The following is a 55,239-nucleotide window of genomic DNA, read 5'->3' on the forward strand; positions in this document are numbered from 1 at the left end:
CTCGACAAGTTGTTCGCGATCGACCTGTCGGAGGCCAACAACGCCCGCCTGGCCGAGGCCGTCGACCTCATCGAGACGGCCATCGAGAAGGGCCGTGAAGTGAAGCAGGCCGGGCGCGGCCGCAAGCCGGCCGAGCCCAGCAAGCTCCAGGGGTTCACCAACACCGACGTCCGCGACTGGGCCAAGGCCCAGGGCATGGACGTCCCCGCACGCGGGAAGCTGCCCGAAGACGTGATCGACGCCTTCGTGGCGGCACAGCAAGAGCCCGTGGAATCCTGATCGGGTGCGGATCGACCTCCACAGCCACAGCACCGCCTCCGACGGGACCGGACGCCCCGCCGAGGTGGTGTGGCGTGCCCGGGAGGCCGGTCTCGACGTCCTGGCCCTCACCGACCACGACGGCGTCGGGGGCCACGCCGAGGCGCTGGCCAACCTGCCCGACGGGCTGACCCTGGTGCCCGGCATGGAGTTGTCGTGCCGCCGCGACGGGATGAGCATCCACATGCTCGCCTACCTGTTCGACCCCGACCACCCGGGCCTGGCCCGGGAGACGGCGCTGATCCGCGAGGCCAGAGACGGCCGGGCCGCCGAGATGGTGGCCCGGCTGATCGGGCTCGGCGTGCCGATCACGCTGGAGATGGTCGAGGAGATCGCCGGTGGCGGCGTCATCGGGCGCCCTCACGTGGCGCGGGCGATGATGGCCGTCGGCGCCGTGGCCGACTTCGAAGAGGCCTTCTCCAACCGCTGGATCGGGTCGGGAGGCCGGGCCCACGTGGCCAGATACGCCCTCGATCCGGTACGCGCCGTGCGGCTGACCCGCGAGGCCGGGGGTGTGGCGGTGCTGGCCCACCCGCGTTCGGCCAAACGGGGCCGGGTCGTGCCCGACGAGTGGATCGCCGACATGGCCGCGGCCGGACTGTCCGGGATCGAGGTCGACCACCGCGACCACACCACGGCCGCACGCGAAGAGCTGCGCGCCCTGGCCAAGGACCTCGGGCTGATCGTGACCGGGTCGAGCGACGACCACGGCGAGCTGACCGGCCACCGCCTGGGCTGCGAGACGACTGCTCCCGAGGCCTACGAGGCGCTACTCGACGCCCACCGCGCCGTCGTCGAAGGGCAGCAGCGGTTCGGCCCACGGGAAGACCACGAACCACAACCCGGCCGCGACGGCGCCCAGGATCACCACGCACAGCAGCAGCCGTAGGGGCGGGCCGCCGGGGAGACGGCGCCAGATCCATCCGTACATCTAGACCAGCTCCGCGTGCACGATCAGCCTCTGGTGGTTGGCCATCTTGGGATGGCAGGTGGTCAACGTGAGCATCGCCCTCTGCGGCGGGCTGCCCGGTTCGTCGGGGTTGGGATCGACGACCTCGACCCGGTCCGGCGTGACGATCCGCTGCCGGACGACCCGGTAGACGAACCGGCTCGACCGCGTCTCCGCGACGATCTCGTCCCCGTCCCGCAGCAGGTCGAGGTCCCAGAAGAACGAGGGTGTACGGTGCGCCGCCACCGCGAAGTTCCCGACCTCACCGGGGTCGGCGCTCTCGGGATAGTGCCCGGGCCCTTTCTTCAGCGCCTTCTGGGACACCCCTTCGACCACCACCCACGACTTCTTCAGCCGGGGAATCCGCAGCACACTCACCGGCTCGCTCTCTTCCGCGGGCGGCGGGGTGGTGGCCACGGCGTTCGCAGCCCGGAAGACGATGTCGAGCCGCTCCTGCTCGGCCTCGGTCTCGGCCGCCGTGCCGTAGAGCCCGTAGACGGCGAACAGAAGAAGGACGACTCCGGAGGTCAGCACCACTTCACCGACCACCTGGAAGAGCCGGGCGAGCAAGTCCCTCATCCGAGCGGATCTCTCATCGCCGGGCCACCACCATCGGCACGCCAGTGCGTGGGTGGGGCAGCACTTCGACGTCATGCCGGTAGACCTCGCTGAGGAGCCCGCTCGTGAACACCTCGGCGGGTGGGCCGCACGCCGCGATCACGCCCTCCGACAGGACCGCGACCCGGTCGGCGTAGGCGGCGGCCTGGCCGAGGTCGTGGAGGACGACCACGATCGCGCCGCCGCCCCTGGCCCGGTCGCGGGCGAGGGTGAGCACCGTCTCCTGGTGGTGGATGTCGAGGGCGGCGGTCGGCTCGTCGAGCAGGACCAGCTTGGTGCGCTGGGCGAGGACCCTGGCCAGCCCGACCCTGGCCCGTTCGCCGCCGGACAGCGCGGGGAACGGGCGGGCGCTCAGGCCGGTGGTCGCGGTGCGGGCCAGTTCCTCGGCCACGATCTCGCGGTCGAACGCGTCGTCGGGGGTGCCCGCCCAGGGGGCGCGTCCCATGCGCACGACCTCTTCGACGGTGAACGGGAAGGCCAGCGTGAGCTGCTGGGGGAGCATGGCGCGGCGCCGCGCCTGTTCCCTGGCCGACCACGCTGCCAGCGGGCGGCCGTCGAGGCGCACCTCGCCGGTGCTCGCCCGGGCGTCTCCGGCCAGCAGGCCGAGGAGGGTGGATTTACCTGATCCGTTCGGGCCGACGAGGGCGAGCAGTTCGCCGGTACGGATCTCCAGGTCGATCCGGCGCAGGACGGTCGTGTGGCCGTACGAGAAGCCGACTCCGCGCGCCTCGGCGTACACGATCATGCCCAGCCTCCCTGGGTACGGCGGGTGCGCAGCAGCAGCCAGAAGAAGAACGGACTGCCGACCAGCGCGGTGAGCACCCCGAGCGGGACCTCGGCCGGAGCGGCGATGGTCCGCGCGATGAGGTCGCCGCCGGTCAGCATGAGCGCGCCGCCCAGCGCGCTCGCGGGCAGGAGGATGCCGTGGTGGGGTCCGCACGCCATCCTGACCAGGTGCGGGATGAGCAGCCCGACGAACGTGATGATGCCCGCCACCGCCACGGCGGCCGAACTGAGCAGCGCCACCAGCACGATGCACACCAGCCGCAACCGCTGCACGTCGACGCCGAGATGCCGGGCCGCGCTCTCCCCGAGCGAGAGCAGGTCGAGCGACCGGGCCAGCCGAGGAGCGAGCACCAGCCCCGCGACCGCGAAAGGAGCGACCGCCCCCACGGACGACCACGTGGCCGACCCGAGGCTGCCGAGCTGCCAGAAGGTGATCGAGCGGAGCTGCTCGTTGTCGGAGAAGTACGTCATCAGGCCGATCACCGCCCCCGTGAACGCGTTGAGCGCGATCCCCGACAGCAGCAGCGTGATGACCTGGGTGGTGCCTCCGGCGCGCGAGACTCCGTACACGGCCATGACCGCGACCAGCCCACCCGCGAACGCCGCGACGCTCACCGACCACGTGCCCAGCGCGGTGAACCCCACGAAGATCGACAGAGCGGCACCGAGCGCCGCGCCGGACGAGATCCCGATGACCCCCGGCTCGGCCAGCGGCGTGTGGAACACGCCCTGCATCAGCGCGCCCGCCACCCCCAGACCGGCCCCGACGAGCAGCCCGAGCAGCACCCGGGGAAACCGGACGTCCCAGAGCACGGTCTCGGTCAGCGCATCGGGCGGCGCCCCCAGATCGAGCCCGACCCGATGCCCCAGCGAGGCGACGATCTCGGCCGGACCGGCGGGATACGCACCCATCCCCGCCGCGGCCAGCGCGACCACGATCAGCGCGACGGCGAGCCCGCCGATGACGAGCCCTCTCATGGGCGGTACAACCCTCCAGCGCCGCCGAAGACTTGGCATGACGGGCCTTCTCATGGGTGGTAGAGCCTCTCCACGAGCAGGTCGAGCGCCTGCGCGGTCCGCGGCCCGAAGGCGAGCAGCGACCCGTCCTCGATGTCCACGACCCTTCTGTTCCGCCCCGCCGGAGTCTGCGCGATCCCGCTGATCCGCACGAGCCCGTCGATCCCGCCGACCGACGCCAGCCCCTTGGTCATCACGAGGATCACGTCGGGCTTGGCGGCGATGAGCGCCTCGGTGGTGATCGGGCTGAACGCCTTGTCCAGCCCCATCGCGGTCCCCGCGTCGACCGCCCCCGCGGCCTCGATCAGGGAGTCGGCCCCCGATCCCGCGCCGCCGATGAGATAGACCCCCGCCGTGCCGCGCATGTAGAGGAAGGCCACCCGCAGCCGCGCCTCCTGCCGTGGAACCCGGGCGCGAGCGGCCGCGATCTGGTCTTCGGTCCGGGCCACGAGCTCTTCACCCGCTTCCTGTACGCCCAGAGCCCGCGCGATCGTCCTGATGCGCGGCGCCACCTCGGGCAGGCTCTCCGCGACGTCGACGACGACGACCGGGATCCCGGAATCGCGCAGCTGCCGCATGGCCTCAGGGGGCCCGGTGTCCGGATCGGCCAGGATGACCGTGGGCCGCAGCGCCAGCACCCCTTCGACGGCCACGTCATGGGCCCGCGTCACGAGCGGCAGATGCGCGGCCTGCGGAAACGTGGCGGCGATGTCCCGCCCGACGACGTTGCCACCGAGCCCGAGCGTGAACACGACCTCGGAGATCGCCCCGGTCAACGGCAGGATCCGAGAGACATCGGTCACCCTGACCCGAGCCCCGTCGTCGGAGTCGACCGTGACCGGCAGTCGCGGCGTGGGCGCCGAGGCCAGGGGGATCACGGGTAGTGGCGACGCGGTGGGCGTTGGCTGCGGGGTGGCTTGCGGAGTGCCGCAACCGGTAAGCGCGACCAGGCAGACGAGCAGGGCGTAGCGGACCCGCGGCTTTCGCGGCGAAGCGTCGAATATGCGGTTGCGGCGGTTGCTGGGATCTCTTGCCGGTAGAGCCCTGGGTTCGTCATCGCGCTTCTTCGGCGATGCGGCAGGTTCGTGATCACGGGCGGTGCGGCGGCCGGTTGGGACGGTCATTGGGGCCGTCCCCTGCGGCGGAGGAGCAGGAAGACGCCCGCCGCGCCGAGGACGGCGGCGGTGCCCGCGGCCCCGGCGATCACGGTGATGGGGGAGGTGGCTCCCGCGAAGGTGATCGGGATCAGGACGTCCTGGGTGCGGTCGGCGCCGCGGGTGTGGTCGGCGCGGGTGACGACGGCACATGCGGTCTGGCGGCAGTCGACGTCGCCGATGTCCGGGGTGATCGTCAGCGTGGTCTCGAAGGTGCCGCCGGGGCCGTACGGGGTGGCCAGGCCCTCGCCGTATTCCGGTGGGTTGGAGGAGATCCACTTCGAGGCGCTGGTGGTGCCGGTCAGGTCGGCGCCGCCGCCGCACGGCGTCGGGGGCTGTCCGGGCTCGGGTCTGACGCAGAAGGCCACGTAGACGCCCTTGGACGCGTCGTAGCCCGAGCCCTTCACGGTGATCGTGTCGCCCGATTCCGGTAGGTCGGCGGAGGAGATGGTCAGCTTCTGGCCGCTCTGGCCGGTGCCGATCACGTCGGCGTACGCGGGGGCGGCGAGGGCGAGGACGCCGATCGCGCAGCCGAGAGTTATACGACGAAGTGTCATAAAAATGTTGACATCTCCCCAATGGTCCTGATCGAATGCAGCCCGAACGAAGGTAAGCCTTACCTAAGTCGAGGCGCCATCCTTACAGAAAGGCCCAGGAGCGATCAAGTGGGGACAAAAAAGACAGCTTGGACCGTGTTAACGGCCATGATCATGGCCGTGGCGCCGGTCGCGCTGGTCTCCGCCGCCTGGGCCGACGTGAGCGCGACCGGCCCCGAGGGCCAGCGGCTGACCGCGGCCAAGGCGGCCATCGACCCCGCCGGTGAGCGGATCCGCGTCACCGGCACGGGCTACGACCTCACCAAGGGCGTCTACGTCGCCCTCTGCGTCGACAAGGGCGGTGGCCAGGCCGCGGGCCCGTGCGTGGGCGGCGTGGACATGGAAGGCGCCGGCGGCGGCTCCAAGTGGATCTCCTCCAACCCGCCGTCGTACGGACAGGGGCTCGCCACGCCCTACACCGACCAGGGCGGCGGCAAGGGCGGCTTCGACATCACGCTGTCCCTCGTCGCGAAGGACGACATCGGCACCGACTGCACCGCGACCGGCGTGACCTGCGTCATCTACACCCGCGCCGACCACACCCGCAGCGCCGACCGCACCCAGGACGTCAAGATCCCCGTCACCTGGGGCACGGGAGGAAACCCGCCCCCGACCCCCGGCGGCAGTCCGACCCCCACACCCGGCGGCAGCGCGCCCCCCACCCCGAGCACCGGTCCCAGCGAGAACCCGACTCCCGCCTCAGGTCTCACGCCCACGACGGTCACCACGCCGCTCGACGAGGTCGAGACCAAGATCGCGGCTGAGGTCGTCTCGTCGCCGCGCGCCTCGAACGCCGGGGCCAAGCGGGAGGAACTGCCCAAGACCGGGGTGGACGTGTTCGTGGTCGGCATCGTCGGCATCGCCGTCCTGGCCGGAGGGGGAGTGATCGTGATGATCGGCAGGGAGATCCGCTTCCGCCCGAGGGCGTGAATCTTCACCGGCGATCGAACCGGTGACGCACCAACAGGAAAGTGAGAAACATGAACGTCAGACCCACCGGGCGGGTGCACCGCGCGGTCGTCGTGGCGAGCGGGCTGCTGGTCGGCCTGGTCTCGGCCACGGCATGGGCGGGACCGGCGGCGGCGGACGTGTCCGCGACCGGGCCCGAAGGCCAGACCCTGACCACGGCCACGGCCACGCTCGACCCCTCGGGGACGAGCATCCTGGTCAAGGGCTCGGGCTACGACATCACCAAGGGCGTCTACCTGGGCGTCTGCGTCGACAACGGCCCGGGTGTTGTCGGCTCGCCGTGCGTCGGCGGCGTCGACATGACGGGCCAGAGCCACAGCCTCTACTGGATCTCCTCCAACCCTCCCCCCTACGCGGTGGACGTCGTCAAGCCGTACACCGACCAGGGGAACGGCAAGGGCGGCTTCGAGCTGAACCTCGACGTCAAGGCGGCCGACACCCAGGGCACCGACTGCACCGCGCCGGGCGTGAAGTGCGTGATCTACACCCGCGCCGACCACACCCGCAGCTCCGACCGCACCCAGGACGTCAAGATCCCCATCACCTGGGGAACGGACCCGGGCCCGGAGAACCCGGGCACCCCGGCGGGCTCGGCCGACCAGACCGTCTCCGTCACGGTGACCGGCGGCGCCCTGTCGCTGGACGTCGCGGGCGACGCGGTCAGCCTCTCTCCCGCACCCGTCGGCGGCACCGCCACCGGACAGATGAACACGGCCACCGTCCTCGACCAGCGCGGCAGCGGCTCGGGCTGGAGCCTGGTCGGCCAGGTCACCGACTTCTCCGGGGACGCCGGCACGATCCCGTCCACCCGGCTCGGCTGGACGCCCGCGGCGAACGGCTCGGGCGTCACCCCCGGCGGCGCGGTGCAGCCGGGCTCCGGCCTGGGCCAGGCGCAGCCGCTGTGCACGGCGGCGGCGGGCACCGGCACCGGCTCCACCCAGTGTGACGCCGCGCTCAACCTCGGCATCCCGTCGGACGCCAGGCCCGGCGGCTACAGCGCGACGCTGACGCTCACGCTGTCCTAATGAAGACAGGGGTGGTGGGCGCCGAAATCGCCCACCACCCCACCCGAAAGGTACTACCGGATGAGAACCCCCCTGCTCGCCGTCCTCGCCGTCGTGGCCGCACTGGTCCTGCCGGGAGCGCCCGCGCACGCCGACGACTACCGCTGGGCCGTCCAGCCCTCCTCGGCCACCGGCCCCACGGGCAGGGACTACTTCGTCTACGACGCCGCCCCCGGCCAGACCATCACCGACTACGTCGGCATCACCAACCTCGGCACCGGCCCCCTGACCGTCAACGTGTACGGCACCGACGCCTTCATCACCGGCGACGGCTCCTTCGCCCTCCTCACCGCCGACCGCCCGCCGAGCGACGCCGGAACCTGGATCGCCCTGCGCGCCACCGCCCACACCATCGGCCCCGGCGAGCGCGCGGACGTCCCGTTCGTCATCACCGTCCCTCGGGACGCGACCCCGGGAGACCACGTGGGCGGCGTGGTGGGCTCGGTCGCGGGCGACGCCATCAGCGGCGACGGCCAGCGGATCAAGGTCGACCGGCGCGTGGCCGCCCGCGTCTACCTACGGGTTCAGGGTCCGGTGCGGCCGATGCTGAGCCTGGAGTCACTGAAGCTCGAGTACGACAACCCGGTGAACCCCTTCGGGGGAGGGGCGGCGCGGGTGACGTACACGATCAGGAACACCGGCAACGTGCGGCTGACCGCCGACGCGGACATCAGCCTGAGCGGACCTCTCGGCTGGCGGCTCGGCGGCACCGGCCTGACCCTGCCCGAACTCCTGCCGGGCAGCACCCTCACCCGCACGGAAAGCATCGCGGGCGTGTTCCCGGCCGCCCGGCTGACCGCCGAGGTCGCCCTCTCCGGCGAGGCGGCGGTGACGCGCGCCGCCTCCGTGTGGTCGATCCCGTGGCTCCTCGTCGGGGCTCTCGTCGTGCTCGCGGGCCTGGTGACCTGGCGTCTCCGGCGGAAGACGTGATCCGGCTGGTCGTCGTCGCGGCGCTGGCGTTCGGCTTCCCGGCGGGGATCTCGCTGGACCGGGCGGCCGCTTCCGTCGGTGAGACGATCACGGTCACGCTGGCCGGTTGGCCGCGGGGCAACGTGACCGTGGAGGTGTGCGGCAACGAACGCCGGGTCGGTTCGGCCGACTGCGCGGTGTCCTCCGCGGTCACCACGGTGGTGCTCGACGGGGACGCCGAGGTCCGGCTGCCGCTCGCGGCTCCGCCGGTGGCCTGCCCGTGCGTGGTGTCCGCCTCCGACCTGACCATGACCACGACGGCGGTGGTCCCGCTCGCGCTGTCCGGGGTGGCCGTCGCTCCCGAGCGGCCGGTCGCCGTCGCCGCGCCCCGGCTCGACGTGACCCGTTCCCAGTTCGCGGACGGCGGGTCGTGGTGGTGGCTGTTCGGGCTCACGGGGGAGGGGACCCTCGACCTCGTGGTGCGCAACGAGGGCACCGCGCCCGCGGAGAACCCGCGCCTGACGCTGTCGGTGGGGCGTACCGGGGCGACCGCCTCCGCCGTTCCCGCGGCCGACCTGGGTTCCATTCCGGCGGGTGGGGAGCGTGCCTACCGGATCCCGGTGACGATCGAGGGGCCGGTCTTCGGCGGCTACACGGTCAGGGGACGCGTCGCCGTCGCCGGCGAGAGCGCCGTCTTCGTCGCGGGTGGGGCGGTGTACCCGGTGGCGGCGCTCGGGGTGGTGGCGGTGCTGGTGTACGCCTACACCGGCTGGATCCTCTTCCGGCCCCGGATCACGACGGGAAGTCCTTCGGGTTGACGCCGGTCGTGCGGGCGTTGCCACCCTTGACGGGGTTGAGGGTGATCGTCCAGATGGTCGACTGGGTCGAGGTCGTGTTGAACTTCAGCCGGTCGGTGAAGCGCTCGTAGGCGGCGCTCTTGGTGAATTTGCGCTTCGACGTGCTGAACCGGTAGCCGGTGGTGAAGTAGACGGTGTAGGTGCCGTCGTCGACCCGCTTGAAGCTCGCGGTCGACTTCGCGCGGACGTAGAGGCTGAACGCCTTCGACTTGCCCCGGACGAGCGTGACGACGCCGTCCTTGGCGGTGCCGTTCTTGATCTTCAGAACACCCTCTCCGCCGCTGATGCGGTCGAAGAGGACCTTGCCGTTGCCGGGCCGAGCCGCGGCAGTGGTCTGGGAGACGGCGGCGGACTCCTGGGCGGAGGCGGCGGCCGGGGTGGCGGCGACCCCGGTCAGCAGAACGGAGGTGAGGATCGCTCCCGCTAGGGGACGTAATGTGAGCATTGCGCCAATATGTCGAATTTGTAGCGACCGGTCAACGCGTTTCCCGCCCGCACAAATGTCGGGTGATTTACCCGCCACGCGTCTGACCAGGTCATATACCCGTTGCCGTGAGGGCCCCCGGTCGCCTCTCGACAATTCTTCGGCACGTGCGGGCAAGGGTTTCGATGCCCGGCGGCGGCCGGCTGGTCCCGGCGGTGTGGCACGTTCCGGGCCGATGGATTTTCGGTACGCAAGGTGCCCGGCGGACACAGATCGCGTACTTGTGCTGCTGCCAGTTCACGCGATAGAAACGTACCAATTCCTTCAGTCCTTGATACAAGTCTTGCGCACTCCACAAGAGAGCGCTCTCAGTGTCCCCCGCAGAAGGATCTCACCCCCCAAATGACCGCTGCGCAAGCAGCGGAAAGGACGAACCGCATGACGACCAAGCCTCCCGGCGACGGGAGTGTGACGACGCGGCGCCCGCGCCGTCGGACGATCGGTCACGCGCTGGCGGTCGGTCTGTTACTCGCGACCACCGTGATGACGGCCGGAACACCCGCCACCGCCGCGGAGCCGACCCCCGGTGTCCCCGATCTCGGGCCCAACGTCACCGTCTTCGATCCGAGCATGTCCGTCAGTTCGATCCAGGCCACGCTCGACGCGAAGCACGCCGCCCAGGTCAACAACGAGATGGGCACCACGCGCCACGCCTACCTCTTCAAGCCGGGCACGTACGGCACCGCGCAGCAGCCGCTCCAGATCAAGGTCGGCTACTACACCGAGATCTCCGGCCTGGGCGCCTCGCCCACCGACGTCGTCATCAACGGCAAGGTCGAGGTCTACAACCGCTGCCTGACCGCGTCCAACTGCATCGCCCTGGTCAACTTCTGGCGCACCCTGTCCAACCTGTCGATCAACATCAACGCGGCGGGCCAGGACGGCTGCCGGTCGTCGGCGAACTTCTGGGCCGTCTCCCAGGCGGTGTCCCTGCGCCGCCTCAACATCGGCGGCGGCAACCTGTCGCTCATGGACTACTGCACCGCCGGCCCGCAGTACGCCAGCGGCGGCTTCATCGCCGACTCCAAGCTGCCGTCCACCACGAACGGATCGCAGCAGCAGTGGCTGACCCGCAACAGCGAGGTCGCCAGCTGGTCGAACGCCGTGTGGAACCAGGTCTTCTCGGGCACCGTCGGCGCCCCTGACGACTCCGGCTTCCCGAGCCCGCCGTACACCACCCTCGACACCACTCCCGTGAGCCGGGAGAAGCCCTACCTCTTCGTGGACGCCGAGGGCAACTACAACGTCCGGGTCCCGGCCGTCCAGAAGAACTCGCGCGGCATCACGTGGGCCAACGGCATGACCCCGGGTTACACGCTGCCGATCAGCGACTTCTTCGTCGCCAAGCCGGGCGACTCGGTGAAGACCATCAACGACGCGCTCAAGAGCGGCAAGCACCTGCTGCTCACCCCCGGCGTGTACGACATCGAGAAGTCCATCGACATCGAGCGCCCGAACACGATCGTCCTCGGCATCGGGCACGCCACCCTCACCGCCGTGAACGCCTCGACCCCGCTCGACGTCGACTCCGAGGCCGGCATCGTCGTCGCCGGTGTGACGATCGACGCGGGCCTCAAGAAGTCGCAGGTCCTGCTGCGGGTCGGCAAGAAGGACAAGCGCAGCCACAGCACCTCGGAGAACCCGATCACCCTGTCCGACGTGTACTTCCGCGTCGGCGGCCCGCACATCGGCCGGACCAACACCGCTCTCGAGGTCAACAGCGACCACGTGCTCATCGACCACACCTGGGTGTGGCGCGCCGACCACGGCGTCGAGGGCTTCACCGACACCCAGCGGTGGAACACCAACGACGGCCGCAACGGCGCCATCATCAACGGTGACCACGTGACCGCGACCGGCCTGTTCGTCGAGCACTTCCAGCGCCACAACACCATCTGGAACGGCGAGGACGGCGTCACGATCCTCTACCAGAACGAGCTGCCGTACGACCCGCCGACCCAGGCCGACTGGATGGACGGCGACGTCGAGGGCTACGCCGGCTACAAGGTCGGCAGGAGCGTGAAGCGGCACCAGCTCTACGGCGGTGGCGTGTACGTCTTCAACCAGAACAACCCGACGATCCACACCGAGAACGGCTTCGAGGTCCCGAACACCCCGGGCGTCAAGCTGCACCACATCATGACCGTCAACCTGAGCGCCGGCATCATCGACCACGTCGTCAACGGCGTGGGCGAGGCCGCCGACCTGACGAAGGTCGGCGCGCCGGTGTTCATCACGGACTACCCGGCCCCGTAGGACCGGCCCCGGTGGGCCGGACTCTCCGGCCCACCGGGATCACAGGTCGTCGATGAACGTCTTGAACCTGCACCACAGCCCGTGATCCGCGGGATAGGTCGCATAGCGGTTGCAGTCCGAGCAGTACCGGCCGCCGGCGTTCGGTCTCCGCGCCGCCACGGCCTGCTGGAAACCGGTGGACCAGATCTTCTTCGGGCAGTTCTCGATCGCGGTGAACGCCGACCCGGACACCGTCTGCCCGCACCACGGGCACCGCAGCCCGGCCAGCGCGTTCGGCCGCCGCGGCGCGGAGAAGGGCGTCCGCCCGGTCAGCGGCAGATACACCTGCGGCCCGGCCACCGTGCCCGTCCCGGTGCCGATCACCGGATCCTTGCTCGTGAACAGCGCCGAGGCCCGGGTGCCGAGGGCGGCCACCGAGTAGTCGTCGCCCGGCACGGTGATCCGCGTCGTGACCCCGATCCGCCCCGGCACGATCAGCCCGCTCCGGGTCGAGCTCACCGTACGACTCGACAGCGCCACCGACACCGGGTCACCGTCGAGCAGGCCCATCGCCCGGGTGGACGGTGTCAGGCTCGGCGTGATGGAGAGCACCCGCGTCCCCCGCCCCCGCCCGCCGAGCAGCGGCACCGCGTCGAGGTCCCCGAACCCGCCCCGCAGGGCGATCGCCTCACCCTGCGGGTTCATCGCCTGCAGGGGAGTCCCGCCGGTCCCGAACAGCAGGTGCCGCCGGTCGTAGAAGTACTCTCCGGCGAGGTAGAGGATGAAGCCGCCGGGCCCCAGGAGCAGACCGGTGGCGTTGCGTAGGGCGTCCCGGGTCCACGTGCTCCGCTCGGCGGCGGTCGGCCGCCACGACTGCGGTCGGTTGTCCTGAGTCATCACGGCGCTCCTGGCTGCGAGAGGATCACCGAAACCATAGGCAGCCGCGCCGGACCCCTCCCAGGGTGCTGGCACCTCATCGGGGCGCGGGGAATCCCTGTGCATTGTCGAGAGCCCGGGTCACGGCCTCCCGCCGGAGCGGCGGCCACGGAACACCACGTCACTGACCCAGGCCTGGTTCCCCTTCCGGCCGGGACAGTTCTTGTTGTAGCACCGCCACTGCCACCGCCCGTCCGCCCGTCTCCGCAGGTCGACGTCGAGGCGGCGGCAGCCGCCACACCGGGGCGGCCGGCTGAAGTCCTCGGCGTGCTCGTGTTCCAGGATCTTGCGGGCGAAATGTCCACCGCGCACCGTGAGCATGATCTCCCGTGTCCGGCTCTGGGATAGCGCGTTGAGGCTGCCCATCATCACGGTGTGCTCGTCGATCACCGCGATCTTCTGATGCATGTCGTTGACGCGTATCACTGCCGGGACGATCGCCTGCAACTCCGTCAGGCAGTCGACGAAGCTCTCCTTCTGCTGCAGTTTGTCGCTGGGATCCCGCACGAAGACGGTCACGCGCACACCTCGTGCCACCGCCTCCCGTAGCGCGGGGAGCAGCGCGCGCACCCGCCGGGCCACCCAGGGAGACCACAGCCAGATCGACGAGGTCGCCTCCGACAGGCGCGCGGTGAAGGCCTCGTAGAACGAACGCTCGTCGTGGACGTCGGTGATCTCGACGTGCCGGGCGAGCGTTTCGGCCAGACGGGTGCCGAACGGGCCCAGCCGCACGTCCGGGTCGGTGGGCGGTGCGATCAGGGCGGTCGCCTCGACCGTCCGGACCTTCTGTTCGCGGACGAGATGGGCGAGGTGCCCGAACATGGTCGTGGGCCGGGAGTTGAGGATGCGTTCGCGGCTGCCGATGACGTACAGCCGCGTCTGCACGCGGGTGATCGCGACGTTGAACAGGCGGCCTCCCGTCTGCTGCCAGGGGCTCGCCCCCGGAGCCAGGGAGGCCTGCGCCATCCACATGCCCGAGTTGTCGCGTCCTTCGACGGTGTCGAAGACGACGATGGGGAACTCGCGGCCCTGGAAACGGTGGGCGGTGCCGACCTCGGCGAGCCGGCCGTCCGTCTGCTCGATGTCGCGAAGCGCCTCCAGCGTCGCCTCCGCCTGGGCGCTGTAGGGGGTGACCACTCCGACGGTCTCGCCGTCGTCGTGGTGCACGTCGCGTAGGGCGCGGGAGAGCAGTGTCCCGGCGGGCCACCATCCACTGCTCCTACCGGTGCGTTCCACCCGGGCCAGTTCGTGCAGCCCATCGGTGTTGATGAGGACGATTTCCGGATCGTCCTGGGCCCGTGGCCGGACCGCGCCGCCCGCTTTGAGTACCCCGCCGTAGGCGACCCTGTTCGCCAGTTCCATGATCCGAGGGCCGAAACGATGCTGGGTGTCCATCACCAGGCAGCCGGGATGGTTCCGGGCGTCGTCCGAGGTGATGATGCCGCAGTGCCGGTAGACGTCGGGAATCAACCAGCGCTTGATGTCCGGCCGGTTGTTGTCTCCGATGGCTTTGGGCAGAACGGCCCCGAGCTGCAGGAAATCACCCAGCAGAACGGCGCATTTCGCGGCCTTGGACGTGGCCAGCAGCACTTCCGGCAGGTTCGCCGCGCCGGCCTCGTCGATGAGCACGACGTCATAGGGCCCCTCGGCCACCGCCTTGGAGATGCGGAACCGGGCCAGCGTGGTGGCCACCAGACGCGCGCCCCTGATGATCTCCCCTTGGGCGTCCTGGGCCAGCTTCTCGTACTCCTTCTGCAGGTCCGCGTGGCTTTTCTCCAGGACGTTCCGGTGCGGAGCGTTCTGGGCGACCCTGCGGGCGACACTTTCCGCCTCGGCGTGATGGGCGGGCCAGCGGTGCCGGTCGTTCTCGGTGATGCGTTCCTCGGCGGCCCGGGACGCGGCCAGCTCCTGCCGTAACGTCTCCAGCCGCTGCACGTTCCTCGCCCGAGCCGCACGGAGACGGCCGAGATCGCCCTTCGCCTCGGTGGCCTCCTCGGCACGTCTCCGGATCTCGTCGAGGTCGAAGCGCGCCCGCGCGACAGAGGCCCTGATCGACGCCTCGGCGTCCCGCTGGAAGTCCTCCGCGATGGCGTGGGCCCGGGCGGCGTGTGACCGGAGTTCGGCCAGATCGGCCCTGGCCAGGGCGAGACGGCGCTCGACCCCTTCCAGCGCGCGCCGGTTCCGCCACGCTTTGAGGCCGGAGGCCTGTCGCAGTGGTGCCGCCTCGTCGTCGATCCGCGCGCAGGCCGCCTCCGACACCAGAACGCGGGCCGCGGCCTCGGTCGCGGCCTCCTTCACCTTCGCCCCTTCGCGTAGTTTCGCCTCGACCAGCCGCCATTCCCGCTGCGCTTCCGCCGTCTCCGCCATCCGCTCGTCGGCGACCTCTGACCGGCGCTGTGACCGGGCGAGCGCGAGGGTTCCCGCCTCCACCGCCGCCTCGCACTCCGCGATCGCGGAAACAAGCGATGCGCAGGCGAGTTCCGGCCGTCGAAGCCGGGAGCGTGCCGTCGCATCCGCGGCGGCGTCGAATCCGGCCAGGAGCGCGCGCAGATGGCGCAGCCGCTTCTCGTCACCCTGGAGTCTCGTGATCTGCATGGCCGTGTCCCGGCGTTTCTCCTCCACCGCGGCCAGCCGCGCGCGCACCATCATCGGCAGGCTGACCTCGGCGTCGTCGGCGATCTGCCGGAGTTGCGGTGGCCCCACCCGGACGACCTGTCCGCTCGGCGGCCGCTGTTGCCTGAGGACGCCGAGAAGCGCGTTGTCGACCGCGATGTTCGTGGCCGACACCAGGAGGACCCTCTTCCCCTGCGCGATCAGGTCGCAGATGGCGGCCTGCAGCAGCCGGGTCTTCCCGGTTCCGGGTGGACCCCACACCAGCCACACCCCCGTCCCGAGACAGGCTCGGTAGGCCTGCGCCTGGGCCGGGAGCAACCCGGCCGGTGCCGGGCCCTCCGAAAGAGTGCCGCCGATGCGGCCCTGAGCCAGCAGGTTGGCCAGCCCTCCGGCGTGGCCCATGCCGGCGATGCCGTCGCGCAGCGCTTCGATCAGGAAACCCGGTGGCTGCCGGAGCAGCCAGAGGTAGGGATCGGAGGAAGCCGCGAATTCGGCCACCCGGACTCGCAGGAGTTGTCCTTCGGCGACCGCCTCCATGACCGGGAAACCGGAATCGACACTCGATTCCTCGGCACCGGCCAGACGCAGGCCGTCGAATTGGTCGGCGTTCACGTCCATTCCGCGGACATCGACGATGTAGACGCCGGGATCGAGGGTCGCGCGCGCCGCACCGATGCGCTGCCACCGGCGCGATCGCCGGGAGCCACCTTCGACGGCGATCCACTCGTTCAATGCGGTGGCCATCTCGTCGCGCCAGCCCAATAGTCCTCCAACATTGGCACCTAGGCGTTCGATAGATGACCTTAATGGGCAATGCGGTCTCCTTCGGGCAGCTCAGGAAAAAGCGTGCCCTAACTCCTGTTACATGCTTTTCTCGATTCGAACATCAGTTAGGCATATTTCGGACAGGCTGGGTCTGGGCGCCTTTCTCTCGGCCAGGAGATAAATCCATTTACGGTCATGCTGACACGGAGATGCCTGCTCGAGGCAGGGATGGAATCGCCTGCCATGCCGGTCATGATTGGATATGTTCCCTGTGTCGAAAGGGAACCGAGTTGGCCAGAGAAATATCCAAGCAGTTTTTCGCCCGTCCAGCTTATTGGCTGGTATATGCACTTCCGTGGCCGGAAGATGCCCTACATGTCGATATGGCGGAAGCCGCATATCTGGTAGCGCCTTCGACCGTGCCGGGAAAGGCGAGAGACCGCCTGCCTCAGGCCGTGGCCACACTGCTCGACTGCGCGGACGTGTACGCGAGTGAGCATCCCGGCCAGCGTGTCGTCTGGTTCTCCGACATCACGCGATGGCTGGAATGGGAGAAGGGCAGCAGCTGGCGGGCGCTCGACGTCGACTGGGAATACGCGCTTGAGGAACTGCCCGAGCGTCCCCTTCTGGGCCTGTACCTGACGGTCAGTAAGCGGGCCTACTGGTATCTGATCAACACCGCCAAGCGCCACGAGGTGTTCTATACCAACGGGTACAGCGAGATCCTCACCGATGAGGAACGCGTCGCCGTCCACGACGACTTCGCCCGCCGCCTGAATGTGGACTGGCCGAAGTACATCGACGAAATGGTGGCCCACGGGTCCCTCACCTGGGGCTGATCAATCGTCAGGCGGTCGTGCCGAACCAGCGGGTGAGGGCCGCGCGGAGCGTGTCGCGCTCTTGGACGGTGGGGTGTGAGGCGGCCGAGGCCCAGGCGACGTAGCCGTCCGGGCGGAGCAGCAGGGCGGTGGCCGGGGGATGGGGGTCAAGGCAGTGTGTGGTGAGGGTGTCGACCCGGTCGTGCCAGGCCGCCGTCTCTTTGGCCGGTGAGCCGTCTTCGGTCAGGTCGAGGAGCAGGGGCCGTGCGGTCGTGGTGAGGCGGGCGAGCGGGACGGGGCCGTCCGGGCCGTCCAGGAGCAGGTCGGGGGCCCATCGGCCGACCAGGGGGTGGGGGTCGCCGGTGCCCATGTCGTAGTGGAGGTCGGCGCCCGCCATCATGTCGGCGATGTGCCGGACGTTGTTCCGGTCGGTGAGCAGTTCCGTGAACAGTTCGCGGAGCGCGGTGACCTCTGCGCCGGGCTTGATGAGCGCGGTCTGCGCCTGGGTGTGCATGACCACGCGTTGCGCGGCCGGGCGGCGTTCGGTCTCGTAGCTGTCGAGCAGGCCGGGCGGGGCCCAGCCGTGGATCTCGGCGGCGAGCTTCCAGCCGAGGTTGATCGTGTCCTGCAGGCCGAGGTTGAGACCGGGGCCGCCGATCGCGGAGTGGACGTGGGCCGCGTCGCCCGCCAGCAGGACGCGGCGGTCGCGGAACCGGTCGGCCAGCCGGGTGTTGCGGCCGGTCACCCGGCGCAGCAGGTGGGGGCCCTCGCCGTGGGGCGGGCCGAGCGGGAGGTCGGCTCCGAGCACGCGCCGGACGCTTTCCCGTAGTTCACCGATGGTCAGTGGCCGGTCGCCGTCGTCGGCGGGGTCCCATTCGGTGGTGCTGATCAGGGGTGGGCCGGAGGGGAAGGGGGCGAACACGAACAGCCCGTGTTCGGTGCGGTGGTGCAGGAACGGCGGGACGATTCCGTGGCCGGGGACGTCCAGGCCGCCGGTGGCCGGGTCGATCGCCTCGGGTGGGAGGCCGACGTGGGCGGTGCGGGAGACGGTGCCGTCGACGGTGACGCCGGGGAAGCCGATGCCCGACAGCTTGCGCGTGAGGCTGCGCCCGCCGTCGGCGCCGACCAGGTAGCGGGTGCGCAGCCGATAGGGGCCGTCGGGGGCGGTGACCTCGACGGTGACGCCCTGGTCGTCCTGTGACAGCCCGGTGAGTTCGTGTCCTCGCCGGATCTGGACACCGAGTTCGACGGCGCGTTCCTCCAGGACCTGCTCGATGCGGCGCTGCGGCACCGGCAGGCCGTACAGGGGATTGTCGTCCAGCGCGCGGAGATCCAGGGGCATCGCACCGAACACGAACGCGGGCCCCGGCCGGGGTGGGCCGGCGTCGCCGCTGAGGCGTTCGTACAGGCCCCGGCGGTCGAGCATGCGCACGACCTGGCCGACCAGGCCGTTGGCCCGGTTCTCCTCGGTACGGCCATGCAGGCGCTCGACTATCAGCGGCCGCACTCCGGCCAGGCTGAGCTCGCAGGCCAGCATCAGCCCGTTGGGCCCCGCTCCGGCGATGACGACGTCTTCGGAAACGGACATGGCGCTCCTCACGTGGAGTTCAGGGGGCGGGCAGCCCGGTGGCGAGCCGGTGCAGCGCGTCGGTCAGCAGGGTCATGATCGAGACCGGCGGGTCGGCGCGCAGCCAGTGCTCCGTGACCACGCCGAAGGCCGCCATCACCGCGCCCGCCACCAGCTTCGGGTACATGTCGCGGGCCACGTCGGTGCCGGTGCGTTCGGCGACCGCCGCGGCGAACTCGGCCTCGCCGATGGCCGCGGCCCTGGCCATCTCGCCCTGCAGCGCCGGTTCGGCGATCATCAGGCGCAGCCCGGCGACCCACCGCTGGTCGCGTGTGTGCCGGGCGTCGCCTTCCTGCCCGAGCGCGAACCGGGCCAGCACCGCGTCGTTGATCGCCTCCCACAGCGGCCTGTCCGCCGGCTGGGCGCGCAGCTCGGCCGCGATGGACCGGGCGCGTTCGAGGTGCCGGGCGGCGATCGCCTCGCCCTTGCTGGAGAAGTAGTTGTTGAAGGTGCGGGGAGAGACGCCGACCTCGGCGGCGATGTCCTCCACCCGGACGTTCTCCAGCCCGCGCTCGACGGTGAGGCGGATGGCCGCCCAGCTCAGCGCGATGCGGGTCTCCTGCTTCTTGCGCTCGCGCAGTCCGGTGCGCTCGCCGTCGTCGGTGCCCATGCCCCGACACTACTCCACTTTGCGTGATCGGAAATAATTCCGATCCAGCAAGTTTTTTGCGACCGCGTCACGGCTTCCAGCACAGCAATGGATCGGGGTGATCGGCGAAGCCGAGCTGCCGGTACAGCGGCTCCGCCTCATGGGAGGCGGTCAGGTCCACCCGGACGGCGTCGCGGTCGCGGAACCAGTCGAGCAGGCTGAGCATGATGGCCCGGCCGTGCCCGCGCCGCCGGTGGGCGGGGTCGGTGACCATGCCGATGACGTGGCCGATCCTGCCGTTGCGGGAGTGGGGGCCGGGGAACCACTGCTCGATCGTGCCGATGCCGCAGGCGGCCAGGCCGGTGTCGCCGTCCACGACCAGGATGTGGCAGTCGGGCTCGGTGAGCTTCTGCCCGAAGACCCGGGCGAGGGTCTCGCGCCAGTCGCCGGCGGGGTTCGCGGGGTTGAAGAAGTCGCCGCCGAGGTCGTCAAAGAGCAGGGCACGGAGACGGACGAGTTCCGGAATGTCATGTTCTGTTGCTGCTCGTACCATGGCGTCCAGGCTGATGTAATGAGCTGGTGCGTCTCAACCCTTACGGCGCGGACGTGGTGAACTTCGCCGCGGAGCTGGCGAACCACCCGCCGGCCACCGCAGGGGAACTCGCCGAGCGCTGCCGCGCGGCCGGCCTGGTGCTCGAACGGCCCGTCGAACCCGCCGACCTCGACCACACGCTCGCCGTCACCGGTGAATGGATCGCGGTCGTCGACGCCGCCGACGACAAGGAGAGGGCCGACCGGCTCAACGACATGCTGGCCCGGTCGGCCGCCCATCCCCGGCTCACCGACCACGCCCACGGCTGGCACCTGCACTACCGCGACGACCGGCAGCCGCTCGGCGCGGTGCTGTTCGCGCTGATCTCCGTGGGCACCGCGCTGCACCTGGTCAACCGGGGGATGGACCGGCTCGGCCGGTGCGCCGCGACGGGCTGCGAGCGGATCTTCGCCGACACCTCGCGCACCGCGCGGCAGCGGTACTGCTCCCAGCCGTGCGCCAACCGCGACGCGGTCCGCCGCCACCGGGCCCGTCGGTCCACGCCCGCCACCTGACCGGCGGGCAAGGTCCGGTAGCCGGTGTCTCCTTCGAGCAGGACCACGGCACCACCGGTCGAGCGCCGGTCACCCCGTGCACGCCATCACGAGGTCGGGAGCACCGCCCTTGAATTGCGCTTCTCCACCAGATCGGCGATGGGCCCCTCGCTCGCGAGGTGGACGACCCCGGCCGGTTCGACCAGGCACTCCGCCTTCGCCGACGGCGAGCTGATCGGATTCGGCTACGGTCACCGCTGCTCGTCCCTGGCCGCCCTGCTCGACCGGCCGACCGGCGCGGACTTCGTCCTGAAGGAGCTGTGCGTGACCCCGGGTCATCGGGGCCGGGGTGTGGGTGGCGCCCTGCACGACGCCGTGGTCGGCGCCCCCGCTCCGGGGCCCCGCTGGCTGATCACCAACGCCCGCGCCACCGCCGCGATCGGCCTCTATCGCCGGCGTGGCTGGCAGACCGTCGCCCTCCATCCCGAGAGCGCCCAACGGCTGATCATGCGGAAGTCGCCGCGCTGATCACAGTGCCGGAGATCACGTCCCCTATTGTGTACTCATTGCTGTTGCGAGCAATATGCAATTGAGGAGGATGGGCAAGTGGGCCAGTACACCCTTCCGGACATGCCTTACGACTACGCGGCGCTGGAGCCGGCGATCACGGGCGAGATCCTGGAGCTGCACCACAGCAAGCACCACGCCGCCTACGTGAAGGGCGCCAACGACACGCTCGACCGGCTCGCGGAGGTGCGCGACAAGGGCGACTTCAGCGGTCTGGTCGGCCTGGAGAAGACCTACGCGTTCAACCTGTCGGGCCACGTCCTGCACACGATCTTCTGGCAGAACCTCTCCCCGGACGGCGGCGACCGCCCCGACGGCGAACTCGGCGACTCGATCGTGGAGCACTTCGGCTCCTTCGAGGCCTTCCAGAAGCAGCTCACCACCGCCACTGCGACCGTTCAGGGCTCCGGCTGGGGCGTGCTGGCCTGGGAGCCGCTCGGGCGGCGGCTGATCGTCGAGCAGGTCTACGACCACCACGGCAACGTCGGTATGAGCTCGACCCCGCTGCTGGTCTTCGACGCCTGGGAGCACGCCTACTACCTGCAGTACAAGAACGTGCGCCCCGACTACGTCGAGAAGCTCTGGTCGCTCGTCAACTGGAACGACGTGATCGCCCGCTTCGACGCGGCGCGCGCCTAGAACCCGCCCCGTCCGGGCGGTCGAGTGGCTGCAACCCCCCGCCCGGACGCGGCGTCCCTCTCGGACCTGTGGTCGGCGCCCATCGGGCCGAAGCGAGGGGCGGCCTGTCCGACGGCACGCGGCCGTCATTCACCCACGGCGCGCTGCGGTCCAGTTCCGTCGCGAGCCGCTGGAGGCTCCACTCTTGCGAGCGCCGCTCGTGTGGCCACTGGTGGAGGTGATCCGCGAGCGGGTGGCCTGCCCGTCGTTCGACTCTCTCAACTGGGAGGTACGACGTTGCGGGCCGGATCGGGCGGGTTTCCGGCCCGTCCCGAGGTCTGCCTCCAGGTGCAACCGCATATGAAGGCTCCTCGCCCGCCGCCTGAACGTGATCGGACGGCGAGCAGTCAGGCCGTTTCTTGTACTTGCGACAGACTTGCAATAACAAGCTGGTCGCTTTACCTTCGCTCCCGTGAAGCCCTTTCGTGTCAGGTTCGCCCGTCTCGCCCCGCTCGTCCTGATTGCCGCGTTAGGCCTCGGTGCCTGCTCCGCACCGACGGTTCCCCAGACCCCGTCGAGTGGTTCGGCGGACGACACGTTCGTCCTCGGGATCCCCTCGGAACCCGCCACCCTGAACCCCGTCCTGGGCTACGCGGTCGACGGCGGCGGGCTGATGTTCGACGGGCTGCTCAGCCGGAACGCCGACCTCACGCTCAAGCCCGCGCTCGCGGACACGATGCCCGTCACCGACGGCCAGACGGTCACCTTCACCCTGCGCAAGGACGTCACGTTCCACGACGGAACCCCGCTGACCAGCGCAGACGTCGTCTACACCTACCAGGCCGTCATGGACGAGAAGAACAACTCCAGCATCCGCGGCGACTTCGCGGCGATCGAGTCGGTCGAGGCGCCCGACGCCTCGACGGTGGTGTTCACGCTCAAGTACCCCTACGCCGCGATCCTCCAGCGGGCCACGCTGGGCGTCGTACCGAAGAAGCTGCTCGATGGGCAGAGCCTGGAGAGCGCCGCGTTCAACACCAAGCCGGTCGGCACCGGGCCCTACACCTTCGTGTCCTGGACGCCCGGCGACAAGCTCGTGGTCAAGGCCAACCCGTCATATTGGGGCGGCGCCCCCGCCATCAAGAACCTGGTCGTGGCCTACGCGGCCGACGACAACGTGCGGGCCACCCGGATGGCGGCCGGGGAGTTCGACGCGACCGTGCTGCCGCCCAAGGCCGCCGCACGCTTCGACGGCCGGCAGGGCCTGACCGTCCACAAGGTGGACAGCGCCGACTACCGGGGCGTCATGTTCCCCTTCGGCCAGCCGGTCACCGGTGACCTGGCCATCCGCAAGGCGGTGAACCTGGCGATCGACCGGCAGGCGATGGTCGACACCATCCTGGCCGGTGCGGGCGAACCCGCCTACGGGCCGATCGCGCCCGGCACCACCTGGTACAACCCGGCCATCGCCGGTTCCCCCACGCCCGACCAGGCGCAGGCCGCCAAGGTCCTCGACGACGTCGGCTGGAAGGCCGGCGACGACGGCGTGCGCGTCAAGGACGGCACCCGGGCGAGCTTCACCCTGATGTACCCGGTCGGCGATGCCCTGCGGAAGGACCTCGGCCTGGCCGTCGCCTCCGACGCCAAGAAGGTCGGCGTCGACATCGAGCTCGCCGGTCTCGACTGGGACGCGATCGAGCCGCGCATGAGCAAGGACGCCCTGGTCATGGGCTACGGCGCCCCCTACGACCCCGACTACACCAACTACGAGCTGTTCCACTCGGCCTTCGCCGGTCAGGGCTTCTTCAACCCCGGCTTCTACCAGGTCCCCGAGGTCGACGCGCTGCTCGACAAGGGCCGCGAGGAGGCCGACCCCGCCGTCCGCAAGCAGACCTACGACGCCTTCCAGCAGCGCATCAGCGACGACGCCGCCTGGGCCTACCTCGTCTACCTCAAGCACGTGTACGTGGTCCGCGGCCAGTGGACCGGCCTCGCGCCCTCCGTCGAGCCGCACGAGCACGAGACCGGTGGCCTGTTCCGCAACATCGCCGAGTGGAAGCCGGTCGCGTGACCCGTGCGCTGGCCCGGATGGCGCTCTGGCGGCTGGCGTTCACCGTGCCGCTGCTGTTCGCCGTCACCCTGGGCATGTTCGCGCTGGCCAAGGCGTCGCCGTTCGACCCGGTCAAGCAGTATCTCGGGGTCCGCGCGCTCACGACGAGCCCCGAGATGACGGCCCAGATCCGGGAGAACTGGGGCCTGGACAAGCCGGTCGCCGAGCAGTACCTCACCTGGCTGGGCAACCTGGTCCAGGGCGACCTCGGCGAGTCGCGCAGCATGCACCGGCCCGTGATCGAGGTGATCGGCGAGCGGTTCGGCTGGACGCTGCTCGCGACCGGCTGCGCCCTTGTGCTGATGCTCGTGGTGAGTCTCGCGGTCGGCGCGCTGGCGGCCTGGCGGCGCGACTCCTGGCTCGACCGCACGATCACCGGCACCGCGTACGCCAACGAGGCGGCGCCGGTGTTCTGGACGGCGCTGATCGTGATGTGGATCTTCGCGGTCAAGCTCCAGTGGCTCCCGCCGGGCGGGCTGACCGACCCGGCCGCCACCACTCTCCAGGCGGGGGACGTGCTGCACCACATGGTCCTGCCGGTGGCGGTGCTGGCGTTCTCGCAGTCGTCGTGGCTGCTGCTGTTCGTCCGTGAATCGTTGATCACCACCCTGCGGGAGGACTTCGTGCTCGGGGCCCGCGCCCGTGGCCTGCGGGAACGGACCGTGATCGTGCGTCATGCGCTGCGTTCGGCGCTGCTGCCGTTCATCACACTGGTCGGGGCGCGCATCCCCGAACTGGTCACCGGCGCGATCCTGGTCGAGACGGTGTTCTCGTGGCCGGGGGTGGCGTCGGCATCCGTACAGGCCGCGCTCGCCGCCGACTTCCCGCTGCTGGCGGCGCTGACCCTGCTGGCCACACTGGCGGTGGTGGCGGGCAACCTGATCGCCGACAGCGCCTATGTGATCGCCGACCCGCGGGTGCGGGTTCTGGGGGTGAGCTGATGAAGGCCTCGTGGAAGATCCCCGCCGGGGTGCTCGTCGTGCTCGCGCTGGCCGTGGTCGTGGTGCCGCTCGTGGTCCAGCTCGACCAGCAGCTCGTCGACCTGCGCTCCGCCAACCAGGCACCCTCGTTCGCGCATCCCTTCGGCACCGACGAGGTCGGGCGCGACGTGCTGCTCCGGGTCATCTACGGGCTGCGCGTCTCCCTGCTGATCGGCCTGGTCGCGGCCCTGGTGTCGATGACCATCGGCGCGGTCGCGGGGCTCGCCGCCGGCACGCTCGGCGGCTTCGCCGATCGGGTCATCATGAGGGTGGTGGACGGCTTCAACTCCGTACCCCACCTGCTGTTCGGCATCTTCATCGTGGCGCTGTTCTCGCCCAGTGCCACGGCGGTGGTGGTCTCCGTCGGGCTCACCCACTGGACGACCGCGGCCCGGATCGTGCGCTCGGAGGTGCTCACCCTGCGCGCCCGGCCGTTCGTCGACGCCGCGATCTCCGGCGGATCGACCCGGCGGCGCGTCGTCCGGCGGCACTTCCTGCCCCACCTGATGCCGCACATCGCGCTCGCGTCGGTGCTGATGGTCCCGCACGCCATCTGGCACGAGACGGCGCTCAGCTTCCTCGGCCTCGGCCTGCCCCCGCACCTCGCCTCACTCGGCAACATGATCAACGACGGGGCGCGTTCACTGCTGGCCGGCGACTGGTGGGCCTCGCTGTTCCCTGGTCTGTTCATTCTCGTGCCCACCCTGGCGATCTCGGCGCTCGTCCAGTACTGGCGCGACCGCACCAACCCGCGCTGGCGATCGGAGCTCCAGCTGTGACCTCCTCCCTGACCGTCCACGATCTTTCTGTACGTTTCCAGCTTCCCGGCGCGACCGTGCATGCCGTGAGCAAGGCCTCTTTCCAGGTGCGCCAGGGCGAGTGCCTGGCCCTGGTCGGCGAGTCGGGCTGCGGGAAGTCGGTGATGGCCCACGCGCTGATGGGCCTGCTGCCCGGCAACGCCACCGTGTCCGGCTCTGCCTGGCTGCGGACCGAAGGCGCGCAGCCCCTCGACCTGATCGCCGCACCGGAGAGGACACTCGCGCGCACGGTGCGCGGGCGCCGGATCGGCCTGGTCCCGCAGAGTCCGGCGTCCCACCTCACGCCGGTCCGCACCGCCCGTGCCCAGCTCACCGAGGCCCTCCGCGAGCTCGGCAGCAGGGCCTCCGCCGACGACCTGGCCGCGCGGGCCGGGCTCGACCCGGTCCACCTCGACCGCTATCCGCACCAGCTGTCCGGCGGCATGGCCCAGCGCGTCGTCAACGCCATCGCGCTGGCCGGTGACCCGTGGCTGGTCGTCGCCGACGAGCCGACCAGCGGCCTGGACCGCCCGCTCGTCGAATCGACCATGGCCGAGCTGCGGCGCCTGGCCGACGACGGCCGCGCCGTCCTGCTCATCACCCACGACCTGCGCGCCGCCGAACGGGTCGCCGACCACATCGCGGTCATGTACGCCAGCCGCGTCGTCTCCCACGCCCCGGCCGCGGAGTTCTTCGCCGGACCACGCCACCCCTACGCGGCAGGCCTGCTGGAGGCGCTGCCCTCACGAAGCTTCGTGCCGATCCCCGGACGCCCTCCTGAGCTCACCGACCTGCCTCCGGGCTGCGCGTTCCGGCCGCGCTGCGACCGGTCGACCGACGCCTGCTCGCACCTGCCCGAGGCCGGGCCGGTGGTCTGCCACCATCCTCTGGAGCACCATGTTGCGCGCTGACGGCATCACCGTCGCCTACGGCGGACAGCGGGTCCTGTGCGATGCCGACCTGGAAGTGGCACCCGGCGTCGTCACCGGACTGGCCGGGCCGAGCGGCTGCGGCAAGTCCACCCTGGCCCGGGTCATCGCCATGATGCTCCGCCCCGACACGGGCCGCCTCACGGTCGACGGGACCGAGGTCCACCGCTGGCGGCACCGCGCCCACCGCGACCTGCGCACCCGGGTCGCGCTGATCTTCCAGCAGCCCCGCCTCGCCGTCGACCCGAGGCTCACCCTCCGCGAGATCACCGAAGAGCCCTTCCACGCCACCGGCCGCCCGGTCGAGGACCTGACCGACGACGTGGGCCTCACCCCCGAACTGCTCACGCGCCGCCCCCACGAGGTCTCCGACGGCCAGCTCCAGCGCGCCTGCGTCGCCCGCGCGCTCGCCCTGAAGCCCCGCTACGTGATCTGCGACGAGATGACCACCATGCTCGACGCCTCCACCCAGGCCCACCTCGTCGCCCGTCTGGAGACCTATCGGCAGGAGACCGGCGCCGGGATCCTCGCCATCACCCACGACGAGGAGTTGCTCACGCGCTGGACGGATCCGTCCGGAGGGCCGACCGTTCGCATGTCGTGACATTCGTCGATAGCGCTCTTCGGGAGCTTCATCCGCCGGTTGCCCTCTCGTCGCATGCCCGCCGACGGCACCTGGCTGAATGTGATCGCTCGCTCTTCCGGGCGGCGACACCCTGAAGATCACGAGCTGGTCATCCAGCCGGGTTCGTCCAGGAGAACGCGTGAACATCCCCACCCGCGCGGTGGCGGCCGTGCTGCTCGTCGCGGCCGGACTGCCGGTCATGGCGGGCCTCGCCGTGCCCGCCTCCGCTCATCCTTTCGGCGCGCCGCCGACGGCGCGGATCAGCGCCACCGGAACGCAGGTGGCGATCCACTACTCCGCCAGCGCCGACGACTGGTTCGCCCTCGGCACCGCCAAGGGCGCGTTCGAAGAGCCCGCGCCCCGGCTCACCGGCGAGGAGAAACTGGAGCGCTCCCCAGCGGTCCGCGACTACCTGCTCGACAGCATCGCGGTGGCCCAGAACGGCAAGCCGTGCCCCGGGAGAATGGCGTCCCTGGTCGGCGTGACCGACAACGGCGTCGAGTTCAGCTACACCTGCGGCAAGCCGGTCGACGAACTCGACGTCACCCTGAAGGCCCTGGTCGACCTCGACGGCAACTACCGCACCGTGCTCATGTTCGACCCGCCGGTCGAGCAGGCGCAGATGCTCTTCACCTCGAAGACCACCACCCAGCACCTGAGCTTCTCCGGCCCGGGCGTCCCCGCCACCACCATCGTCGTCGCCCTCTGGCTGACCTTCGTGGTGGCCGCCGGAATCGGCGTCATGGTCGTGCTGCGGGTGCGGAGCAGGAGGAAGCCGGCATGACGGGTCTCCCTCATCGCCGCCGCGTCGGGTTCGCGATCGCTGGAAATCCGTTCATCTTCCGTACATCGGCCGGTGTTTTCGCAAAGGTTATATGCGCGATCAGGAGAGGCGCCGCAGAGAGTGCCCCGGCTGAGAGCGAGAGAACAATGTGTTCCACAACACCTGCCACGCCGTCGGCTCCGGCCGGAGCAGCGTCGTGTTAGCAGTGGACGCGCGCCGATGGCGTCGCGTCTGGGTGGTGCTGGTGGTGCTCGCCGCGCTGGTCGCCGGCCAGGTCACGACCGCGGCGCGGCCGGCGTCGGCGGCCCCGCCGACCGATTTCGTGTACGACTACACGATCCCCGGCTTCGACCGCGCGGCCGCCCAGCGGGCCTACTCCTCGTCCTACCGGACCAACTCGCTGAACGAGATCGTCGACCAGGCGTTCGCGGAGGCGGGGGAGGGCAGCCACCCCCACGGGCAGCTTCCTCCGCTGCCGCAGCTTCCGGCCAACCTGCCGGGGACGCTCCAGATCACCGACACGGGGTTCCGGATCGTCATCCCGGCGAACCAGGTGGAGGCGCTGGCGACCCAGCAGCTCACGTGGGGGCAGACGGTCCTCGTGCTGGTGGCGAGCGGGGCCACGGCCGCCGTCGCCTTCTTCGTCTGCATCGGGACGCTCAAGGCCCCCATCACCTGCAAGGCCCTGGCGGGGGCCGCCAGCGCCACCGCCGGGCGCCTGGTGTACGCCAAGTTCGCCGGACTGGACATGAGCACACCCGACTTCTGGGCGGGGGTGCTGGCCTTCGCGATCATCGGCGGGGTGTCGGGCGCGAGCCTGGAGTTCTACTCGCAGTTCAGCAAGGCGTTCGCCGAACCGGTCATGGCGGGGATCGGCAACGCGATCTGGGACGCCTACTTCTGGCTGGAACTGTGGATCCCCACCGGCCTGCGGGCCGGATACCGGGCCTCCGTCGACTGGATCCGCAATTTCCTGCGGGCGGTCGGCCGGGCGTTCCCCCGGGAGATGGACAACGCGCTCCAGGACGTCGCCTCGCGGCCCTCGCTGAGGATCATGCCGATGGGTGACTCCATCACCGTGGGCTACGGCGGGACCGGAAAGGACGTCGGCTACGTCGGTTACCGGCAGCAACTGCTGAAGCAGTTACGCGCCGACGGCCACTCGGTCGACCTCGTCGGCTCCCAGTCCTCCGGGGCGGGCCTGATCGCCGACACCGGCCACGAAGGCCACGGCGGCTGGCGGATCGACCAGCTCGACGCCATCGCCACCTGCACGATCAAGCGCTACCGGCCCAACGTCGTGCTCCTGCACATCGGGACCAACGACATGAACCGGAACAGGGACATCGAGAACGCCCACCTGCGGCTCGGCGGCCTGATCCGCAAGATCACCGACGCCGCTCCGGAGACCACGGTGCTGGTCACCGGCATCGTGACGTCGCTGGACGCGGCGATCAACGCGCGGATCGGCTACTACAACGCCCGGATCCAGGGCGTCGTCGACAACCTCGTCGACGAGGGCAAGCGCGTCAGGGTCCTCAGCATGGGCTCCATCACGCAGGCCGACCTGGTCGACAAGCTTCACCCCGGCCAGGCCGGATACGACAAGATGGGCGACCGCTTCTACAGCGCGATCAACCGCGCGCTCGCCGACCACGTCATCGCCGACCCGGTCGCCGGTTCGTCGTGTGACCTTCCCCAGCCGCCCAGCCCCTCGCAGGGCTGGAACCACGTCCAGCAGATCACCGCGGGCTACGGCTACCCGCGTGACTGGGTGCGCTTCGGCGACCTCGACGGCGACAACCGCGACGACTACCTGATCCTCCAGGACAAGGGCGAGCTCCGAGGCTGGCGCAACGGCGGCGACGGCCGGAGCTGGAACTGGTGGGGTGAACTCAACGCGGGCTACGGCTACCCCCGTGACTGGGTGCGCCTGGCCGACATGGACGGCGACGGCCGCGACGACTACGTCATCCTCCAAGACCTGGGCGAAGTGCGGGCCTGGCGGAACAACGGCGTCGGCCAGGGCTGGGGATGGTGGGGCGAGCTCAACGCGGGCTACGGCTACCCGCGTGACTGGGTCCGTCTCGAGGACGTCGACGGCGATGGCGACGACGACTACGTGGTCGTCCAGGACCAGGGCCAGCTCCGGGTCTGGCTGAACAACGGCCCGGGCCAGGGCTGGACGTGGAAGGGCGAGATCAACGCGGGCTACGGCTACCCGCGTGACTGGGTGCGCCTGGAGGACGTCAACGCCGACCGGAAGGTCGACTACCTCGTCGTCCAGGACAACGGCCAGGTCCGCGCCTGGCTGAACAACGGCATCGGCAACGCCTGGACCTGGCAGGGCCAGATCATCGGCGACGTCGGCGTTGACCGCGGCAACGTGCGGCTCACGGACGTCAACGGCGACCGGAAGGCCGACTACCTCGGCATCGGCCCCCTGGGCCAGATCGGCGCCTGGTTCAACGACCGCTACCCCGGCGGCCCGCTCCCCGGCAACCCGCCGGCGCCGGTCGACCCGCCGCCGCCCGCCAGCCCCGCGGCGGGCTGGACCGCCATCCAGCAGCTCACCGCCGGTTACGGCTACCCGCGTGACTGGGTGCGCTACGCCGACATGGACGGCGACAACCGCGACGACTACCTGGTCCTCCAGGACCTGGGAGAACTCCGCGGCTGGCAGAACCAGGGCGTGGGCCAGCCCTACAAGTGGTGGGGCGAGCTCAACCCGGGCTATGGCTATCCCCGTGACTGGGTCCGCTTGGCCGACATGGACGGCGACGGCCGCGACGACTACGTCATCCTCCAGGACCTCGGAGAAGTGCGGGCCTGGCGGAACAACGGCGTCGGCCAGGGCTGGGGATGGTGGGGCGAGCTCAACCCGGGTTACGGCTACCCGCGTGACTGGGTCCGCCTGGAGGACATCAACGGTGACGGCCGCGACGACTACGTGATCATCCAGGACCAGGGCCAGCTACGCGCCTGGCTGAACAACGGCCCCGGCAACGGCTGGACCTGGCTCGGCGAGATCTCCGACGGCTACCGCTACCCCCGCGACTGGGTGCGCCTGGAGGACATCAACGGCGACCGCAAGGTCGACTACCTGGTCGTCCAGGACGACGGCGAGGTCCGCGCCTGGATCAACGACTTCGGCGGCAAGGGCTGGATCTGGCAGGGCGGCGTCATCGGCGACGTCGGCGTCGACCGCAACAACGTGCGGCTCGCCGACGTCAACGGCGACCGGACGGCCGACTACCTCGGCATCGGCCCGCTGGGCCAGATCGGCGCCTGGATCAACAACCGCTACCCCGGCCGTCTCGAGGGCGGCATCGTGAACTGACGTACGGGAGGAAGACGGCGCGGGGGCTCGACGAGCCCCCGCGCCACCATGATCGCGGCCACCGCGTAGGCGATCGTGCCCAGCCCCGTCACATAGGCGACCGCCCCGGCCGCCGCGACGCCGAGCCACTCCCACCGCCCGTCGAGGGCGACCAGGGCGACGAGCAGCAGGGCATACCAGGAGTAGCCGGGCGTGAGCAGCAGGAACGCCGTTCCCGTCACGGTCAGCGCGCCGCTCCAGGGCCGCTCGGGGTCGCCCTTCATGATCGTGTACGTCACCACGCAGCCCATCACCACCACGACCACCGGCAGCGCCCAGGCATCGGGCACCAGCCACCGCACCAGGGCGAACCGCCCGTTGTCGGCGTCCTGGTAGCCCTCTTCGGCCGTGTAGCCGGTCAGGTAGCCGAACACCGACGCCTTCGACGCCAGCAGATAGGGCAGGTAGGCCACCGCCACCACCACCCCGGCCGGGACGAGGATCGTCAGGGCCTCCCGCGGACGACGTACACCGGAAAGAGCCCCGGGCAGGAGCAGCGCGGGGAGGAACTTCGCGGCGATCGCCGCGCCCAGGAGCGCGCCCCCGGCGGCGCGGCGCCGGGCCACGACGGCGAGACCGGCGACCGCGAGCAGGACGGCGAGCATGTCGGCGTGGGCGTTGTTGACCGCCTCGACCGGCACCGCCGGGCACCACGCCCACAGGCTCGCACCGCGCGCCCCCGCCACCCGGACCAGCAGCAATGTCGTCGCCATGGCGAGCAACAGGCCCCCGACCTGCAACGGCTTGTGGCGGGCGCCGCCGGGGGAGAGGGCGTGCACGGCCAGGAAGTACGCCTCCGACACGGGCGGATAGATCGTCGGCACCCTCGGCCGGTTGATGCGGGTGCAGCCGCCCTCCTGGAGCCACGACAGGTAGGTCTGCGAACAGACGGGTCCGTCGGGGAACAGCCACGTGTCGCGCAGACCGCTCAGCGCGGGGTCGGCCGGGGGATGGTCGTAGGGGGAGATCCCGGCGGCCTGGACCCGGCCGTCCCAGACATAGCGGTAGGAGTCGGTGCTGGTCCGGGGGACGTCCAGGAGACCGGTCGCGCCGACGGCGAGGCCACCCGCGATCACCAGCATCGCGGCGTGACGGGCCGGAACCCGCCGGAGCGACCAGGCCGCCGCCGCGAACAGTGCCCAGCACAGCGCGTACCAGGCGATCAGCCCCGCCGGATCGGCGAGCTGCCCGGCGCGGGTGATCGCGACGGTCAGCGCGGCGACCAGACCGGTCAGCAGGACGATGGCGAGTCTCACCAGCTCAGACTGGCAGCGCGCCCGCCTCGGGCGCCCGCCGCCGGGCCGGACGTCCGGGTTTCGTAAGGTGCCGCCTCCACCTCATTTGAGGTCCGGCGCGATTGCATGGGGACCATGAGACCCACGCTGAAACCCACGCTTCCGCAGTTCAGAGGCCGGTTGCACGATCCGAGGACCGCCGTGGCGATCGGCCGGTGGCTCGGCGCGGCGATCGTCGTCTGCTTCCTGACCGGGCTGATCAGCCACGTGCTCCAGCATCCGCCCGGCTGGATGACCGGATTGCTGCCGACCCGGCCGGTCTGGGGCTACCGGCTGACCCAGGGGCTGCACGTCGCGTCGGGGCTGGCGGCGATCGTGCTGGTGATGGCGAAACTGTGGACGGTCTACCCCCGCCTGTTCGCCTGGCCGCCGTTCCGGTCGGCCGCCCAGCTCGTCGAGCGGCTGACGATCGCGCTGCTCGTGGCGGCGACGGTGTTCGAGCTGTTCACGGGGCTGATCAACATCCTGCAGTGGTATCCGTGGCCGTTCTCCTTCACCCAGACCCACTACGCCGTCGGCTGGATCGTGGCCGGGTCGCTGCTGCTGCACCTGGCGGTGAAGGCCCCGCTGATCAGGGCCCACTGGAGGAGGAACCGCGCCGACGTGGACGCCGCCGACCGCAGGGCGCTGCTCGCCGGGGTCGGCGCGGCGGTGGGCGCGGTCACGCTCACGACCGTCGGGCAGGCGTTCACCCCGCTGCGGGCCTTCGACCTGCTCTCCCCCCGCAGCCCCGACATCGCCACTCAGGGGGTGCCGATCAACCGGACGGCCGCCGCCGCGCAGGTCACCTACGCCTCCGCCGACGGCTGGGCGCTGGAGGTCGCCGGGCCGCGGCCCTACCGGATCACCCTGGCCGAACTCAACGCGCTGCCGCAGCGGCGGGTGCGCCTGCCGATCGCCTGCGTCGAAGGGTGGAGCGTGAACGCGTGGTGGTCCGGCGTGCCGATCCGCGACCTGCTGGAACGCGCGGGGATCCCATCGGGGACACCGTTGCGGGTGACCTCGATGGAGGTGTGGGGCTACTACAAGATCATGGAGATGCCCGCCCAGTACGCCGAGGATCCGCAGACCCTCCTCGCGCTGAAGCTCAACGACGAGGTGCTGTCGCTCGACCACGGCTATCCGGCACGGATCATCGCGCCCAACCGGCCGGGCGTGCTCCAGACCAAATGGGTGTCCCGACTGGAGGCGTTGTGAGAATTACCCTGGGCGCGGCGGGGGTCGCGCTGATCGCGGTCGGGCTGTTCTTCCTGCTGCCGCTCCCCGGCCTGTGGGGTGTCGTCGTCTGGTTCGGCGGGGCCATCGCCCTGCACGACGCGATCATCGGGCCGCTCGTGCTCCTGGCCGGCCTGCTGGTGGCGCGGCTGCCCGACCGGGCGGTGGTGCGCGGGGCGCTGATCACGATGGGTGCGCTGATCCTGATCACGCTGCCCGTCCTGCTTCGCCCCGGCCCCGCGCCCAACCCGACGGTGCTCGCCCAGCCCTACGGCCTCAACCTGCTGATCTGCCTGGCGGTAGTGGCCGTGATCGCGGTCGTGCTGGTGCTGGTCCGGCGGCGGCGCTGACCAGCTCGACGAAGCACCGCCCCGCGGCCGACCACTCGTCCGCGGGTGACCAGCCCGCTTCACGGGCGTGCCGCCCGAGTGCCTCCCGGCCCGCCCGCGCCCAGGGGAACGGCGAACCGAGACCGCCCCGGCCGTCGTCGAGGCACACGAGGTGGCGTTCGTCCACCTCCACGGGGTCGGTCTCCACGATCAACCGGCCGTGCGGGGCGGTCAGGTCGGCCAGGCGCCGCAGCAGTATGACCGGGTCGCCGCCGATGCCGATGTTGCCGTCGATGAGCAGGGCCGTCGTCCAGCGGCCCTCTCCCGGGAGCGGCTCGAAGACCGACCGGCACAGCGCCATGCCGCCCCTTCGGCGCGTTCCGGCGACGGCCGCCGGGCTGACGTCGACGCCGAGGGCGCGGTGGCCGTGTTCGGCCAGGGCGGCGACCAGACGGCCGGGCCCGCAGCCGACGTCCAGGACCGTGCCCCGGCACCGGGCCAGCACCGACCGGTCGGCGGCGTCGGTCCCCGCGCACCAGCGTTCGACGTCGAGCGGGAACCGGCCCCCGTCCGCGCGGCGCAGGAACAACGGGCCGCGCCCGGCGCGCAGGGCGAGGGCGTAGGGATCGTCGTGCCAGGTCACCGCATCGCCGCCGACATGGCCAGGTGTGTTTCCGCGAACCGGGTCCAGGGCGCGCGTGCGGCCACTTCGCGGGCGTCGGCGGCGGTGTCGACGTCCCGCAGGGCGGGGAGTTCACCGACCCGCAGGTGCCGCAGCCGCTCGCGTTGCGCGGCACCCGTGTGCGGCACCGACATCGGCACGCCGAGCAGTGGCGCCGGGTCGGGGTCCTTCAGGCCGAGGGCCCAGAAGCCGCCGTCGTCGGCCGGGCCGAACCAGGCGCCGTACCGGCCGAAGTCCAGGGCGGGTTCGAGCAGGTCCACGGTGACCTGCGGGGTGTCCATGCCGATCAGCAGGGCCGGGCCCTCGCAGGCGGCGAACGCGGCGGCCAGGCGTTCGTCCAAACCGCCCCCGCACTGGGGCCGGACCTCGAAGCCCGGCGGCAGCCACGGTCCGGGGGAGCCGTCGAGTACCAGCACGTGCCGGTCGGCGGGCGTCGCCGCGGCGACCGCGAGCGTGTCGGCCAGTGATGCCTCGGCGAGCGCCGCCGCCTCCGACGGCGTGAACGGCGGGGTCAGCCGCGTCTTCACCCGTCCCGGCACCGGCTCCTTGGCGATCACGAGGAGGGTCGTCATCGGGCCAGCACCTTCCGCATGTCCATGACCGCCTGGAACGTTCCCTTCCAGGTGCCGGTGACCTTGGACTTCCCGCTGCGGGGCAGGTAGGGCACGTCGACCTCGCGGATCCGCCAGCCCTCGTCGGCGGCGCGCACCACCATCTCGAGCGGATAGCCGCTGCGCCGGTCGGTCAGCCCCAGCTTGAGCAGCGGCTCCCGCCGGGCCGCCCGGAGAGGGCCGAGGTCCCTGAGCCGCAGTCCGGTGCGGCGCCTCATGAGGTGCGACAGCGCCCGGTTCCCCGCACGGGCGTGCGCGGGCCACACCCCGCGCTCGGTGGGCCGCCGCCGCCCCAGCACCAGGTCGTCGCCTTCTCCGAGCCTCTGGACGAATCCCGTCAGCAGCCCCGGATCGAGCGACGCGTCACAGTCACAGAAACAGACGATCTCCGCCGTCGCCGCCACGAGCCCCGCATGGCAGGCCGCCCCGAATCCGCGCCGCGCCTCGGGCACCACCGTCGCCCCCAGCGAGCGGGCGATCTCCGCCGACCCGTCGGTCGACCCGTTGTCCACGACCAGCGCCCGCCAGCCGGGCGGGATCCGTTCCAGCACCCACGGCAGGGCCTCGGCCTCGTTCAGGCAGGGCAGCACGACGTCCACTGTTGGTTCGATCACACTTGACACCGTAGGAACACCAGGGCCGGAATCAGGGTCAGGAGTCCTTACGAAACGCGGACGACGGCCGTTTTGCCTGTTCTGAGCTGTCAGGCTGGGGCCATGAGGATCCTGGTCGTGGAAGACGACCCGACCATCGCCGGTGTCGTCTCCGACTACCTGCTGCGCGCCGGACACACCGTCGACCACGCCGCCGACGGGACGTCCGGGCTCGACCGCGCGATGTCGGGCGGGCCCGATCTGGTCGTGCTCGACCTGATGCTGCCCGGTCTCGACGGGCTGGAGGTCTGCCGGCGGCTGCGCGCCGCGAGCCCCGTACCGGTCATCATGCTGACCGCCCGGGGCGAGGAGGACGACCGCATCGCCGGGCTGGAGGTCGGCGCCGACGACTACGTCACCAAGCCCTTCAGCCCGCGTGAGCTGGTGCTGCGGGTCGAGTCGGTGCTGCGCCGCAGCCGGGCGGCCGTCCCGGTCCCGCGCGGACGCCTGACCGCCGCCGGGCTGACGCTCGACCCGGACACCCATCGCGCCGCCAAGGACGGCGCCGAGCTCACGCTCACGCTGCGCGAGTTCGACCTGCTGGCCCATTTCCTGGCCCACCCCTACCGGGCGCACACCCGCGAGGAGCTGATGCGGGAGGTGTGGGGCTGGGACTTCGGCGACCTGTCGACGGTGACCGTCCACGTGAGACGGCTGCGCGGCAAGATCGAGGACGACCCCGCCCAGCCCCGCCTGATCCACACCGTGTGGGGCGTCGGCTACCGCTTCGACCCGGAGGAGCAGGAATGAAGGACGTGCTGCTCATCGCGCTGTTCGCGCTCGGCGGCGCGGCCGTCGCCGGGGTCGTGGGCGCGGGTGTGCTGATGGTCCTGCGGCGGCGTTCGGTGGCCGTGTCGCTGATCGTGGTGGCGGTCGTCGCGGTGATCGCGATGCTCGCCGGGACGCTGTCGGTCGCGTGGGCGATGTTCCTGTCCCCCCACGACCTGTGGGTGGTGACGACGGTGGTGGCGATGGCCGCCGTGGTGTCACTGGGGACCGCGCTGGTGCTGGGCCGGTGGGTGGTGGCCCGCAGCCGCGACCTCGCCAGGGCCGCGCGCGACTTCGGCGACGACGGCGACTTCGCGCCCCCGGTGGTCCCCGCGACCGCCGAACTGGCCGACCTCGCGAGGGAACTGGCCGCGACCAGCGAGAAGCTGGCCGCCTCCCGGCAGCGCGAGCGGGCGCTGGAGGCCTCCCGCCGCGAGCTGGTCGCCTGGATCTCCCACGACCTGCGCACCCCGCTCACCGGGCTGCGCGCCATGGCCGAGGCGCTGGAGGACGGCGTCGCCGCCGACCCGGGCCGCTACCACCGCCAGATCCGGGCGGAGGTCGAGCGGCTGACCGCGATGGTCGGCGATCTCTTCGAACTGTCGCGCATCCACGCGGGCGCGTTCACCCCCGTACCGAGCCGGATGTCGCTGCGCGACCTGGCCGCCGACGCGCTGCTCGGCGCCGGGCCGTTGGCCGACGAGCGCGGGGTGCGGCTGGTCGGCGAGGACATCGACCACGTGCCCGTGGAGGTCGACGGCAGGGAGATGACCCGCGTCCTGGCCAACCTGCTGGTCAACGCCATCAGACACACCCCCGCCGACGGCACGGTCGCCGTCAGTGCCGGGCGCGTCGGCGACAGCGCGGTCCTGGCCGTCACCGACGCGTGCGGCGGCATCCCCGCCGACGACCTGCCCCGGGTGTTCGACACCGGCTGGCGGGGCACCGCCGCCCGCACCCCGCCCGCCGGGGCCGGGCTCGGGCTGGCGATCGTGCGCGGCATCGTCGAGGCCCACGCGGGCCGGGCCGACGTGCGCAACGTGCCCGGCGGGTGCCGGTTCGAGGTCACCCTGCCGCTGGTGACCTGAGCGGGGCGTGCGCGAACTCCGCGACCCCGTCGGCGAACCCCACTTCGGGCTTCCAGCCCAGTTCGTCCCGCAGCCGCCTGGAGTCGGCGGTGATGTGCCGCACGTCGCCCAGCCGGTATTCGCCGGTCACGACCGGCATCGGCCCGCCGAACCCGGCCGCGAGGGCGGTGGCCATCTCGCCGACGGTGTGGGGGTCGCCGCTGCCCACGTTGTAGGCGGTGTGGCCCTGGCCGGCGGCGCTCAGCGCCGCCAGGTTGGCCTGCGCGATGTCCCGGACGTGGACGAAGTCACGGCGCTGTCCGCCGTCCTCGAACACCCGGGGGGCCTCCCCGCGTTCCAGCGCCGACCGGAAGAACGAGGCCACGCCCGCGTAGGGGGTGTTCCTCGGCATGCCCGGCCCGTAGACGTTGTGGTAGCGCAGCGACACCGCCGCGCCGCCGGTCGCCCTCGCCCATGACGCGGCCAGATGTTCCTGGGCGAGCTTGGTGGTGGCGTACACGTTGCGGGGATCGGCGGGGGCGTCCTCGCGGACCAGGCCGGGGAGCAGCCCGGCGCCGCAGTGCGGGCAGCGGGGCTCGAACCGGCCCGCCGCCAGGTCGGCGACCTCCCGGGGACCGGGCCGCACCACGCCGTGGATCTCGCAGGTGTAGCGGCCTTCTCCGTACACGACCATGGACCCCGCCTGGACCAGCAGGTTCACCCCCGCCCGCGCCATTCCGGCCAGCAGCACGGCGGTGCCGAGGTCGTTGCAGGAGACGTAATCGGGCGCGTCGCCGAAGTCGGCACCGAGCCCGACCATGGCCGCCTGGTGACAGACCGCGCCGACCCCGCGCAGTACGTGGGCCACCGCCTCGGCGTCCCGCACGTCTCCCCTGACGAACTCGGCGTCCGGGAGGGCCGGCTCGCCGGGGTGGACGGACGGGAGCAGCGCGTCGAACACGACCGGCTCGTGCCCCGCGGCGGTCAGGGCGGTGACGACGTGTGAGCCGATGAACCCGGCCCCACCTGTGACGAGTACTCGCATGCCGGCGATGCTACGGAACCGGACCGGCGGAACCCGGTATCCCGGCACCGGCGTAAGGATTTCGTCCCAGGTCGGCAGTCAGACCGCGATGCGCCCGCCGTCGACCGGCAGGACGGCGCCGTGGATCTGGGCCGCCTCGGGCGAGGCGAGGTAGACCACGGCACTGGCCACCTCTTCCGGCGTGCCCACCCGGGTGGACGGCAGCGCCGCCGCCTGCTGCCGGAGCAGGTCCGCCATGCCGGACGTGCCCTCGGTCAGGGTCGGCCCGGGGCTGACCGCGTTGACCCGCACCCCGCCGGGCCCGAACTCGGCCGCCCACGACTTGGTGAGCAGTTGCAGCGCCGCCTTGCTGGAGCTGTAGAGCGGCATGCCCGCCTGCCCGAAGCTGGCGACCATGGTGGTCAGGTTGACGATCGCCCCGCCACCCCGCTCGACCATGCCGGGGGCCAGGTCGGCCACCAGGTAGAACGGCGCCTTGACGTTCACGTTGTAGACGTGGTCGAACTCCTCGACCGGCACCTGCGCCGTGGGCGCGAACGGGAACAGCCCCGCGTTGTTGACCAGCACGTCGACCCGCCCGCCGCCGAGCGCGGCCGCCTCGCGGGCCAGGCCGCGGACCGCGCCGATGTCGCCGAGGTCGGCGGCCACGAAGTCGGCCCTGCCTCCCTCGGCGCGGATCTCCGCGACCACCTGATCGCCGCGCGGCCGGTCGCGGCCGCTGATGACGACATGGGCCCCACGGGCCGCCAGCTGCCGGGCGACCGCCCGGCCGATCCCGCTCGTACCCCCGGTGACCAGCGCGGTCTTACCGGCGAAATCCTGGATCATGAGATGTGCCCCTCAAGAAATGGAGTGATTGCTCCAGACTGTCGAGGCAAAAATGGAGTGTCAACACCAGAAAATCAGAGGGCCCGCAGGTGCTCGATCATGGTGTCCACGGCGGCCTCCAGGGGGCCGGTGTCCCGGCGCACCTGGCTGAGCAGCAGGCCGCCCTGGACCGACGCGAGCAGCGCCAGGGCCAGCCGATCGAGGTCGGCGTGGGCCGGGATCTCACCGTTGGCCGCCAGCGTGGCGAGGCCGTCGCGCAGCATGCCCTCCCACAACGCGAAGGCGTGCTGGACCCTTGCGCGGGCCAGCGGATCGGTCTCGGCCAGATCGGCGGCCAGCGATCCGATCGGGCACCCGCCCACGCAATTGATGTCACGCATGATCGCCACCATGACGTCGCGCCACCGGTGGAGCGAGTCGATGGTGTCGATCCGCTCCAGCCCGTGCTGCTGCACCGACAGCACCTGCTCGGCCTGCTGGTCGATCACGGCGGCGACCAGGGCGTCCTTGTCGGCGAAGTAGTGGTACATCTGCGAGGCGCTGACCTTGGCGGCGTCCTGGATGTCCTCGATCGTGGTGCGGGCCACGCCGCGCACCAGCATCAGCTCGGCCGCGGCGCGGACGATCCGGTCCCTGGTCGCCCGGCCCTTGGCGGTCAGCTTTGGAGTAATCACTCCAGTCATCGTAGGCCCACTGGAGAAGCTCCGCTCCTGGCCGGGCAAGAGCGCGGTTTGGACTTCTGAAGACCTGCTCATATGTTTTACTGTCGGTCACGCGGAGATGACGCTCCGTAATAATCATAGAAAGGAACGCCCATGAACGAGCCACATCAGCACACCGACGCCGACGACTGCACCGAGGCGGAGCACTTGGCGGAGCAGGAGTGCGACGAACACGACCACCCCCACGAGCACTAGTCAGCGCTTCCGCCGCACTCGTGAAAGGGCCGCGACATGGTTTCTCTCCCACCGGGCCTGGCGGCGCACGCCGCGGGCGGGCCGCAGGGCTGGACGGTGTGGGTGGCCGTCCTGCTGGTGGCGCTGAGCACGCTGGCCGGGGCGTGGGCGGCCCGGCGGAACGCCGGGCGGATCGGTGTCGTGCTCGGGGTGGCCTCGGCCCTGATGCTGGCGACCGCCCTGGCCGACCTCGTGCCCGATGCCTACGAGGAGGCCGTGGAGTCGGGCGTTCCCCTCTGGTGGGTGGCCGGGGCCGGGCTCTTCGGCTTCCTGGTGATCGCCTATTTCACCCGGAGCGGCTGCGGGCACGGCCACGGCCACGAGGTGGGGCTCCGGCACGCGCCGGGGTTCCACCGCCCCCGGGCGGGAGCGGCGCTGGCCGGTGGGGTCGGGACCGCCGTCGCCCTGTCGGCGCACCGGGTGGTCGAAGGGGCCACGCTGGCCCTGGCGGCGTCCCTCGTCGTCGTGGTCGCGCTGATGGTCCACTCCGCGAGCGAGGGGGTGGCGCTGACGGCGATGATCGACGTCGCCGGACGGCCACTGGCGCCCTGGCTGGCGCTCTCCTGCCTCAGCCCCGCGGTGGGCGTGCTCGTGGCCGGGTTCACGGCCCTGCCCGAGCAGGCGATACCGCTGCTGCTCGGGCTGATCGCGGGGATCCTGCTCCGCACGGCGATCGTCGGGCTCAAGCTCGCCCGTTCGACCCGCGCGGGAAGGCTGACCCCGCGCGAGTGGATCGGCGGCGGTGCCGTGGTCGCGGCCGCCGTCGGCCTGGTCTTCGGGGTGCCGAACCTGGTGGTGTCCGGAGAGCGGCCCGCGCCATCCGTGGCGGTGCGGCCCACGCCGAAGCCCGCTCCGGTGGCCTTCGCACCGGCCACGCGCGACGACCTGCGGAAAGCCTTCGCCGACGGCCGCATCACGTTCGGGCAGATCCTCGACCAGACCGATGTCGTGACGGTCGGCACCCACATCGGCTGGCTCCTGCTGGCGCTGCCCGGCTACGAACCCCGGACGGTCGTGGCCCTGTTGCGGCGTGGCCGCATCGGCGGGGGCACCCACATCGGCGACCTCGACAGCGCGCAACGCCGCTATCTGCTCACCCGGCTCGACCCGATCGGACACGAAAAATGACCCCTCATGCACGTGAAGGCCACGAGCAGGCGATCCCGCACCTCGAACCCGGCATGTTCGCAGAGGGGCGTGACGCCCTCACGCCGGGGGAGATCCATCACACGATCTTCACCACGGTCCGGTTCAGGGTCGGCTACAACCCCCGCGAGGTCGACGAGTTCATGGCCAGGGCCGAGGCCGCGGTCGGTGCGCTCCTGCGGGAGAACGGGGAGCTGCGCGCCCGGCTGGCCCGGCCCGGAGGAGAGCCGGAGGCCGATCTGCGCGAGGCCCAGCAGGATCTCCAGCGGGCCGTCGACCGGCACCGCGACCGGGTTCAGGCGATCATCGACGCCCGGTGAGGCCGGGCTCGTCGCGCTCGGGGTGGAGGGCGTCGGTGTGCTCGGTGTGCGCGACGGCCAGGTCGAGCAGCATGCGGACGTGCGCGTCGTCGAGCCGGTAGTAGGCCATCCGGCCGGTCCGGCGCACCGACACGACCCGGTGGGCGCGCAGCAGCCGCAGCGCGTGTGACGTGGCCGATTCGCTGAGCCCGCTGACGACGGCGAGGTCGCACACGCACATCTCGCCCTCCACCAGGGCGAGCAGGAGGCTGAGCCGGCGGGGGTCGCCGAGGAGGCCGAAGATGTCGGCCGTGTCGACCAGGTCGGCCTCCGACGGCATGCGCGACCGGACGGCGGCGACCCGCTCGGGGTCGACCACCTTCGTCGCGCAGCTGTCGATATCCGTCGGCTGCACGGATGAAGAACTTTGCATACGCCCGACCTTACGTCGGGAAGGCCGGACACCCCGCCCTCTCCAGTGATATCAACGTATGAGCAATTGAACAGATGTTTTAGCTATCGAGGCGGGAGTCATGGGCCACACGCACTCCGAACACGATCACGGGCACGGACATGGACACGGACACGGCGTCGCCCCGGAGGCCGACCGCCGCTATCTGACGCTGGCGCTGGTCCTGCTCGTCGTCTTCATGGCGGGCGAGGTGGTGATCGGGGTCATGGCCAACTCGCTGGCCCTGATCTCCGACGCCGGGCACATGCTGACCGACGCCAGCTCGATCGTCCTGGCGCTGATCGCGATGCGGCTCGCCGCCCGCCCCGCCAGGGGCGCGTACACCTTCGGGTGGAAGCGGGCCGAGATCCTCTCGGCCCAGCTCAACGGCGCCACCTTCCTGATCCTGGTGGCCTACTTCCTCTACGAGGGCGTCCGCAGGCTCGTCGATCCGCAGCCGGTCGAGGGGCCGCTCGTCCTCTACACCGCGCTGGCCGGCATCGCCGTCAACGCCGTCTGCACCTGGCTGCTCTCCAAGGCCAACCGCCAGAGCCTCAACGTCGAGGGCGCCTACCAGCACATCCTCAACGACATGTTCGCCTTCATCGCCACCGCTGTGGCCGGGGCGGTCGTCTGGCTGACCGGCTGGCAGCGCGCCGACGCGGTGGCCGCCCTGGTCGTGGCCCTGCTCATGGCCAAGGCCGCCGTCGGCCTGCTGCGCGACTCGGGCCGCATCTTCCTCCAGGCCGCCCCCCGGGGCCTGAACCCCGACGCGATCGGCTCCGCCCTCGCCGCGCAGGACCACGTCGTCGAGGTCCACGACCTCCACGTCTGGACGGTCACCAGCGGCTACCCCTCCCTGTCCGCCCACGTCCTGGTCGAGGCCGGTACCAACATGCGCGACGTCCGCGGCGACCTGAGCCGCCTCCTGCGGGAACGCTTCGGCATCCAGCACGTCACCCTCGACATGGACCTGTCCGACGAGCGGGGACACTGCGACGAGGCCCACGGTCCCAGCTATCCGGCCGCCCGGGAGGGGGGCATGGACCGCCTGGGCCGCGCCCTGCTCGTACCGGAAAGAAGAAGGATCCTCATCGCCCTGGTCACCGGCTCGCGGAGCCTGAGCGAACTGGCCGAACGGCTGGCCAGCACCCCGGCCGAGGTGACCGCCCATCTGGCCTGCCTCGAAGGGTGCGGACTGGTGCGCGGCAGGGTGACCGGCTACGAGCTCACCGACGAGCGGCTGGCGCACGCGCTGTCCGACCTCCTGAGCTTCGGCCTGGTGGTGAAACACGAGGCCGCGTGCCTGGAACCGGTGTGATCAGTACATCGAGATGTGCACGTGGTCGTGGTGGTTGGCGGTGACGCCACCCCGGTTCGCCATCGGCCGCCAGCCGGAGCCCTGCCAGATCCGCTGGCGGTAGATGACGTATTTGACGCCCAGGCGGCGGGCGTTCTCGATGGTCCACGCCGCCAGCCGGTCGCCCTTCGCGGCCTCGGCGGGGGTCGGCCACGTGCCGCCGGTGGTGATCATGAAGTCGCAGGCCCGGCCGAGGGGATGTTCGCCGCCGTCCTGGAGCGACCGGTAGCAGCCGATCCCGGCGGGCAGGGCGAAGCGCTCCTTGATCTGGTCGCGGATCAGTCGGGTGCGGGGCGTGATGTAGTCGCGCCCGTCGGGGAGCTGCGGCACCCAGGTGCCGTCGGCCCGGCGCCCGCCGGGTGTCAGCACCAACTGCTCGATCTTCTTCCTGATCCGGTCGATCGCGTCGTCGGCCCTGTCGCGTTGCGTGCGCAACGTCTTGTCCCGCTTCTGCAGGTCCTGGCGTTTCTCGGTGGCGGACTCCTCGGCGCTGAGCCGCTGGTCGCGCAGCTTCTCCAGCCGGGTGATGGCGGCGTTGTTCTCCACGGCCCGCTGACGCAGCAGGGCGGTGGTGTGCATGCTCTCGTGCGGTTCGGCGTCGCCGAAGGCGATCCTCGCGGCCGACGGTTCACCCTGGTAGCTGAGGGTGGCGATGACCATGACCTGGCGCCGGGTGTCCTCGTAGTTCCGTTCGGCGTCGGCCAGCCGCCGGCCGGCCTGCTCTTCGGCGTTCCGCGCGTCCTCCAGCGCCTCCCTGTTGGCGTTGTAGTCGCCGGTGATCGCGTCGTACTCCTTCTGCAGGTCGGCCAGTTCGCGCTTCAGCTGCTCGGGTGTCGGCTTGCGCGCGGCCTCGGCGGCGGAGCCGACCATGAGGACGGCCGCCGCCGCGACCACCGCCGCCATCGCTCTCCGGGACACGCACCGGTTCTCTCATGGCCGACCGGCGCGTGGCGGGCGTGGGCCCAAAAGGCATGATTCAGGCGCTGATGTCCTCGAGCTCCCCACCGGTCTCGTCCTGGAGGTTCTCCAGCAGGTCGGGCTTGGCGACGACGGCCCACAGCTCGCCGACCAGGTAGATGCCGCCCCACATCTGGGCGTAGTCGAGCCAGTCGCGTTTGCCCTTCTCGGTGACGAAGGTCGTGATCGTGTAGCGGCCCTGGGGCGTCTCGCAGATGCCCTGGCGGAGCTCGTCGGCGTCGATCTGCAGGTACGTGCTCGCGCAGCCGATCGTGGTGTACATCTGCTCGACGCTGCGCGGCCCGCCCTCCGGCGCCGACCCGCAGGCGGCGACCAGCAGGGCCGCGACCAGGGCGGCGGAGAACTTTATGGCGTCCACACCTGGGATACGCCACTGTTGTTTCTACGGTTCATAGAACTTCCGGCTATCTTCTACATTAAGTAGAAATGAGATCGGAAGGACTGCGGTGACCACGTCAGAAGACCGGGCCCAGGCGCGGCGAGCCAAGATCGATTCCATGCGGGCCCACAACCGGCAGCGGGACGCGCGCACGCGCAACGTCAAAGTCACCCTCGCCGTCGTCGGGGTCTTCGTGCTCCTCGCGGTGGCGTTCGTGTTCATCGACAGGGCGACCAGGGATCCCGGCGCCACCCTCGCGGCGGGGGAGACCCAATATGTCCGCGCCGACAGCCACCGGCTGCAGACGGCCGCCGACGGCAAGGTGACCCTGGTCGAGTTCCTCGACTTCGAGTGCGAGGCCTGCCTGTCGTACTTCCCCGTGGTGGAGAAGCTGCGCGAGGAGTACGACGGCAAGGTCACGTTCGTCGCCCGCTACTTCCCGATCCCCAGCCACTTCAACGCCGAGCGCGCGGCACGGGCGGTCGAGGCGTCGGCGCAGCAGGGGAAGTTCGACGACATGTACAAGAAGATGTACGAGACCCAGAAGACGTGGGGTGAGAAGCAGGTCCCGGCCGACCCCCTCTTCCGGAGCTTCGCCGAGGAGATGGGCCTCGACATGGCGAAGTGGGACAGGTCCTACGACGACCCGGCGACCCTGGCGCGGATCAAGAAGGACGTGGCCGACGGCGAGGCGCTGCAGGTGGGCGGCACCCCGACCTTCTTCCTGAACGAGAAGAAGATCCAGCCGCAGTCCGAAGACGAGTTCAGGGCGGCTCTCGATGCAGCTCTCGCAGGCTGACCCCGGCACGTCGCGGGAGAGCGACGAGCACCCCTACCCTCGGCTGCTCCCTCGGCTGCTGGCGATCGGCGGCCTGTTCGGCCTGCTGGCCGCCTTCATCCTCACGGTCGAGAAGATCGCGCTGCTCAAAGACCCCTCGTACGTGCCGAGTTGCAGTCTCAACCCCGTGCTGTCGTGCGGCTCGGTGATGACCACGCCGCAGGCCGAGGCCTTCGGCTTCCCGAACCCCCTGCTCGGCATCGCCTCGTTCGCCGTGGTCACCACGCTCGGGGTGGTGCTGCTGGCCGGCGCGGTGCTGCCCCGCTGGGTCTGGCTCGGGCTCCAGGCCGGGGTGACGTTCGGTGTGGTCTTCGTGCACTGGCTCGTCTACCAGAGCCTGTACGTCATCGGCGCGCTCTGCCCCTACTGCATGGTCGTGTGGGCGGTCACCATCCCGCTCTTCCTGTACGTCACCCTCCACAACCTGCGCCGCCGCCCGGCGGCGTGGCTGCTGTCGGGCTACCACCTGCCCCTCCTGGTGGCCTGGTACCTGGTGATCGTCGCCCTGATCGGGGTGCGGTTCTGGTCGTACTGGAGCACCCTGATCTAGTCGTCGCGCGCCTCCAGCGCCTCGCGCAGTGCCGCCGCGACCTCGGGCGGCACGACGCCGACGAAGCGCTGGACCGCCAGGGCGATGTCCCCGGCCTCCTCCAGCGCCGCGCGCATTGCCTCGGCGGCGACGGCGTCCTTCTCGACGGCGGCCTCGTAGAGGTGGGCACGGCCGATCCGGCGGCGACCGACCAGGCCCTTCTTCGTGAGCCGCACGAGCACGGTGAGGACGGTCGTCGTCGCGGGACGGGACTCGAGGTGTTCGGCCAGGTCGTGGGCGAACACGCCGCCGGGCCGCCGCCAGAGGGCTTCCATGATCGCGCGTTCGAGGGTGCCCAAGCGCACCGTGCCGCCTTCCTTCTATGAAATGTAGAAGTTCAGACGTCTACGATACGCCGTAGGATTGGAACGTGCGAGGTCTCGGCGAGCTGGAAGCCACGATCATGGATCGGATGTGGTCCTACCGCAGGCCCGCCCTGGTGCGGGAGGTGCTCGACGACCTCCGCCGCGAGCGGGAGATCGCCTACACGACCGTGATGACGGTGATGGACAAGCTCCACACCAAGGGCCTGCTCAGGCGCCGGCTCGACGGCCGCGCCTACGTCTACGAGGCGGTGACCTCGAAGGAGGCCTACACCGCCGACCTCATGCGCGAGTCCCTCGCGGGCAGCGGCAACCAGGCCGCCACGTTCGTCCACTTCCTGGAGCGGCTGACCCCCGAAGAGGCCGCGGCCATGGAGGCGGCGCTGCGGGTGATCCCGCCCCGGCGATCATGATCGTCGCACTGGTCCTGGTCGCCTACGCGGCCGCCGCCTCGGTCGCCGTGCCCCGGGTGATGGCCCGGGGGAATCTGGCCGAGCGGGCGCCCCGGCTCGCCATCGCCGTCTGGCAGGCGGCGAGCTTCTCCGTCGTCGCCTCGCTCCTGCTCGCGGTCTTCGTGGTGGTCGTCCCGGCCCACCTCGTGGGCCACGGGCTGGCCGACCTCTTCGAGGCGTGCGCCGAACTGCTGTCGTTCCGGATCGACCTCGGCTCGGCCGCGGTCGCCGCGCTGACCTTCGGAGCGGTCGTCTGCGTGCGAGTGGCGTCCACCACCATCGCCGTTCTCCGGCGGTCCCACCAGGCGAGGGGCAGGCACAGTGACGCCCTGGCGCTGATCGGCCGGCACGACCAGGAGCTCGGCGCGCTCGTCGTCGACTACGACGAGGGCCTCGCCTACTGCCTGCCCGGCCGGAACGGGCACGCCGTCATCACCACCGGCGCCCTGGCCGCGCTGACACCCGCGCAGGTCGCGGCCGTCCTCGCCCACGAGCACGCCCATCTGCGCGGCCGTCACCACCTGGTGCTCGCCGCGGCCGAGGCGCTCGACCGCGCGTTCCCCGGCGTCCCGCTCTTCCGGACCGGGCGGAGTGAGGCGGCCCGGCTGATCGAGCTGCTCGCCGACGACGTCGCCGCCCGCCGCCACGAGCGGGTGGACATCGCGGCCGCCCTGGTGGGCCTCGCCACGGGCCGGGTGCCCGCCTTCGCTCTGGGAGCGGGAGGCGAGACGGCGCTGGTCCGGGTGCTGCGGATGCTGCGTCCCGAGGCGCCTCTCGGGCGGGCCGAGCGCCTGGCCGGCGTCCTGGCGGTGGCGCTGCTCATCGGCGGACCGGCCGCCATGGCCGTCACACCGGGAATCAGCGAAATGATCGCCCATCACGGCTGAAGTCCGGCGGGGCACATGCCATCTTCTGTACGATTTCGCCCGTCGGCTAGTACTAAGGAGCATAGTAGTGACGCCTCGCGCGGGAACCTCGGCGATCCTCGCCCTCGCCGTCACGATCGCGCTGCCCGGGGGCGCCGTCGCCGATCCACAGCCCACGATTCCCCAGGCCAGGGCCAAGCTGGTCAAGCTCAACGAACGCGCCGACGAGATCGTCGAGAAGTACAACCGCGCCACCGAGGCGTACAAGAAGGCCGGTAAGAAACACCAGCGTCTCGACGCCGAGCTCAAACAGCAGAGCGCGACCGCGGACGTGCTGCGCGACAACCTCGCCGACCTCGCGGTCAACACTTATCAATACGGCGGAATGGACCCGTGGCGTTCATTCATGGGCAATAGCGGCGATTCGATGGCCCTGGTCAGCCAGATGGCCCTGACCGCCGAAGCGGAACTGGCCGCCTTCGAGGAGGCCACCCGCGCCCTGCGCGAGCGCCGCGACGCCGCCAAGACGGTGCTGGCCGAGGCGAAGGCCGCGCAGGCCGATATCCGCGCCGAGAGGACCAAGGTCGAGAAGCTGAAGACCGAGCAGACCGCGCTCTTACGCCGCCTGGGCGCCTTCCAGGTCGGCGACCCCAACAGCGCCGGCATCACCTACCGGGGAGCCGCGTCCGGCAACGCGCTCGCCGCCATGCAGTTCGGCTTCGCCCAGGTCGGCAAGCCCTACCGGTACGGGGCCACCGGGCCCGGCTCCTACGACTGCTCCGGTTTCACCCAGGCGAGCTGGCGCGCGGCGGGCGTCCAGCTGCCCCGCACCACCTACGAGCAGTGGGCCTGGGGCGCGACCCGGCGGGTGTCCCTCGACGCACTCCAGCCGGGCGACCTCCTGTTCAGCAAGGGCCTGGGCCACATGGGCATGTACGCGGGCAACGGCAAGATGGTCCACTCCCCGCAGACGGGCGACGTCGTCAAGGTGGTCGACCTCGACGACTACTGGCGCACCCGCCTGCTCGGCGCCGTCCGCCCGTAGGCCGTCTCCGCGGCGGTCGGGCAGCAGCCGTCGGTGCAGCCTGGGCTGATCAGTTGCAGGGAGGTGCGCGGTGCCGACTGCGGTGCTGTCTTCGCAGCTCGCAGCGCGGCGTGCTGGGGGAAACGGTGACGGCGGCCCGCGCGGATGCCGTTGGCGATGACCAGCACTTCGGCCAGCTCATGGGTGGCGACTACGGCGGCCAGGCCGAGCACGCCGGTCGCGGCCAGCGGGACGAGGGTGACCAGGATGCCGCCGGACAGCAGCAGGTTCTGGGTGAAGACGGCGCGGGCGGCGCGGGTGTGGGCGATGGCGTCGGGCAACCGGCGCAGGTCTTCGCCCATGAGGGCGACGTCGGCGGCCTCGATGGCCACGTCGGTGCCCATGACGCCCATGGCGATCCCGGCGTCGGCGGTGGCGAGGGCGGGGGCGTCGTTGATGCCGTCGCCGACCATGGCCACCGGGCCCCTGGCCCGCAGTTCGGTGACGATGCGCGCCTTGTCCTCCGGCAGGAGTTCGGCGCGGACGTCGGTGATGCCCGCGGCGGCGGCGATCGCGGCGGCGGTGCGGGCGTTGTCGCCGGTGAGCATGACCACCTCGACGCCCTGGCGCCGCAGTTCCGCCACGGCCTCGGCGGCCTCGGGGCGGATCTCGTCGCGGACGGCCACCGCGCCGAGCAGGGTGCCGTCGTGTTCGACGAGGACGACGGTGGCGCCCGCGTCCTGCAACCTCGTCACGTCCGGGGCGAGCGGGCCGGGATCGACGAATCCGGGTCTGCCCAGCCGGGCGGGGCGTCCGCCGACGGCGCCGCGCAGGCCGTTTCCCGGCACGGCCTCCACCTCACCGGCCGGTGCCGGGTCGGGGCGGGCGGCCAGGATGGCGGCGGCGAGCGGGTGTTCGCTCCGTGACTCCAGCGCGGCGGCCACGGCCAGGACGCCGTCGCGATCGGCACCCGGTGCGGGCACGACGTCGATGACGACGGGCTGATTGCGGGTCAGGGTGCCGGTCTTGTCCAGCGCCACGATCCTCACCCGGCCCAGCGCCTCCACCGCCGCGCCGCCCTTGATCAGCACGCCCGCCTTGGACGCGGCGCCGATCGCGGCGACCACGGCGACCGGCACCGACAGGGCGAACGCGCACGGCGCGGCGGCGACCAGGACCACCAGGGCGCGCTCGATCCACACTGCGGGTTCGCCCAGCAGGCTGCCCAGACCGGCCACGAGCGCGGCCAGCACGAGCACTCCGGGGACCAGCGGCCGGGCGAAGCGCTCGGCCAGGCGCTGGCTCGCACCCTTGCGTTCCTGGGCCTCGTGCACGATGTGGACGAGCCGGGCCAGCGAGTTGTCACCGGCGGTCGCGGTGACGGTGACCTCCAGCGCCCCGGCGCCGTTGACCGTCCCGGCGAAGACCTCCGCGCCCGGACCGACCTCGACGGGCACCGACTCGCCGGTGACGACCGAGGTGTCGAGTGCGCTGCGGCCCGAGGTGACGACGCCGTCGGTGGCGATCCTCTCACCGGGACGGACCACGAGCAGGTCGCCCAGGCGCAGGTCGGCGGGGGTGACCTCGGTCTCGGTGCCGTCGCGCAGCACGCGGGCGGCCGGGGGGACCAGGTCGAGCAGGGCGCGCAGGCCGTGGCGGGTGCGGGCCACCGCGTAGCCCTCCAGCCCCTCGGCGATGGAGAACAGGAACGCCAGCATGGCGGCCTCGCCGTATTCGCCCAGGGCGACCGCGCCGACGGCGGCGATGGTCATGAGCAGACCCACGCCGAGGCGGCCCTTCACCAGGGCGCGCAGCGTGCCGGGGACGAAGGTGGCCGCGCCGACGACCAGCGCCGCGAGCTGCAGCCCCGTCGACCAAGGGCCCGGGGCCGGGAGCGCGGCCAGCAGCAGCACTCCGGAGACGGCGGCCAGCTGGAGTTCGCGCACCTGCCAGATCGCGGAGGGCGCCGCCGCCGTTTCGATCTCCGGAGCGGCGGGAGCGCAGCACGCGTCAGACACGGCCATCTCCGCAGGCGTAGTCGCCCGGCGTGCAGGGCTCGTCGGAGGCGAGGGAGTCGGCCTGGTCGACGAGGAGGACGAGGGAGGCCAGGTCGGCCAGGGCGTGGGCCAGCTTGGCGTCGGCCAGTTCGTAGCGGACGCGGCGGCCGACGGGTACGGTGCGTACCAGCCCGCAGCCGCGCAGGCACGACAGATGGTTCGACACGTTGCCGCGCGTCATGCCGAGCCGCTCGGCCAGGTCGGCGGGGTAGGCGGGCTCCTTGAGCAGCTCCAGCAGCAGCCGCCGCCGGTTCTCGTCGGCCAGGGCCGTGCCCACCCGGGCCAGGGCCTCGGCGTTGACGACCACGGCGGGGGAGTTCGGGCTATCCATGCCGCCAACAGTACAGTGCTCCCTGAATTAAGCAACCGCTGTACTAAGAGAGCCCTCCGGCCAGATAGGTGTTCCGCAACGCCGCTCGCCGGCGTTTTCCGCTGCTGGTGCGGGGGATCGACCCCCGGGTCACGACGACGACCTCGGCCAGGGACAGCCCGAACACCTGGCGGACCGCGACGGCGACGTCCGCACGCACCTGGGCCCACTCCGGCGACGGCACCCGGGTCTCCACGACGGCCACGATCGGCTCGGTCCCCTTCTCCTCGGCGGGATGGGAGAAGACCGCCGCGTTGCCGGGGCCGACGGCGGGATGTTCCTCGATGACGGCCTCGACATCGTAGGGAGGCAGGTTCCGGCCGCGCACGATGAGCATCTCCTTGGTGCGGCCCACCACGTACAGGTCATCGAGCCAGAGCAGGCCCAGGTCGCCGGTGTCGTGCCAGCCTCCCGGGGGAGCCTCCACTCCGGAGGCGGAGCGGTATCCGGCCATCACCGAGCTTCCCCGCACCTTGATCGTGCCGATCCGGCCTGGGGGGACGGTGCGGCCGTCGGCGTCGGTGAGGCGAAGGGTGGTCCTGTCGACGGGCGGCCCGCACGAGACGATCCGCCGCGAGGGCTGACCCGGGATGGCGGGCGCCGCGAGCAGTTTCTCGTCCAGGAGCGCGCGGTCGAAGTCGCGGACGCGCACCCGGCCGAAGAGCCGGCCGTCACCGGGACGGTCGTCGAGGGCGAGGGTGGTGGCCAGGACGGTCTCGGCCATCCCGTAGCAGGGGACGAGCACGTCGTCGACCAGGCCGATGGGGGAGAAGGTGTCGCGGAAGTCGCGCAGGACGGCGGCCGGGATGGGCTCGGCGCCGACGTACATCTGCCGGAGCCGCGACAGGTCCAGGTGTTCCGCCGGTCGCTTGCGGTGCCGGTCGGCGGTCGTCCGGTAGGCGAAGGGCGGGGCGGCGGTGAGGGTGGCGCCCCGGTCGGCGATGTGCCGGAGCCAGGCCAGGGGGTCGCGCAGGAACCCGATCGGCGGCATGAGGTCCAGGCCGGCGCCGGTGGTGAGGGCGAGCAGCACCGTGACCAGGCCCATGTCGTGGTAGAGCGGCAGCCACGTCGAGATCCGGTCGGCGGTGGGATGCGCCTCCGTGGCGGCGGCCAGGACGGCGAGGTTGGCCGCGACGTTGCGGTGCGTCAGCGCCACGGCCTTGGGGGCGGAGGTGGAGCCCGAGGTGAGCTGGATGTGGTGCAGCGCGTCGGGGTCGGGCTCGGGCAGCCGGTCGACGCTCAGCGTCCCCTGGCCGCGCAGGTCGCCGGGGGTCAGGACGGGCACGCCGGCCGGTAGCCCTGCGGTGACGTGGTGGTCGGCGGCGATCACGGCGCGCGGGGCGACCACGTCGACCGCCGCGTGCAGATGCCGGACTCCGGCGGAGGCCGGTTTCTCCGGGCTGACCGGCGGGGCCACCGTACAGGGCACGATGCCGCTCATCAGACAGCCGAGCAGCACGGTGAGATGGTCACTGCCGGTCGGCATGACGAGGACCACCGCGTCGCCCGCCGAGAGCCCGTGGTGGGCCAGGCCCGCGGCGGCGGCGCGGGCGTCGTCGAAGAGTTCGGCGCGGGTGAGTTCGCCGGTGAGACCGCGGGAGTCGAGGAAGCCCATCCGCTGACCGCTGATGCCGGCCAGGGCCCGGTAGTCGACGGCCGCGCCGGAGACGGCGACGTGGCTAGGCACGACGGGCGGCCTTGGCGGCGGTGCGTTCGATCACGTAGTCCACGACCTCGCCGACCGTGGTGAAGGCGTAGGCGCGCTCTTGGGGGATGTAGACCCGGAAGCGATCCTCGATTCTCGTCATCATCTCGATGAGGGCCATCGAGTCGACCGGCAGGCTCAAGAGTGGTGTGCCGGTGTCGACCTTCGCGAGGTCCACCTTGTCGAGATCCTCGCCGTCGAGGACCGCCGCCAGCGCGTCGCGGAGCCCGGCCAGCACGTCGTCCGGTTCGGGGATGGTCATGGTGTTCCTCCTAGAGGGGGTCGCGCGGGTCCATGCCGAGGACGGCCTTGCCGATCATGTCGCGGAGAACGCCCAGGTTGGCGCCCATGACCGCGCCCGCGCGGGCGTCGCGGTAGTGGCGTTCGAGGGGGTTGGAGCGCACGTAGCCGTGGCCGCCGGTGACCTGCATGGCGGTGTCGGCGACGCTGATGGCGGCCGTGTTGCACACGTATTTGGCCATGTTCATGGCCGGGAGCGCCTCCAGGGGATCGGTGTCGGCGGTGGCGCAGGCGTGCAGCAGCGTCAGGTACGCCGTGTGCAGGGTGGTGGCCATCTCGGCGATCTCGAAGCGCACCCCCTGGTAGGCCGCGAGGTTGGCGCCGGTGTTGGTGTGGACCCTGCGGGTGACGTGGGAGGCGGCGAAGGCGTTGGCGGCGCGGGCGACACCCAGCGAGGCGGCGGCCAGCCCCAGCACCAGCGCCGGGAGGGCGTGGGCGAGCAGGGGCATCCCGCCGCCGTGCCCGCCGACGCACTGCTCCTCGGGCACCTCGCAGTCGAGCAGCACGGTGTTGGCGCAGTTGGCGCGCATGCCGAGGGCGTCCCACGTCTCCTTGACGCTCAGGCCCGGCGTCTCGGCGGGCAGCAGGAACATCGACTGGCTGCGCCGGAACTCCGTCTCTCCCGAGTGGGTGTTGATCAGGTAGTGGCCGACGTGCCCGGCGCCGGTGCAGAACGCCTTGGTGCCCTCCAGCGTGAAACCGCCCGCCTCCACCCGATGGGCCCGCAACTGGGGGTTGAGGATGTTGCCGCCGGTGCCCGGCTCGGAGAAGCCCCAGGCGATCAGCGTGCCATCGTCGAGAACCCCCCGCAGCGCCTTCGCGGCGGCGGGGCCGGGGTCGGCCGACAGCAGCCGGGTGGCGCCGCAGTGCATGGCGAAGATGAGCGCGGTCGACCCGCACGCCTCGGCCAGTTCGGCGACCGCGAGCGCGTAGGTGACCATGTCCGCGCCGAGCCCGCCCCGGGCGGTGGGGATCAGCAGGCCGAGCAGGCCCGCCTCGGCGAGATCGGTGAAGTTGTCCGCGGGGAACTGGGCGGAACGGTCGTACTCGGTGGCGCGGGGCGCGAGGCAGCGGCGGGCCACCGCGCGGGTGTGATCGACGATGTCCTGTTGGGCGGTGGTGAGCGCGAAGTCGACCATGACGGGTTCTCCTAGGCTGCTGCGGCGATCCGTGCGGCGAGCTCTCCGGCGGCGTGCCGGCGGGCGTCGATGATCAGGTGGTCGGCGTGCGGGGAGACGTCGCTCGACTGGTAGACGGCGTTGCCCCACACCGTGAGCCGCGGCCCGGCGGCACCGGCCGGCAGGGGTTCGAGGTGGCCGTGGTCGAGCCTCCACCGCTGCCGCGGTGTGATCGTGTACGAGGTCTCGCACAACTCCCGGCAGTCGGGTGGCCCGGTCCGGTGATGGCGGGCCGTCGGGCAGGACCGCGCGTAGGCCACCGGGACCGCGTCGACGACCTGCCTGACCTGCCATCC

General features: G+C 71.2%; 58 protein-coding genes (2 of these 58 cut by a window edge). 30 read left to right on the plus strand and 28 right to left on the minus strand.

The window, feature by feature from the left end; all coding sequences use genetic code 11:
• Positions 1-279, plus strand: partial view of an Lsr2 dimerization domain-containing protein gene (locus ACYQ78_RS06620; protein ID WP_459799817.1) — the 3' portion only. It extends 78 nt beyond the left edge of the window; 279 of the gene's 357 nt are visible here — the last part of the coding sequence; its start codon lies off the left edge, out of view; the stop codon is at positions 277-279.
• Positions 280-283: 4 nt separating this feature from the next.
• Positions 284-1,207 carry a PHP domain-containing protein gene (locus tag ACYQ78_RS06625; protein WP_459799818.1) on the plus strand — a complete coding sequence of 308 codons (924 nt, stop codon included), beginning with the start codon at positions 284-286 and terminating at the stop codon, positions 1,205-1,207.
• 42 nt (positions 1,208-1,249) lie between these two features.
• On the opposite strand, the gene ACYQ78_RS06630 is transcribed toward ACYQ78_RS06625, so the two are convergent.
• From ACYQ78_RS06630 to ACYQ78_RS06650, 5 genes are all read right to left on the minus strand, one after another.
• Positions 1,250-1,846 carry a class E sortase gene (locus ACYQ78_RS06630; RefSeq protein WP_459799819.1) on the minus strand — a complete coding sequence of 199 codons (597 nt, stop codon included), beginning with the start codon at positions 1,844-1,846 and terminating at the stop codon, positions 1,250-1,252.
• A 13-nt stretch (positions 1,847-1,859) separates the two neighbouring features.
• Positions 1,860-2,630, minus strand: coding sequence for a heme ABC transporter ATP-binding protein (locus ACYQ78_RS06635; protein ID WP_459799820.1), 771 nt, complete (start codon positions 2,628-2,630; stop codon positions 1,860-1,862).
• Positions 2,627-3,649: a FecCD family ABC transporter permease gene (locus ACYQ78_RS06640; protein WP_459799821.1), complete on the minus strand. Its 1,023-nt coding sequence runs from the start codon at positions 3,647-3,649 to the stop codon at positions 2,627-2,629. The genes ACYQ78_RS06635 and ACYQ78_RS06640 overlap by 4 nt, the downstream gene beginning before the upstream one ends.
• Before the next feature lie 50 nt (positions 3,650-3,699).
• Positions 3,700-4,566, minus strand: coding sequence for a heme/hemin ABC transporter substrate-binding protein (locus tag ACYQ78_RS06645; RefSeq protein WP_459799822.1), 867 nt, complete (start codon positions 4,564-4,566; stop codon positions 3,700-3,702).
• Between the two features lie 242 nt (positions 4,567-4,808).
• A complete protein-coding gene (locus ACYQ78_RS06650; protein ID WP_459799823.1) occupies positions 4,809-5,399 on the minus strand; it encodes a hypothetical protein in 591 nt (196 codons plus the stop codon).
• A 147-nt stretch (positions 5,400-5,546) separates the two neighbouring features.
• On the opposite strand from ACYQ78_RS06650, the gene ACYQ78_RS06655 reads away from it, so the two are divergent.
• From ACYQ78_RS06655 to ACYQ78_RS06670, 4 genes are read left to right on the plus strand one after another with little or no spacing between them, the layout of a single operon-like run.
• A complete protein-coding gene (locus ACYQ78_RS06655) occupies positions 5,547-6,368 on the plus strand; it encodes an LPXTG cell wall anchor domain-containing protein (protein WP_459799824.1) in 822 nt (273 codons plus the stop codon).
• 50 nt (positions 6,369-6,418) lie between these two features.
• Positions 6,419-7,432: a WxL domain-containing protein gene (locus ACYQ78_RS06660; protein WP_459799825.1), complete on the plus strand. Its 1,014-nt coding sequence runs from the start codon at positions 6,419-6,421 to the stop codon at positions 7,430-7,432.
• A 60-nt stretch (positions 7,433-7,492) separates the two neighbouring features.
• Positions 7,493-8,401 carry a WxL protein peptidoglycan domain-containing protein gene (locus tag ACYQ78_RS06665; RefSeq protein WP_459799826.1) on the plus strand — a complete coding sequence of 303 codons (909 nt, stop codon included), beginning with the start codon at positions 7,493-7,495 and terminating at the stop codon, positions 8,399-8,401.
• Positions 8,398-9,198: a hypothetical protein gene (locus ACYQ78_RS06670; RefSeq protein WP_459799827.1), complete on the plus strand. Its 801-nt coding sequence runs from the start codon at positions 8,398-8,400 to the stop codon at positions 9,196-9,198. Before ACYQ78_RS06665 ends, ACYQ78_RS06670 begins: the two co-directional genes overlap by 4 nt.
• Here the strand turns inward: ACYQ78_RS06670 and ACYQ78_RS06675 are convergent.
• Positions 9,173-9,682 carry a hypothetical protein gene (locus tag ACYQ78_RS06675; RefSeq protein WP_459799828.1) on the minus strand — a complete coding sequence of 170 codons (510 nt, stop codon included), beginning with the start codon at positions 9,680-9,682 and terminating at the stop codon, positions 9,173-9,175. The two genes, ACYQ78_RS06670 and ACYQ78_RS06675, sit on opposite strands and share 26 nt — an antisense overlap.
• Positions 9,683-10,099: 417 nt before the next feature.
• On the opposite strand from ACYQ78_RS06675, the gene ACYQ78_RS06680 reads away from it, so the two are divergent.
• Complete coding sequence (locus tag ACYQ78_RS06680) at positions 10,100-11,977, plus strand: adenylyl cyclase (RefSeq protein ID WP_459799829.1); 1,878 nt, start codon at positions 10,100-10,102, stop codon at positions 11,975-11,977.
• A 39-nt stretch (positions 11,978-12,016) separates the two neighbouring features.
• Here ACYQ78_RS06680 and ACYQ78_RS06685 read toward each other — a convergent pair whose 3' ends face one another.
• Positions 12,017-12,853: a hypothetical protein gene (locus tag ACYQ78_RS06685; protein WP_459799830.1), complete on the minus strand. Its 837-nt coding sequence runs from the start codon at positions 12,851-12,853 to the stop codon at positions 12,017-12,019.
• A 120-nt stretch (positions 12,854-12,973) separates the two neighbouring features.
• Positions 12,974-16,249: an AAA domain-containing protein gene (locus ACYQ78_RS06690; RefSeq protein WP_459799831.1), complete on the minus strand. Its 3,276-nt coding sequence runs from the start codon at positions 16,247-16,249 to the stop codon at positions 12,974-12,976.
• A 476-nt stretch (positions 16,250-16,725) separates the two neighbouring features.
• On the opposite strand from ACYQ78_RS06690, the gene ACYQ78_RS06695 reads away from it, so the two are divergent.
• The gene (locus ACYQ78_RS06695; protein ID WP_459799832.1) at positions 16,726-17,109 is read left to right on the plus strand and encodes a hypothetical protein; all 384 of its coding nucleotides are present in this window, start codon (positions 16,726-16,728) and stop codon (positions 17,107-17,109) included.
• A 7-nt stretch (positions 17,110-17,116) separates the two neighbouring features.
• Here the strand turns inward: ACYQ78_RS06695 and ACYQ78_RS06700 are convergent, their stop codons facing one another.
• The 3 genes from ACYQ78_RS06700 to ACYQ78_RS06710 form a co-directional block, all read right to left on the minus strand.
• Positions 17,117-18,676, minus strand: a complete 1,560-nt coding sequence (locus ACYQ78_RS06700; RefSeq protein ID WP_459799833.1) for an FAD-dependent monooxygenase — start codon at positions 18,674-18,676, stop codon at positions 17,117-17,119.
• A 19-nt stretch (positions 18,677-18,695) separates the two neighbouring features.
• On the minus strand, positions 18,696-19,325 hold the full coding sequence (locus ACYQ78_RS06705) for an acyl-CoA-like ligand-binding transcription factor (RefSeq protein ID WP_459799834.1): 630 nt from the start codon (positions 19,323-19,325) through the stop codon (positions 18,696-18,698).
• A gap of 67 nt (positions 19,326-19,392) precedes the next feature.
• On the minus strand, positions 19,393-19,857 hold the full coding sequence (locus ACYQ78_RS06710; protein WP_459799835.1) for a GNAT family N-acetyltransferase: 465 nt from the start codon (positions 19,855-19,857) through the stop codon (positions 19,393-19,395).
• A 26-nt stretch (positions 19,858-19,883) separates the two neighbouring features.
• Between ACYQ78_RS06710 and ACYQ78_RS06715 the strand changes: the two genes are divergently transcribed.
• From ACYQ78_RS06715 to ACYQ78_RS06760, 10 genes are all read left to right on the plus strand, one after another.
• Positions 19,884-20,411 carry a CGNR zinc finger domain-containing protein gene (locus ACYQ78_RS06715; protein WP_459799836.1) on the plus strand — a complete coding sequence of 176 codons (528 nt, stop codon included), beginning with the start codon at positions 19,884-19,886 and terminating at the stop codon, positions 20,409-20,411.
• Positions 20,412-20,549: 138 nt separating this feature from the next.
• Positions 20,550-20,918, plus strand: a complete 369-nt coding sequence (locus ACYQ78_RS06720; protein WP_459799837.1) for a GNAT family N-acetyltransferase — start codon at positions 20,550-20,552, stop codon at positions 20,916-20,918.
• Between the two features lie 78 nt (positions 20,919-20,996).
• Positions 20,997-21,596, plus strand: coding sequence for a superoxide dismutase (locus ACYQ78_RS06725; RefSeq protein WP_459799838.1), 600 nt, complete (start codon positions 20,997-20,999; stop codon positions 21,594-21,596).
• A 451-nt stretch (positions 21,597-22,047) separates the two neighbouring features.
• Positions 22,048-23,646: an ABC transporter substrate-binding protein gene (locus ACYQ78_RS06730; protein WP_459799839.1), complete on the plus strand. Its 1,599-nt coding sequence runs from the start codon at positions 22,048-22,050 to the stop codon at positions 23,644-23,646.
• Positions 23,628-24,626 (plus strand): ABC transporter permease, encoded by a 999-nt coding sequence (locus tag ACYQ78_RS06735; protein ID WP_459799840.1) that lies wholly within the window; start codon positions 23,628-23,630, stop codon positions 24,624-24,626. Before ACYQ78_RS06730 ends, ACYQ78_RS06735 begins: the two co-directional genes overlap by 19 nt.
• Complete coding sequence (locus ACYQ78_RS06740; RefSeq protein ID WP_459799841.1) at positions 24,626-25,444, plus strand: ABC transporter permease; 819 nt, start codon at positions 24,626-24,628, stop codon at positions 25,442-25,444. Before ACYQ78_RS06735 ends, ACYQ78_RS06740 begins: the two co-directional genes overlap by 1 nt.
• Entirely contained in the window at positions 25,441-26,373 is a 933-nt protein-coding gene (locus ACYQ78_RS06745; protein ID WP_459799842.1) for an ABC transporter ATP-binding protein, read from the plus strand. The genes ACYQ78_RS06740 and ACYQ78_RS06745 overlap by 4 nt, the downstream gene beginning before the upstream one ends.
• Complete coding sequence (locus ACYQ78_RS06750) at positions 26,360-26,995, plus strand: ABC transporter ATP-binding protein (RefSeq protein WP_459799843.1); 636 nt, start codon at positions 26,360-26,362, stop codon at positions 26,993-26,995. Before ACYQ78_RS06745 ends, ACYQ78_RS06750 begins: the two co-directional genes overlap by 14 nt.
• A gap of 160 nt (positions 26,996-27,155) precedes the next feature.
• Positions 27,156-27,800: a hypothetical protein gene (locus ACYQ78_RS06755; protein WP_459799844.1), complete on the plus strand. Its 645-nt coding sequence runs from the start codon at positions 27,156-27,158 to the stop codon at positions 27,798-27,800.
• A gap of 196 nt (positions 27,801-27,996) precedes the next feature.
• Positions 27,997-31,140, plus strand: a complete 3,144-nt coding sequence (locus ACYQ78_RS06760; RefSeq protein WP_459799845.1) for an FG-GAP-like repeat-containing protein — start codon at positions 27,997-27,999, stop codon at positions 31,138-31,140.
• Here the strand turns inward: ACYQ78_RS06760 and ACYQ78_RS06765 are convergent.
• The gene (locus ACYQ78_RS06765) at positions 31,104-32,435 is read right to left on the minus strand and encodes a glycosyltransferase 87 family protein (protein WP_459799846.1); all 1,332 of its coding nucleotides are present in this window, start codon (positions 32,433-32,435) and stop codon (positions 31,104-31,106) included. The genes ACYQ78_RS06760 and ACYQ78_RS06765 overlap by 37 nt on opposite strands.
• Before the next feature lie 114 nt (positions 32,436-32,549).
• Here ACYQ78_RS06765 and ACYQ78_RS06770 point away from each other — a divergent pair, with 114 nt between their 5' ends.
• Together ACYQ78_RS06770 and ACYQ78_RS06775 are read left to right on the plus strand one after the other, a co-directional pair.
• A complete protein-coding gene (locus ACYQ78_RS06770; RefSeq protein WP_459799847.1) occupies positions 32,550-33,671 on the plus strand; it encodes a molybdopterin-dependent oxidoreductase in 1,122 nt (373 codons plus the stop codon).
• The gene (locus tag ACYQ78_RS06775; protein WP_459799848.1) at positions 33,668-34,039 is read left to right on the plus strand and encodes a hypothetical protein; all 372 of its coding nucleotides are present in this window, start codon (positions 33,668-33,670) and stop codon (positions 34,037-34,039) included. The genes ACYQ78_RS06770 and ACYQ78_RS06775 overlap by 4 nt, the downstream gene beginning before the upstream one ends.
• Here the strand turns inward: ACYQ78_RS06775 and ACYQ78_RS06780 are convergent.
• The 3 genes from ACYQ78_RS06780 to ACYQ78_RS06790 are packed head-to-tail and all read right to left on the minus strand — an operon-like array spanning position 33,966 to position 35,925.
• Complete coding sequence (locus ACYQ78_RS06780; protein ID WP_459799849.1) at positions 33,966-34,661, minus strand: class I SAM-dependent methyltransferase; 696 nt, start codon at positions 34,659-34,661, stop codon at positions 33,966-33,968. The two genes, ACYQ78_RS06775 and ACYQ78_RS06780, sit on opposite strands and share 74 nt — an antisense overlap.
• A complete protein-coding gene (locus tag ACYQ78_RS06785; protein ID WP_459799850.1) occupies positions 34,658-35,272 on the minus strand; it encodes a TIGR04282 family arsenosugar biosynthesis glycosyltransferase in 615 nt (204 codons plus the stop codon). The genes ACYQ78_RS06780 and ACYQ78_RS06785 overlap by 4 nt, the downstream gene beginning before the upstream one ends.
• Positions 35,269-35,925 (minus strand): glycosyltransferase family 2 protein, encoded by a 657-nt coding sequence (locus tag ACYQ78_RS06790; protein ID WP_459799851.1) that lies wholly within the window; start codon positions 35,923-35,925, stop codon positions 35,269-35,271. The genes ACYQ78_RS06785 and ACYQ78_RS06790 overlap by 4 nt, the downstream gene beginning before the upstream one ends.
• Before the next feature lie 102 nt (positions 35,926-36,027).
• Here ACYQ78_RS06790 and ACYQ78_RS06795 point away from each other — a divergent pair, with 102 nt between their 5' ends.
• Together ACYQ78_RS06795 and ACYQ78_RS06800 are read left to right on the plus strand one after the other, a co-directional pair.
• Positions 36,028-36,714 carry a response regulator transcription factor gene (locus tag ACYQ78_RS06795; protein ID WP_459799852.1) on the plus strand — a complete coding sequence of 229 codons (687 nt, stop codon included), beginning with the start codon at positions 36,028-36,030 and terminating at the stop codon, positions 36,712-36,714.
• The gene (locus ACYQ78_RS06800) at positions 36,711-37,820 is read left to right on the plus strand and encodes a sensor histidine kinase (protein ID WP_459799853.1); all 1,110 of its coding nucleotides are present in this window, start codon (positions 36,711-36,713) and stop codon (positions 37,818-37,820) included. The genes ACYQ78_RS06795 and ACYQ78_RS06800 overlap by 4 nt, the downstream gene beginning before the upstream one ends.
• Here ACYQ78_RS06800 and ACYQ78_RS06805 read toward each other — a convergent pair.
• From ACYQ78_RS06805 to ACYQ78_RS06815, 3 genes are all read right to left on the minus strand, one after another.
• The gene (locus ACYQ78_RS06805) at positions 37,798-38,844 is read right to left on the minus strand and encodes an NAD-dependent epimerase/dehydratase family protein (RefSeq protein ID WP_459799854.1); all 1,047 of its coding nucleotides are present in this window, start codon (positions 38,842-38,844) and stop codon (positions 37,798-37,800) included. The genes ACYQ78_RS06800 and ACYQ78_RS06805 overlap by 23 nt on opposite strands.
• A 78-nt stretch (positions 38,845-38,922) precedes the next feature.
• Entirely contained in the window at positions 38,923-39,672 is a 750-nt protein-coding gene (locus ACYQ78_RS06810; protein ID WP_459799855.1) for an SDR family NAD(P)-dependent oxidoreductase, read from the minus strand.
• A gap of 74 nt (positions 39,673-39,746) precedes the next feature.
• Positions 39,747-40,346 (minus strand): TetR/AcrR family transcriptional regulator, encoded by a 600-nt coding sequence (locus ACYQ78_RS06815; protein ID WP_459799856.1) that lies wholly within the window; start codon positions 40,344-40,346, stop codon positions 39,747-39,749.
• 279 nt (positions 40,347-40,625) lie between these two features.
• On the opposite strand from ACYQ78_RS06815, the gene ACYQ78_RS06820 reads away from it, so the two are divergent.
• Positions 40,626-41,756 (plus strand): ZIP family metal transporter, encoded by a 1,131-nt coding sequence (locus ACYQ78_RS06820; protein ID WP_459799857.1) that lies wholly within the window; start codon positions 40,626-40,628, stop codon positions 41,754-41,756.
• Positions 41,753-42,094 carry a DivIVA domain-containing protein gene (locus ACYQ78_RS06825; protein ID WP_459799858.1) on the plus strand — a complete coding sequence of 114 codons (342 nt, stop codon included), beginning with the start codon at positions 41,753-41,755 and terminating at the stop codon, positions 42,092-42,094. Before ACYQ78_RS06820 ends, ACYQ78_RS06825 begins: the two co-directional genes overlap by 4 nt.
• Here ACYQ78_RS06825 and ACYQ78_RS06830 read toward each other — a convergent pair.
• Positions 42,078-42,488 carry an ArsR/SmtB family transcription factor gene (locus tag ACYQ78_RS06830; protein ID WP_459799859.1) on the minus strand — a complete coding sequence of 137 codons (411 nt, stop codon included), beginning with the start codon at positions 42,486-42,488 and terminating at the stop codon, positions 42,078-42,080. The two genes, ACYQ78_RS06825 and ACYQ78_RS06830, sit on opposite strands and share 17 nt — an antisense overlap.
• Before the next feature lie 118 nt (positions 42,489-42,606).
• On the opposite strand from ACYQ78_RS06830, the gene ACYQ78_RS06835 reads away from it, so the two are divergent.
• On the plus strand, positions 42,607-43,845 hold the full coding sequence (locus tag ACYQ78_RS06835; RefSeq protein ID WP_459799860.1) for a cation diffusion facilitator family transporter: 1,239 nt from the start codon (positions 42,607-42,609) through the stop codon (positions 43,843-43,845).
• Here the strand turns inward: ACYQ78_RS06835 and ACYQ78_RS06840 are convergent, their stop codons facing one another.
• Both ACYQ78_RS06840 and ACYQ78_RS06845 read right to left on the minus strand, forming a co-directional pair.
• Entirely contained in the window at positions 43,846-44,802 is a 957-nt protein-coding gene (locus ACYQ78_RS06840) for a coiled-coil domain-containing protein (RefSeq protein ID WP_459799861.1), read from the minus strand.
• A 58-nt stretch (positions 44,803-44,860) separates the two neighbouring features.
• A complete protein-coding gene (locus tag ACYQ78_RS06845; protein WP_459799862.1) occupies positions 44,861-45,220 on the minus strand; it encodes a hypothetical protein in 360 nt (119 codons plus the stop codon).
• An 88-nt stretch (positions 45,221-45,308) separates the two neighbouring features.
• Here ACYQ78_RS06845 and ACYQ78_RS06850 point away from each other — a divergent pair, with 88 nt between their 5' ends.
• Both ACYQ78_RS06850 and ACYQ78_RS06855 read left to right on the plus strand, forming a co-directional pair.
• Positions 45,309-46,040, plus strand: a complete 732-nt coding sequence (locus ACYQ78_RS06850; protein WP_459799863.1) for a DsbA family protein — start codon at positions 45,309-45,311, stop codon at positions 46,038-46,040.
• On the plus strand, positions 46,021-46,629 hold the full coding sequence (locus ACYQ78_RS06855; RefSeq protein WP_459799864.1) for a vitamin K epoxide reductase family protein: 609 nt from the start codon (positions 46,021-46,023) through the stop codon (positions 46,627-46,629). The genes ACYQ78_RS06850 and ACYQ78_RS06855 overlap by 20 nt, the downstream gene beginning before the upstream one ends.
• Here ACYQ78_RS06855 and ACYQ78_RS06860 read toward each other — a convergent pair.
• Positions 46,626-46,973, minus strand: a complete 348-nt coding sequence (locus ACYQ78_RS06860; protein WP_459799865.1) for a BlaI/MecI/CopY family transcriptional regulator — start codon at positions 46,971-46,973, stop codon at positions 46,626-46,628. The two genes, ACYQ78_RS06855 and ACYQ78_RS06860, sit on opposite strands and share 4 nt — an antisense overlap.
• A gap of 65 nt (positions 46,974-47,038) precedes the next feature.
• On the opposite strand from ACYQ78_RS06860, the gene ACYQ78_RS06865 reads away from it, so the two are divergent.
• The 3 genes from ACYQ78_RS06865 (at position 47,039) to ACYQ78_RS06875 (ending at position 49,354) form a co-directional block, all read left to right on the plus strand.
• Entirely contained in the window at positions 47,039-47,404 is a 366-nt protein-coding gene (locus tag ACYQ78_RS06865; RefSeq protein ID WP_459799866.1) for a BlaI/MecI/CopY family transcriptional regulator, read from the plus strand.
• Positions 47,401-48,330 carry a M56 family metallopeptidase gene (locus ACYQ78_RS06870; protein WP_459799867.1) on the plus strand — a complete coding sequence of 310 codons (930 nt, stop codon included), beginning with the start codon at positions 47,401-47,403 and terminating at the stop codon, positions 48,328-48,330. Before ACYQ78_RS06865 ends, ACYQ78_RS06870 begins: the two co-directional genes overlap by 4 nt.
• A 67-nt stretch (positions 48,331-48,397) precedes the next feature.
• Positions 48,398-49,354 carry a C40 family peptidase gene (locus ACYQ78_RS06875; RefSeq protein WP_459799868.1) on the plus strand — a complete coding sequence of 319 codons (957 nt, stop codon included), beginning with the start codon at positions 48,398-48,400 and terminating at the stop codon, positions 49,352-49,354.
• On the opposite strand, the gene ACYQ78_RS06880 is transcribed toward ACYQ78_RS06875, so the two are convergent.
• The 6 genes in view from ACYQ78_RS06880 to ACYQ78_RS06905 are tightly spaced (at most 43 nt apart) and all read right to left on the minus strand, a layout consistent with a single transcriptional unit that may run on beyond the window.
• Entirely contained in the window at positions 49,315-51,351 is a 2,037-nt protein-coding gene (locus ACYQ78_RS06880; protein ID WP_459799869.1) for a heavy metal translocating P-type ATPase, read from the minus strand. The genes ACYQ78_RS06875 and ACYQ78_RS06880 overlap by 40 nt on opposite strands.
• Positions 51,344-51,721 (minus strand): ArsR/SmtB family transcription factor, encoded by a 378-nt coding sequence (locus ACYQ78_RS06885; protein ID WP_459799870.1) that lies wholly within the window; start codon positions 51,719-51,721, stop codon positions 51,344-51,346. Before ACYQ78_RS06885 ends, ACYQ78_RS06880 begins: the two co-directional genes overlap by 8 nt.
• Positions 51,722-51,764: 43 nt before the next feature.
• Positions 51,765-53,447: an AMP-binding protein gene (locus ACYQ78_RS06890; protein ID WP_459799871.1), complete on the minus strand. Its 1,683-nt coding sequence runs from the start codon at positions 53,445-53,447 to the stop codon at positions 51,765-51,767.
• On the minus strand, positions 53,440-53,727 hold the full coding sequence (locus ACYQ78_RS06895) for an acyl carrier protein (RefSeq protein WP_459799872.1): 288 nt from the start codon (positions 53,725-53,727) through the stop codon (positions 53,440-53,442). The genes ACYQ78_RS06890 and ACYQ78_RS06895 overlap by 8 nt, the downstream gene beginning before the upstream one ends.
• A gap of 10 nt (positions 53,728-53,737) precedes the next feature.
• Positions 53,738-54,904 carry an acyl-CoA dehydrogenase family protein gene (locus tag ACYQ78_RS06900; protein WP_459799873.1) on the minus strand — a complete coding sequence of 389 codons (1,167 nt, stop codon included), beginning with the start codon at positions 54,902-54,904 and terminating at the stop codon, positions 53,738-53,740.
• A gap of 11 nt (positions 54,905-54,915) precedes the next feature.
• Positions 54,916-55,239, minus strand: the 3' portion of a protein-coding gene (locus tag ACYQ78_RS06905) for a hypothetical protein (RefSeq protein ID WP_459799874.1). It continues 486 nt past the right edge of the window; the window shows 324 of its 810 coding nt (coding positions 487-810); the start codon falls outside the window, past its right edge; the stop codon is at positions 54,916-54,918.

The organism is Herbidospora sp. RD11066 (assembly GCF_054661255.1).

What these genes read in the sequence shown, in the direction of transcription:
- ACYQ78_RS06630 (WP_459799819.1), bottom strand. Translation starts at nt 1,846, where the DNA reads ATGAGGGACTTGCTCGCCCGGCTCTTCCAGGTGGTCGGTGAAGTGGTG.
- ACYQ78_RS06635 (WP_459799820.1), bottom strand. Translation starts at nt 2,630, where the DNA reads ATGATCGTGTACGCCGAGGCGCGCGGAGTCGGCTTCTCGTACGGCCAC.
- ACYQ78_RS06640 (WP_459799821.1), bottom strand. Translation starts at nt 3,649, where the DNA reads ATGAGAGGGCTCGTCATCGGCGGGCTCGCCGTCGCGCTGATCGTGGTC.
- ACYQ78_RS06650 (WP_459799823.1), bottom strand. Translation starts at nt 5,399, where the DNA reads ATGACACTTCGTCGTATAACTCTCGGCTGCGCGATCGGCGTCCTCGCC.
- ACYQ78_RS06655 (WP_459799824.1), top strand. Translation starts at nt 5,547, where the DNA reads ATGATCATGGCCGTGGCGCCGGTCGCGCTGGTCTCCGCCGCCTGGGCC.
- ACYQ78_RS06660 (WP_459799825.1), top strand. Translation starts at nt 6,419, where the DNA reads ATGAACGTCAGACCCACCGGGCGGGTGCACCGCGCGGTCGTCGTGGCG.
- ACYQ78_RS06665 (WP_459799826.1), top strand. Translation starts at nt 7,493, where the DNA reads ATGAGAACCCCCCTGCTCGCCGTCCTCGCCGTCGTGGCCGCACTGGTC.
- ACYQ78_RS06675 (WP_459799828.1), bottom strand. Translation starts at nt 9,682, where the DNA reads ATGCTCACATTACGTCCCCTAGCGGGAGCGATCCTCACCTCCGTTCTG.
- ACYQ78_RS06680 (WP_459799829.1), top strand. Translation starts at nt 10,100, where the DNA reads ATGACGACCAAGCCTCCCGGCGACGGGAGTGTGACGACGCGGCGCCCG.
- ACYQ78_RS06685 (WP_459799830.1), bottom strand. Translation starts at nt 12,853, where the DNA reads ATGACTCAGGACAACCGACCGCAGTCGTGGCGGCCGACCGCCGCCGAG.
- ACYQ78_RS06690 (WP_459799831.1), bottom strand. Translation starts at nt 16,249, where the DNA reads ATGGCCACCGCATTGAACGAGTGGATCGCCGTCGAAGGTGGCTCCCGG.
- ACYQ78_RS06700 (WP_459799833.1), bottom strand. Translation starts at nt 18,676, where the DNA reads ATGTCCGTTTCCGAAGACGTCGTCATCGCCGGAGCGGGGCCCAACGGG.
- ACYQ78_RS06705 (WP_459799834.1), bottom strand. Translation starts at nt 19,325, where the DNA reads ATGGGCACCGACGACGGCGAGCGCACCGGACTGCGCGAGCGCAAGAAG.
- ACYQ78_RS06710 (WP_459799835.1), bottom strand. Translation starts at nt 19,857, where the DNA reads ATGGTACGAGCAGCAACAGAACATGACATTCCGGAACTCGTCCGTCTC.
- ACYQ78_RS06720 (WP_459799837.1), top strand. Translation starts at nt 20,550, where the DNA reads ATGGGCCCCTCGCTCGCGAGGTGGACGACCCCGGCCGGTTCGACCAGG.
- ACYQ78_RS06740 (WP_459799841.1), top strand. Translation starts at nt 24,626, where the DNA reads ATGAAGGCCTCGTGGAAGATCCCCGCCGGGGTGCTCGTCGTGCTCGCG.
- ACYQ78_RS06750 (WP_459799843.1), top strand. Translation starts at nt 26,360, where the DNA reads ATGTTGCGCGCTGACGGCATCACCGTCGCCTACGGCGGACAGCGGGTC.
- ACYQ78_RS06770 (WP_459799847.1), top strand. Translation starts at nt 32,550, where the DNA reads ATGAGACCCACGCTGAAACCCACGCTTCCGCAGTTCAGAGGCCGGTTG.
- ACYQ78_RS06785 (WP_459799850.1), bottom strand. Translation starts at nt 35,272, where the DNA reads ATGACGACCCTCCTCGTGATCGCCAAGGAGCCGGTGCCGGGACGGGTG.
- ACYQ78_RS06795 (WP_459799852.1), top strand. Translation starts at nt 36,028, where the DNA reads ATGAGGATCCTGGTCGTGGAAGACGACCCGACCATCGCCGGTGTCGTC.
- ACYQ78_RS06800 (WP_459799853.1), top strand. Translation starts at nt 36,711, where the DNA reads ATGAAGGACGTGCTGCTCATCGCGCTGTTCGCGCTCGGCGGCGCGGCC.
- ACYQ78_RS06805 (WP_459799854.1), bottom strand. Translation starts at nt 38,844, where the DNA reads ATGCGAGTACTCGTCACAGGTGGGGCCGGGTTCATCGGCTCACACGTC.
- ACYQ78_RS06810 (WP_459799855.1), bottom strand. Translation starts at nt 39,672, where the DNA reads ATGATCCAGGATTTCGCCGGTAAGACCGCGCTGGTCACCGGGGGTACG.
- ACYQ78_RS06820 (WP_459799857.1), top strand. Translation starts at nt 40,626, where the DNA reads ATGGTTTCTCTCCCACCGGGCCTGGCGGCGCACGCCGCGGGCGGGCCG.
- ACYQ78_RS06825 (WP_459799858.1), top strand. Translation starts at nt 41,753, where the DNA reads ATGACCCCTCATGCACGTGAAGGCCACGAGCAGGCGATCCCGCACCTC.
- ACYQ78_RS06835 (WP_459799860.1), top strand. Translation starts at nt 42,607, where the DNA reads ATGGGCCACACGCACTCCGAACACGATCACGGGCACGGACATGGACAC.
- ACYQ78_RS06855 (WP_459799864.1), top strand. Translation starts at nt 46,021, where the DNA reads ATGCAGCTCTCGCAGGCTGACCCCGGCACGTCGCGGGAGAGCGACGAG.
- ACYQ78_RS06870 (WP_459799867.1), top strand. Translation starts at nt 47,401, where the DNA reads ATGATCGTCGCACTGGTCCTGGTCGCCTACGCGGCCGCCGCCTCGGTC.
- ACYQ78_RS06885 (WP_459799870.1), bottom strand. Translation starts at nt 51,721, where the DNA reads ATGGATAGCCCGAACTCCCCCGCCGTGGTCGTCAACGCCGAGGCCCTG.
- ACYQ78_RS06895 (WP_459799872.1), bottom strand. Translation starts at nt 53,727, where the DNA reads ATGACCATCCCCGAACCGGACGACGTGCTGGCCGGGCTCCGCGACGCG.
- ACYQ78_RS06900 (WP_459799873.1), bottom strand. Translation starts at nt 54,904, where the DNA reads ATGGTCGACTTCGCGCTCACCACCGCCCAACAGGACATCGTCGATCAC.